Genomic DNA, 56743 nt, shown 5'->3' with positions numbered 1-56743 from the left:
TCTCCCGGAACTTCTCGCGTCCGCCACTCCGGTGGCCCTGCCGATGCGCGTCCGCTTCCGTGGGGTCGACGTCCGGGAGGCGGTGATCTTCCGCGGACCGCATGGGTGGGGCGAGTTCGGGCCCTTCCCGGAGTATGCCGACGCCGAGGCCTCCCGCTGGCTCGCCGCCGGTCTGGAGGCTGCCTGGGGGAGCTGGCCGAAGCCGGTGCGAGACGCCGTCGAGGTCAACGCGACCGTCCCTGCCGTGACACCCGGGGAGGTGCCCGGAGTCCTCGCCGGGTTCGACGGGTGCCGCACCGTCAAGGTCAAGGTCGCCGAGCGTGGGCAGACGGTGGACGACGATGTCGCCCGCGTCGCCGAGGTCCGGGCGCTGCTCGGCCCGCGGGTGCACCTGCGGGTGGATGCCAACGCCGCCTGGTCGGTCGAGCAGGCGAGGGAGGCGCTGACCCGGCTGTCGGCATACGACCTGCAGTATGCCGAGCAGCCCTGTGCCGAGGTCGCCGAGCTGGCCGAGCTGCGGCTGGTCCTGGCGCGCGACGGGGTGGACGTGCCGATCGCGGCGGATGAGTCCGTGCGCCGCGCCGAGGACCCTGTGCGGGTGGCGCGCGAGGGTGCCGCCGACCTGGTCGTGGTGAAGGTCGCCCCGCTCGGTGGGGTGGCGGCCGCGCTGGCGATCGTGGCCGAGTGCGGCCTGCCGGCCGTGGTCTCGAGCGCCCTCGACACCTCGGTCGGGATCGCCGCCGGTGTCGCACTGGCCGCGGCCCTCCCGCAGCTCGACCACGCGTGCGGCCTGGGCACCGTCGGGCTGCTGGCCGCCGACGTGGCGCAACGTCCTCTGGTGCCGGTCGGCGGGGAGATCTGGGTCGCCGACGCGCAGGCCGTGGTCGCCGCCGACGAGATGCCGGGGATGGCTGGCCACGAGCTGACCGGTGAGCGCCGCGACTGGTGGCTACGGCGCCTCGCCCGCTGTCACGCCCTGCTCTGACCCGTCGCCCCACCGGGCACGTGGGCTGGCGAGATCCGACCCACCCAGCGCGTGGCCTCGCGAGAATTCACGGGAACGTAACCCCCGTCATACGCCCGAAACATTGCTGCCGCGACCGCGAAACACCACCGGCGCAGACTCCCGGCATGACGCGGCTCCTGGCGCGTCCCGGCAGCTGGAGGCAGATGATGGAACTGACAGCGACAGACGTCTGGGTGATGGTGTCGGCGGCACTCGTGCTGCTGATGACGCCCGGGCTGGCGTTCTTCTATGGCGGCATGGCACGGGCCAAGGCCGCCCTCAACATGATGGTGATGAGCTTCGTTTCGATCGGGCTCGTCGGGGTGGTGTGGGTGCTGTGGGGTTATGGCATGACCTCGGCCCCGGGCATCCTCGGCGGACTGGTCGGTGACCCCACCGCCGACTTCGGGCTCTCCGAGCACGTCGGCACCGCTGACCTGATCGGCATCGGTTTCGGCGCAACCTTCGCGATCATCACGGTCGCCCTGATCTCCGGTGCGGTGGCCGACCGCACCCGGTTCAGCGCCTGGACCGTCTTCGTTCCCATCTGGGTGACGCTGGTCTACTGCCCGCTGGCCTACATGGTCTGGGGCGGGGGCCTGCTCTCCGCGGAGGGTGCGATCGGCCGCACGTTCGGCGAGGCGATCGACTTCGCCGGTGGCACCGTGGTCCACATCAACGCGGGCGTGGCCGCCCTCGTGCTCGTCTACGTGCTCGGGCGACGCACCGGCTGGGGTCGCGGCTTCCACCGCCCGCACAACGTCCCGCTGGTGATGATCGGCGCAGCGTTGCTGTGGTTCGGCTGGTTTGGCTTCAACGGTGGCGCCGCGGGCTCGGCCGAGGAGGCCGGCCTGATCTGGGTCAACACCCTGGCGGCCCCCGCGGCAGCGATGCTCGGCTGGATGCTCGTGGAGCGGATTCGGGACGGTCGCCCGACCTCGCTGGGCGCCGCGTCCGGTGTGGTCGCCGGACTGGTCGCGATCACCCCGGCCTGCGCCTCCGTCAGCCCCGTGGGCTCGCTCGCCCTCGGCCTGGTGGCCGGCTGCGGGGCAGCGCTCGCCATCGGACTGAAGTATCGCTTCGGCTATGACGACGCGCTCGACGTCGTCGGCGTGCACCTGGTTGCCGGCCTGATCGGCACCGTGGGCATCGGCTTCCTGGCGCTGCCCGTTGAGGGCGCCGGCGGTGGCCTCCTGTATGGCGGCGGGCTCGACCAGCTCGTGGCCCAGATCGTGGCCGCGGTCTTCACGGTGGCCTTCACGGCCGTCCTGACCTTCGTGATCGCCCTGGCGATCGCCAGGACGGTCGGCTTCCGGGTCTCGGCCGAGGACGAGGAGCGCGGGGTCGACCTGTCCGAGCACGCCGAGCTGGCCTATGAGTTCGGTCCGCTGGACGGCCTGACCGCCGACGGCGACCGCGGAGTGTCCGCGGACGAGGTCACCGGGGACGGCACGGCGCGGGAGGGCGCCGGCGTCTGACGCACCCAGAACGTGGCACCCGCACGGGTGGCCGATCCCAGGGTCTGGACAGTGACGGGTTGTCCGGGCAGGCCCACCACGGCAGCGAGCCCCCGCACAGTGATGTGCGGGGGCTCGCTGTGTCGATGGCGGATGGCTCACCGTGAGGTGGCGGCCTCCAACAGTGTCAGCAGTGAGGCGCGCAGCTGGGCGCGGTCCTCGGTGCTGAGCTCCTCGAGGAGTGTCTCGGTCTGGGCCTTGCGGGCGGCCCGGATCTCGGAGGCGACCTGCCGGCCCTGGTCGGTCAGCCCGACCAGGATGGCGCGGCGGTCCTCCGGGTCAGGGGTGCGGGCCACCAGGCCCAGCTCCTCCAACCCGTCGACGACCTCGGTCGCCGACCGCGGCGCGATCTGCAGCCACTCGGCAAGCGCCCCGAGGCGCAGGCCGGTGTAGACCGCGGGGAGGTCCCGAGTCGGCTCCGCAGTCTCGTTGGTCGCGGTCGGGCTGTCGGAGGTCTCACCCTGAGGGGACTCGCTGTTCGACCCACGGTGGTGCCGGCGTCCGGCGGCGCGGGAGATGACCGCCAGCGCACGAGCCTGGTGTGGTGACAGGCCCCAGGGGGCGGTCTCCACCGCGGAGCCGCGCCGCAGGTGGCGCGCCAGGTGCTGGATCAGCTCAAGCTCCGAGGCCTCGGGGTCGACCGGACGTGGGGCGGGGCGTCCGCCCCTGCGGCCATGGCCGCCCGGGCCGCGGTGACGACGGTGTCCGCGGCGCCCACGAGGGCCGTCGTGGAAGGGGTCGGTGGTGTTCGTGATGTCTGAGTGTGTGGGGCGATGCATCAGTGCATCCCTTCTGCGGGTCCGCGTCGAACGCTCTGTCTTGCTGCGTGGGGACCGTCGCAGGAGCAACCCTAACAGAGTTGTAAGGTAAGCACAAAATGTGGTAACCTCACTATCGACACAGACACCCGGCCGGCACCGATGATCGGCCACCACATGAAAGGAGGGGTGCTGCATGGATGCCACTCTTGACTCCGCACCCCGCGAAAACGGCCGCCGCCGTCACGGCCAACTCGACGGCGTACGCCGTGACCCCAAGGACAAGGCCCAGCTGGCCGCTCACCCGGTGAGTGCCGCGAGGGTCCTCGCACTCTTCCGCCCGCACCGGTTCACGCTGCTGACCGTGCTGGCGATGATCGTCACCAGCTCCACCCTCGGACTGGCCACCCCGTTCCTGGCCAAGGCCCTCGTGGACGACGCGATCCCGCACCAGGACGTGCGGCTCCTGCTGATCCTCGTGCTCGCCATGGTGGGCGTCGCCGCGGTCAACGCCGTGCTGGGTGTCGTGCAGACCTGGATGTCGACCACCGTCGGTCAGAAGATCATGCACAGCCTGCGCACCGACGTTTTCACCAACCTGCAGCGCCAGTCGCTGTCCTTCTTCACCCGCACCCGCGGGGGAGAGGTGCAGTCACGGCTGACCCACGACATCTCCGGACTGCAGGGCGTGGTCACCTCCACCGCCACCAGCCTGGCCGGCAACATTGCCACGGTCATCGGCACGCTGATCGCCATGGTCGCCCTCAGCTGGCAGCTCGCGCTGCTCTCCCTCATCGTGATCCCCCCGGCCGTCATCATCAGCCGCTCGGTCGCCCGACTCCGCCGCGAGGCCACAGACAAGCGCCAGAGGGCACTCGCCGGCCTGCACAGCCAGGTCGAGGAGTCCCTGTCGGTCAGTGGCGCCCGCCTGAGCAAGACGCTCGGTGCCGGCCCCGCGCTGGCACAGCGGTTCTTCGCCAGCTCGGACGACCTTCTCGAGCTGGAGGTCGCCGCCCAGATCGCCGGCCGGTGGCGCACCGCCACGATGGGCATCGTCTTTGCGATCATCCCCGCGCTCATCTATCTGATCGCCGGACTGCCGGTGACCTCCGAGGGCATCACGATCGGCACCCTGGTCGCCTTCATCGCGCTGCAGTCGGGCATCTTCCGCCCGGTCATGGGACTGCTGAGCATCGGTGTCCAGGTCACCGCCTCGATGGCCCTGTTCAGCCGCATCTTCGAATACCTCGACCTGACCGCCGAGGTCCCCGAGCCCGAGCAGCCGGCAGCCTTCAACCCGGCGTCTGCCGAGGGGCGAGTCTGCCTCGACAAGGTGACCTTCCGTCATACAGATGGAGACCGGGACGCCCTGCACGAGGTGGACCTGACCGTCCCCGCCGGGTCCCACGTGGCCATCGTCGGCCCCACCGGCTCGGGCAAGAGCACCCTCGCAGCGCTGGTCAGCCGCCTCTATGACCCCACCTTCGGGCGAGTCACCCTCGACGGGATCGACCTGCGCGACCTGACCTCCGAGCAGCGCGCCGCCGTGATCGGGGTGGTGTCGCAGGAGACCTACCTGCTGCACGACACGGTGCGGGAGAACCTGCGCTTCGCTCGCCCGGGGGCCACCGACGTGCAGATCGAGGACGCGGCCCGTGCGGCGCAGATCCACGACGTGATCGTTGGGCTGCCGCAGGGCTACGACACGATGGTCGGCGCTCGCGGACACCGGTTCTCCGGCGGCGAGCAGCAGCGCCTGGCCCTGGCCCGGACCCTGCTGCGCAACCCGCGCGTGCTCATCCTGGACGAGGCGACCAGCGCCCTCGACACCCGCACCGAACTCGCCGTGCAGCGAGCCCTCGACGAGTTGGGGGCCGGACGCACGGTCATCACGATCGCCCACCGCCTCTCCACGGTGCGTCACGCCGATCAGATCGTGGTCCTGGAGCGCGGCGAGATCCACGAGCGGGGATCCCACGACGAGCTCATGGCCGCCGGTGGTGCCTATGCCGCCCTGGTGCGGGCCAGCGAGCGGGCGGACGAGGAACTGCTTGAGGAGATGCTCGCCGCCTGATCGCCCCTGATCGGCGTCGCCCGACCTGATCGCCCTGGTCGGCCCCACCGACCTGATCGCCCCTGGTCGGCGCAGCCCGCCCCCGCAGCGAGAAGAACCCATGCAGTTGCACGGGTTCTTCTCGCTCTTGCGCGACAGATTGAGAATTTCCCGTGCACATGCTGCCCTTCTTCACCGATCAGAAATCGAGAAGCATCCCCTGAGCCGTGGCCCTAGCGTTGGTCGCACACCAACCAAGGAGGTCACCATGACCAAGACCGACGACAGCACCAAGCTGTCCGCCCAGGAGAAGGCTGCACTGCGAGAGCGCACGCGCGAGCTCAAGGCGGCCAAGAAGGGCCAAGAGGCTGAGCAGGCGGTGCTGGACGCGATCGCTGCCCTGTCCGACGCCGAGCGGCCGATGGCCGAGCGCGTGCACGCCCTGATCAAGGAGGCAGCGCCGGGGCTGGCGGCCAGGACCTGGTATGGCATGCCGGCCTACGCGAACGCCGAGGGGAAGGTCATCTGCTTCTTCAAGGCGGCCTCCAAATTTGACGTTCGGTATGCCGAGTTGGGGTTCAACGAGCCGGCCAACCTCGACGACGGCAACATGTGGCCAACCGCCTTCGCACTGACCAAGCTCACGACGGCCGAGGAGAAGCGGATCACCGCGTTGGTCAAACAGGCCGCGAGCTGACACAGCCGCCCGGTGCGCTCGGTCAGGGCGTGGAAGGGCAACGCCGTGCGCTCGGTGCCACGGGAAGGGCAACCAGGCGCGCTCGGTCAGGGTGGAAGGGCAATCCCGTGCGCTCGGTGGGGGAGAAGAGGCCAGGAGACGATAACCTGGGACCACGATCCCGCAGTTTTGATGAAGAGGTGCATGGTGCCCACGGGCAAGGTCAGGTTCTATGACGAGGAGAAGGGCTTCGGCTTCCTCTCCAGCGACGAGGGTGAGGACGTCTATGTCCATGCCAGCGTCCTCCCCTCCGGCGTCAAGTCACTCTCCCGGGGCGCCAGGGTCGAGTTTGACATCGCCCAGGGCCGGCGCGGCGACCAGGCGCTGCACGTCCGGCTCCTCGAGCCCGCGCCCTCGGTCAGCAAGTCCATGGCCATCCGTGACCGCAAGCCGGCCGAGGAGATGGCGGTGGTGATCGAGGACCTGATCAAGGTGCTCGACGACTCCTCCAACAGCCTGCGCCGAGGTCACTACCCCGACAAGCGGCTGTCCGGCGCGCTCGCCAAGAGCCTGCGCGCGGTCGCGGACCAGTTCGAAGCCGGGGTCTGAGCATGGCAGCCCCCAAGCGGGACGCGGTCCTGGCCGCGGCTGAGGACCTCGCGCGCGAGGCCGCCGTGGCCATCGCGGAGCCGGGCACGGTGGGTGAGCACGTCGGCTTCGTCATGGACGAGGACCGGGTGGGCACCCACTACTTCGACTGCACCGCCCTGGCTTATCCCGGCTGGCGGTGGGCGATCACCTTCACCAGGCCCCCACGCGGTCGCACCCCGCTGCTGAGCGAGACGCACCTGGTCGCGGGGGAGGAGGCACTGCTGTCCCCGCCCTGGGTGCCGTATGCCGAGCGCCTCGCCCCCGGCGATGTCGGCCCCGGCGACATCACCCCCAAGATCGACGAGGACCCCCTGCTCGTGGCAGGTTTCGAGGCCACGGGCGAGGAGGACGTCGACCAGGTCGGGTTCTTCGAGCTTGGCCTGGGACGTCCGCGTGTGCTGTCGGCCGAGGGGCGGGATGCCGCAGCCCAGCGCTGGTATGACGGCGAGCACGGACCCACCGCTCAGACGGCACGCAAGGCCCCCTCACCCTGCTCGACGTGCGGTTACTTCGTGCCGATGGCCGGAGCGCTGCGGTCGGTCTTCGGAGTGTGCGCCAACGAGTGGTCGCCGAGTGATGGCGGCGTCGTCAGCCTCGACCACGGCTGCGGCGCGCACAGCGAGGTCGACATCGAGCGGCCGGACCCGGAGGTCATCGAGCCGCCGGTGCTGGACGACAACGTCCTGGAGATCGTCGAGTCCTGACAGAACTGGTCCGATGCTGAGCGGGTCGACAGCGCCCCCGGCCGACACCCCTCAGGCGTCGGCGGCGTTGCCGCGGCCGCGGGCGAGATAGAAGTGTCCGATCGCGCCGAGCGCGATCCCGGCGACCGGAACCCAGAACCACCAGTCGCGTTCCCCCTCGCGCAGGGACGGCACGAACGCCAGGACCACCAGGGCGAGAGCCCACAGCGCGATGCCCCACCGCACCAGACGGATTGTGCGCAGCGTCACCACCGGTGGGTCGATCGGTGGTAGTGGACTCTGCTCCGACAGATGGGGTGGCAGATAGGGCTTTGCCGAGCCCGGAGTCTCCGCCTCGTGCGACATGAGCCTAATGTATGCGCCATGTCTGCCACCGCCGAACAGGCGTCCCGAGAGAACCCGCTGCACCGCTACTTCCAGCTCCAGGAGCGAGGATCCACTGTCGGCCGTGAGGTGCGTGGTGGGATCGCGACCTTCTTCACGATGGCCTACATCGTGGTGCTCAACCCGCTCATCCTGACCAGCGTTCCGGACAGCACCGGCAACTACCTGGCCGGCGGTGAGGTCGCCATGGTCGCTGCGGCCACAGCCCTGATCGCCGGGCTGATGACGATCCTGATGGGTGTCGTCGCCAACTATCCGTTGGGCCTGGCGGCCGGCCTGGGGCTCAACGCCATCGTGGCGTTCGGCGTCGCCACTCTCCCCGGAATGACCTGGGCGGACGCGATGGGACTGATCGTCCTGGAGGGCCTGGTCATCCTGATCCTGGTGCTCACCGGGTTCCGTGAGGCGGTCTTCTATGCCGTCCCCGCCCAGCTCAAGATCGCCATCAGTGTCGGCATCGGCCTGTTCATCACCATCATCGGACTCTTCGACGCCGGCATCGTGCGCAAGCCCGGCGGTCCCACGCCGGTCGAACTCGGGGTGGGCGGATACCTGGCCGGGTGGCCCACCCTGGTCTTCGTCCTCGGCCTCGTCACGATCGTCGTGCTCTATGCCAAGAAGATCCAGGGCGCCATCCTCTACGGCATCATCGGCGCCACCGTGCTGGCGGTGATCCTGGAGTCCGTGCTCGACATCGGCGGTCAGACCAACGCCGAGGGCGAGCTGGTGAACCCGACCGGGTGGGGCCTCAACGTGCCTGCGCTGCCCAGCGAGATCGTCAACGTCCCCGACTTCGGACTGCTGGGTCAGTTCAGCCTGCTGGGCTCGTTCGAGCGCATCGGCATCGTCACCGTGGTCCTGCTCGTCTTCAGCCTGATGCTGGCCGACTTCTTCGACACGATGGGCACAATGGTGGCGGTCGGCGCCGAGGGTGACCTGCTCGACGAGGACGGCAACCCGCCCAGCACCCGCCGGATCCTGGTCGTCGACTCCATTGCGGCCGCGGCAGGTGGTGCCGCGAGCGTCAGCAGCAACACGTCATACATCGAGTCGGCAGCCGGGGTGGGGGAGGGGGCCCGCACCGGCCTGGCGTCCGTTGTCACCGGGTTCATGTTCCTGCTCGCGACCTTCCTGACCCCGCTGGTCACCATCGTTCCCTATGAGGCGGCCACGCCGGCCCTGGTCGTGGTCGGCTTCCTGATGATGCAGCAGGTCGCCGGCATCGACTGGAAGGACATGGAGATTGCCTTCCCGGCCTTCCTGACCATCGTGCTGATGCCGTTCACCTACTCCATCACCGCCGGCATCGGCGCAGGATTCCTGGCCTTCGTCCTGCTGAAGGTCGTGCGCGGCAAGTCCTCCGCGGTGCACCCGCTGATGTGGATCATCGCGGGGATGTTCCTGATCTACTTCACCCTCGACCCGATCCGGGACCTGCTCGGCGTCTAAGGGCCGGCGGCCGGGCGCCCCCGACCGGGCGCCGGGCGTTCCGGGATGTGCCCAGGCCGGGCGCACAGTGCTCACCAGCAGGGCGGCTACCGGAAATAGTTAGCCAAAGTAATGAGTTAGGCTAAATGGTACTGCTACTGCGAATCTGAGGACCTCTGTGCCCGCCCAGCCTGCCCATCACTTGCCGGATGACATCGCCCGGCTCGCGCACGACCTGCGCATCGCGTGTATGCGCGTGTCGCGGCGTGTCCGCTTCGAGACCACCAGCACCATCGCGCCCCACCAGCTGAGCGTGATCGTGCGACTGGCCCAGTCGTCCTACACCTCTGGCGAGCTCGCCTCGATCGAGCGGGTGAGCGCCCCGAGCATGAGCCGCACCGTGAGCGCCCTCGTCGAGCTCGGGATGGTCGAGCGCGCCTCGGACAGTGACGACGGCAGGGTCGTCCGGCTGTCCCTGACCGACAAGGGCCGCGGTGAGTTGGATGCGCACCGGGCCCGCCGCGACGCCTGGATGACCCAGCGTCTGGACGGCCTCACCGACGAGGAGCGTGCACTGCTGGCCGGCGCCAGCGATCTGCTGAACCGGGTGTTCGACGAGTGAGCGCGATGTTCAGCTCGTTGTCGATCAAGAACTATCGGATCTATGCCACGGGCGGCATCGTCTCCAACACGGGCACCTGGATGGGCCGCGTCGCCCAGGACTGGCTCGTCCTCACCGAGCTGACCAACAACTCTGCCGAGGCCCTCGGCATCGTCACGGGCCTGCAGTTCTTGCCGATGCTCCTGCTCGCCCCGATCGCCGGTGCCGTCAGTGACCGCTTCCCCAAGCGCAAGACCATGATCATCACCCAGTCCCTCATGGCGCTCACCGCCGTGGCGATGGGACTGCTCGTCGTCACCGGCGTGGCCACCCTGTGGCACATCTATCTGCTGGCGTTCATCCAGGGCTGCGCCGCCGCCGTCGACGGCCCGGCGCGGCAGGCCTTCGTCTCCGAGATGGTGCCCCCGACTCAGATCAGCAATGCGGTGGGTCTGAACAGCGCGTCCTTCCACAGCGGCCGCCTGATGGGCCCGGCGCTGGCCGGGCTGCTCATCGCCTGGTTCGGCACCGGGCCGACCCTGCTGATCAACGCGGCCTCCTTCGTCGCGGTGATCGGCGCGCTGCTGCTGATGGACGTCGACACCCTCACCCCCGCACCGGTGGCCAGGGGCAAGGGTCGGATCCGTGAGGGCATCGCCTATGTGCGGCACCGGCCGGACATCATCCTGATCATGGCGCTGGTCTTCGTGCACGGCACCTTCGGCATGAACTTCCAGCTCACCAACGCGCTGATGTCCACCGAGGCCTTCGGCAAGGGCGTGGAGGAGTACGGCATCGTCGGCTCGGTCATGGCGATCGGCTCCCTCGGTGGCGCGCTGCTGGCGGCGCGTCGGGAGAAGCCGCGGCTGCGCTACCTGCTGATCGCCATGGGGTTGTTTGCCCTGTGCACGCTCTTTGTCGGGTTGGCCCCGAACTTCCTCTTCTACACCCTGATGCTCATCCCGACCGGGCTTGCCGCGTTGACCGTGATGGTCACCGCCAACTCGATGATCCAGCTCAGTGTGGCCCCGGAGGTGCGGGGCCGGGTGATGGCCCTCTACATGGCCGTCTTCATGGGCGGCACCCCTGTCGGATCGCCGGTCATCGGCTGGATCGGGGAGACCTTCGGGCCCCGGTGGACGGTGCTCATCGCCACCGTGACGTGCGGTCTGGCGGTGATCGTTGCGACCACCTATGTCATGCGCACCAAGGACATCCGGGTCCGGCTGCAGCGCGAGCGGGGCAACTGGCTCAGCGTGGAATATGGGCCGACGGAGCCCGTGCCTGAGAGGGTGTCCTGATGACCCCCCGCTCCCGCCGCGTCATCGTGCTGGTGGCCCTCGCGCTCTTCTTCGTGGTCGCCGGCGTGGCCGCCGTCGTCAGGTGAGCACGTTCTCGGCGGTTCTCGGGTGACTCCGGTGGGTGCCTTCACGACCCGGCCCACCCTGACGGGCACCTTCGGGATGGTCTCCAGCACGCACTGGATCGCCTCCCAGACCGCGATGGCGATGCTCGAGCAGGGTGGCAACGCCTTCGACGCCGCGGTCGCCGGGGGTTTCGTGCTGCACCTGGTCGAGCCCCACCTCAACGGCCCGGGCGGCGACCTGCCGGCGATCATCGCCACGGCCGCTGACCCCACGCCGCGGGTGCTGTGCGGACAGGGCGCGGCCCCGGCGGCTGCCACGGCGGAGCACTTCCGAGGGTTGGGGATGGACCGGGTGCCAGGGGCGGGTCCGCTGGCTGCCGCCGTCCCGGGAGCGGTCGACGCCTGGCTCCTCCTGCTGCGCGACCACGGGAGTATGTCGCCCGCCCAGGTCCTCGCTCCCGCCCAGCACTACGCGCGTCACGGCCACCCGCTGGTTGCCCGGGTGGGCACGACCGTGGCTGCGGTCCAGGAGATCTTCGAGAGTGACTGGACCACCTCGGCCGACGTCTGGCTGCCCGGCGGGCGGCCTCCGCGCGCGGGGGAGTTGTTCCGCAACCTCGCCTGGGCGGACACCCTGGACCGGCTCGTGGCTGCCGGAGAGGGCGCCGGCACGCGTGAGGCGCGGGTCGAGGCGGTGCGCACCGCCTGGTCCCAGGGTTTTGTCGCGGACGCGGTCGACCATTTCGCCCGGCGTGCGTTCCGCCACTCCGACGGCCGCGTCGCCCCAGGCGTCATCACCGGGCAGGACCTGGCCGCCTTCTCGGCCACCTGGGAGCCGGCCGTGGTGCGCGAGTGGCAGGGGCACTCGATCGCTAAGGCCGGGCCGTGGGGCCAGGGGCCTGCGCTCCTGCAGGTGCTCGGCATACTCGATGCCCTCGGAGACCCACCCGACCCAGACACGGCCGAGGGCGTGCACGCCCTCGCCGAGGCGTGGAAGCTCGCCATGGCCGACCGCGAGGCGTGGTTCGGGGACTCTGGCGACGAGCCGGTGCCCGTCGATGACCTGCTCGACCCTGCCTACCTGGGGGAGCGTGCAGCGCTCGTCGGGAGGGGTGCAGATCGCACGGTGCGACCCGGCTCACCGGGTGGCCGCGCTCCCCGGATGGCTGAGTTCGCGGGCCTGACCGAGGCGGTCGGGGTGGCTCCCGGCGTCGGGGAGCCGACGGTCACCCGCGAGCGGGAGCAGGCGCCACGTGAGGATCGGGGCGAACCCGACGTGGGCCCCGATGGGGTGACCCGCGGCGACACCTGCCACCTCGACGTCGTCGACCGCTGGGGCAATATCGTCTCGGCCACCCCGAGCGGTGGGTGGTTGCAGAGCTCGCCGGTCATCCCCGAGCTCGGCTTTCCGCTCGGCAGCCGCCTGCAGATGATGTGGCTGGAGCAGGGTCTGCCCTCCTCGCTGCGACCGGGCAGGCGTCCGCGCACCACCCTGACGCCGACCCTCGTTCTGTGCGACGGGCAGCCGGTGCTCGCCTGCGGCTCGCCCGGCGGCGACCAGCAGGACCAGTGGCAGTCGCTCTTCCTGCTGCGCCACCTGGCCCATGGGGCGAGCCTGCAGGAAGCGATTGACGCGCCCGCCTTCCACACCACGAGTTTCCCGGGGTCGTTCGAGCCCAGAATCACCGAGCCCGGCGTGCTCGTCATCGAGGACCGCTATCCGGAGACCGTGCGCTCGGCGCTCGCCGACTGGGGCCACGAGGTCCTGGAGCAGGGTCCGTGGACGCTCGGCCGGATGTGCGCCGTGGCCCGGGACCCCGAGAGTGGTCTGCTCAGCGCGGGTGCGAACCCGCGCGGCATGCAGGGCTACGCCGTCGGTCGCTGACCGACGGACACCTCGGCGCGCGCCCGGTGACCGTCTGGGGCGCCACGCCGTGCACGCGGTCGTCAGAAGATCGACCACGCCGTGCGCTCGATCGATCTGGCAGGCTGACCCCCGTGACCGGACCGGAGCTCTCCAGCAGCGGCCCGTCCTCGACCCGCCCGGCGCGCTATGCCGTGGGCATGTTCGGGACCTCGATCCCGATCACCATGATCAAGGGATCGCTGATCCTCTTCTATGTCGATCTGCTCGGGATGGACGTGCGGGTCTACGGGGTCGTCATGATCGCCTACGCCATCATCGATGCCCTCGACAACCCGGTGCTCGGTTTCCTCAGTGACCGCACCCGCACCCGGTGGGGCCGTCGCCGCCCGTGGCTGCTTGTCGGCGCACCGGTGCTGGCGGTCGGCATGATCGCCCTGTTCACCGTGCCCGAGTCCCTGGACGGCACGGGGTTGGTGGTGTGGTTCGCGACGTTCGCGATCCTGTGCGAGGCCGCTGACTCGATGATCAACGCTAACTACGGTGCCCTGCTGCCCGAACTGTTCCCGCGGGAGCGGCAGCGGGCCGTCGCCAACGCGCTGCGCCAGGGATTCCAGCTGCTCGCGCTGGTCGTGTCGCTCGCCCTGACCCCCTGGCTGACGACCTCGGTCTTCGGCACCGAGCACAGCACGGAGGGCTTCACGATCACCGCGATCCTCTATGGGGTGCTGGCCTGTGCCGTGATCCTTTATATGGCCCTCGGGATCCGGGAGGACCCCCGCGCCGCGCAGGCCTCCCGGTCCCCGTTCCTGGCGACGGTCAGGGCGATCCTGAGCAATCCGCGCTTCTGGCAGATCGGCGTGGTCAGCGCGTGCTACCTCAGCGCCATGGGACTCGTGCTCACGGGGGTGCAGCTCTATGTGCGCTACTCCCTGGGGCTCCCGGTGGCCTACGCCCTCTATCTGCAGGGTGTCGTCATCCTCGCCACCGTCGGCTTCCTGGCGGTCTGGGCGCGGGTCGTGCGCCGCAGAGGCGCGCCCTTCACGTGGCGGCTGGCCCTCGCGCTCCTGGCGCTGGGTTTCGTCCCGCTCTACTTCGCGCACAACCTGCTGACCGCGATCCTCGCCGGTCTCTGCGTCGGGGTTGGCTATGGCGGGATGCTGGCCAGCAACGACCTGATCATCGCGCGGGTGCTGGACGAGGACACGGCCGTGCACGGCGCTCACCGAGAGGGCATGTTCCTGGCGGCCTTCGGCTTCTTCGGCCGCCTGGCAGGAGTCATCTCCGGGGTGGCGCTGGCATCACTGGGTTACCTCTTTGGCTATTACTCCGGCGACGATCCCGGCGCTCAGGCCGGGGCCGCCTGGCGGGCCTACGTCTGCCTCTATCCGATGGCGCTCGCCGCGCTCGGGGCGGGCCTGAGCATGTTCATCACGGTGCCCGCCAACCGCCGAGATCTCAGTCCGGAGGCCGTTGCGCCGAGCTCCTGACCTCGCCACGAACGACCGGTCCTGGAGCGACCGGTCCGGGAGCGACAGGCGAGTTGACCGTGTGCGGTCCCGGCGCCGGCTCCTGACGTGACGGCGACCCCGTGCCGCCCGTCGTCGAGGCCGTGGTGCCGGTAGCGCCGGGCGGCTTGCTCTTCGACCCAGGCTTCTTGGGCCGGGGGACCTTGATCGTCACGGAGCCGTCCTGCGGACGCACGCGCTTGTCGAGGTCGGCGCGGTCCAGGAGTTCCTCGAACGGTGCTGGCGTCGGGGGGTGGACCGCGATCGGGTCGTCCCCGGAGAAGACCACCCAGTGGGCCGTGTTGCGGTGAAAGACCTGCAGCACGGAGCCGTCGATGACCGTGGCCGCGTGGGCCATCGCCTTTTTGCGCTGGTTGCCCTTGGCGACCTTGTCCTGCACGAACTTCTCCGCCGGCTCCCGCTGGTTCTTCAGCTGCTCCCAGACCACCGGCCCCCACCGCTGAGCGGCGGCGGCGGCGATCGGCCCGTACTTGATCAGACGGGTCGCGGCCTTGCCCTTTCCTGCCATCGTGCACCTCCGTGGAACTGGTCCTTGCTCACCCACCCTAAGCGCGCGGCATACTCAGATCGTGATGACAGGTGACCAGGGATGGCGCAGACGGGTGGAGTATGCCGGGGCGGGCCTGGGGGAGGAACAGCTCGCGGCGACGCCATTCCAACAGATCAGCAGGTGGGTGCAGGAGGCGCGGGCCCGGCAGCAGGAGCACGGTGACGTTCCGGAGCCGGATGCGCTGTCGGTGGCCACCGTCGACGAGACCGGACCGGATGTGCGGACTGTGCTGATGCGCTTCCTGGACCCGCGCGGCCCCGGGTTCGTGACGAACCTGACCTCGACGAAGGGGCGGCAGCTCGCGGCTCGCCCGCAGCTCGCGGCGAGCCTGACCTGGCCCAGCATGTTCCGCGCGATCCGGTTCCGCGGCGTGGCTGAGATCGTGGACCGGGGCGAGGTCGAGGACTACTTCCGGCAGCGGCCGTGGGGGGCGCGGATCAGTGCCTGGGCATCGCACCAGTCAGCGCCGGCCACCGGCAGGGCGGCGCTGGAGCAGGCCTATCAGGAGTATGCCGAGCGGTTCCCGGACCACGGGCATCCAGTGGACGTGCCGGTGCCGGAACACTGGGGCGGGGTGCGCCTGCGGCCCGACCGGGTGGAGTTCTGGGCCGGACGGGTCAACCGGCTGCACGACCGCCTGGTGCTCACCCGCGTGGGGGAGGGAAACCTGGACGATGCCGCGTCCTGGTCCCTGACCCGGTTGCAGCCCTAGCAGCCAGCGGACCCGAAATAGGGGGTGCGTCCGGTCAGCCGTCGTGGCCGGTGTCGTCCGCGTGATCTGCGGGGTCGTCCTCGCCGTGACCCATGTCCTCGTGGTCCATCGGCTCACCCTGCTCGGCGACACCGACCGTGAGGCCGGACTGCTCCTGTGACTGCTCCCCGCGGACCTCGAGCATGCCGAGCATCAGCTCGATCTCCGACTCCTGACCGTTGACCATTGCCGCGGCCAGGCGCCTGACCTCACCGTCGACACCGCCATCGAGAGCGGCCTCAGCCATCTCGACGCCCGCGATGTGGTGGGTGGTCATCAGCTGCAGATAGAGCACGTCGGCGGCCTCGCCCTCGGCAGTGCGCAGCGACTCCATCTGCTCCGGGTTGGCCATGCCGGCCATCGGGGCGCCCTCGACCAGGTGCATGGCGTGCTCCATCTCACCCATCCAGTCCATCCGGTCACCCGGGCGGGCCATCGGCAGACCCCACTGTCGGATCCAGCCCTCCATCTGACCCAGCTGGTTGCCCTGCGTCGAGGCGATGTCCGTGGCCAGTGCCCGCAGGCCCTCGTCCTCGGTGGTCTGCAGCACCTCCAGCGACATCTCGACGGCCTGGGCGTGGTGCTCGGTCATGTCCCGTGCGAAGCCCGCTTCGACACTGTCGTCGGCAGGGCTGGACTGTCCGAAGACCAGCCAGCCGAGCAGGGCGCCCAGGATCAGACCCACGATCGCGGTGCCAGCGACCAGCCCGATCCCGAGCCGGCCGGTCTCCGGCTGCGGGGGGCCCGGAGTCTGTGGGGTGTCCTCGTCAGCGACGAGTGTCATGCTCAGCCGCCGACCAGGTCGACGGAGGTGCCGCCGGTGCAGGCCGCGCCGGGCTCCGGCGTCTGCGGGCCCTGGCGCCAGTCGCGGATGAACTGCTGCAGACGCGTGTCGGTGCCGCTGTCGACGCCGAGCTGACGGCCCCATGCGGTCGCCATGATCGGGTGCTCCTGGTCTTCGTTCGGTGACAGGAGCATGAACTCCTGGGAGGCCAGGTCGCGCAGAGCGTCCAGATCGCCCGCGGAGACGCCGGACTGATAGGTCAGCCAGATGGTGCCGTGCTCGAGGGAGTGGACGGCGTGGTGGTTGGGGACGGGCTCTTCGTAGATCCCGCAGTTCAGCCACGTCGGGTGATGGTCACCACCGACGGGAGGGTTCTGCTTGTACTCCACCCTCGTCTCCACGTGGTTGCGGCCCAGGTCGTCACTGGGGTCGTCCAGCTCGTCATAGGTCACGACGGCGCCCATGCCGGGACGGTTGGTGGCCTGGTCGTAGGCCGCCCACCCCACCAGACCGAAGATCAGGACGAGCACGACGCCCAGCCCGACCCAGATTGCCGAGGTGCCCTTGCGCTCTGAGGCCTTGGCCTTCTTCTGGATGGCGGCCACCCGAGCCTGCCGCTCGGAGGCAGCTCCCTGCGGAGCCTTGCCGCCCTTCTTGGTCTCGCCCTTGGGGATCTTTTTGGTCGAACGGTCCGGCCTGGGCATGCTTCTCCTGAGATCGTGGGATTCGCCGCCCATGGTAACGGGGCCGCCGGCAAGGAATGGTCTCCACCGATCGCGGCGTTGGACCGGCTGCCGGCTCAGTAGGATCACGGCAGACCTGAGTTGCGACGGAGGCCACGGAATGACTGACCTGATCGACACCACCGAGATGTATCTGAAGTCCATCCTCGAGCTGGAGGAGGACGGCGTGGTGCCGCTGCGGGCGCGGATTGCCGAGCGGCTGGGTCACTCCGGCCCCACCGTCTCGCAGACGGTGGCGCGCATGGAGCGCGACGGATTGGTCGAGCTGCAGGACGACCGCCAGCTGGAGTTCACCGAGCACGGCCGCCGGACGGCAGTCCGGGTGATGCGCAAGCACCGCCTCGCAGAGCGCCTGCTCGTTGACGTGATCGGACTGGATCTGCCCCACGTGCACGAGGAGGCCTGCCGCTGGGAGCACGTCATGAGCGACCAGGTCGAGGAGCGCATCCTGGCGATCATCAAGGATCCCCTCGTGTCGCCCTACGGCAACCCCATCCCAGGGTTGGCCGAGCTCGACGACTCCTTCGGTCACACCGCCCCGGCCGGCGGCAGCCATTTGATTGACGTGCTGAGAGGAGCGGCGCAGCAGGACGTCATCGTGGTGCGCATCGGCGAGCCGGCGCAGGTCGAGCCGGACGTGCTCGCCCTGCTCGGAGAGGCAGGCGTGGCCCCGGGACGCACCGTCACGGCGCGCACCGAGGGTGACCGGGTCGTCGTGACGGGCAGCCAGCAGGGGGACACCGCCGTGTCGCTGCCCCAGGACATCGCCGCCCACATCTTCGTGCGCACCGCCGACTGACTGCTGCGGACCTGCGGCTGACTGCTGCGAAACCACCCGTCGACGCCACGCGCGGCCGGGGAAGGCTGCGCGTCCGTGCTGTGAAGTCACTCACAGGAAGCCTGAGAGTTCGGTCAAGCCCTTCGGCGTCGGTGCAGGTGGCGACGTCGAGGGGGACTCTGCGGGTGGACGGTTATCCACAGGGAGTTTACCGAAACGTGACATTCGGCGGATCGGTTGTGTAATCTCGAACCCGCGCCTTTCCCCGAGGGCGTTCCACCCGCAGACGCTGAGTCCTGTCACTGCGGCTGGATCTCTTGAACACCGCTGGCAGGAGCGGGGGACCCAACCAATGGGGCTTCGGCCCCTGGGGCTAAGGGGCCGGCGATGCCGGCCCCCGGGCACACTCCAGCCCGAGTCCGACAGCTCACCCCGCAAGCGCATGGAGAGGCTCCATCGTGACCAACCGCACCATCGGTCGCCACCGCGCGCCCAGTCGGCTGACCGACGCCGGCACCACCATCACCCGTTCCGCCAAGACGACGGCCGTCGTTGCGACCTCCGGAGGCCTGCTGGCCACGGCGATCGGCCCGGCCAGCGCCAGTCCCCAGGGCGTTGTCGACGAGGTTGCCTCAGTCGTCAGCCAGGCTTCGGTGCAGGGCTCCGCCCCCGTCACCGCCATGGACCTGCTCACCCTGTCCATGCCCGTCATGGCTGAGCCCACTGACCTTCCCGCCGTGGCTGTGGCCGCGCCCCAGGACGTCGACATCGAGTTCGGCTCCCTGGGCTTCACCGGTGTGACTCCCGTCGTCGAGGAGCCCGAGCCCGTCGTCGAGGAGGCCCAGTCCACCGTCCAGGAGCCCGCCGCGCAGGAGAGCGCTGCCGAGTCGGCTCCGACGACCACCTCCACCACCGAGGAGCGCACCGAGTCCTCCTCCAGCCGCTCCAACGAGCGTGAGGCGGCCCCGGCCCCCGCACCGGAGCCCAAGCCCGAGCCGGCACCCGCCCCGGCACCGCCCTCCAACGGCGGCGGAGTCCTCGGCGTCGCCGCGGCCTACACCGGCATCCCCTACGTCTACGGCGGCAGCACCCCGTCCGGGTTCGACTGCTCCGGCTACACGTCCTTCGTGTTCCGCCAGGCCGTCGGGATCGAGCTGCCCCGCAGCGCGGCCGGCCAGCAGTCCTACGCCACCCCGGTCAGCAACCCACAGCCCGGAGACCTGGTGTTCTTCGGTTACCCGGCCTACCACGTGGGCATCTACGCCGGGAACGGCATGATGTATGACTCGGGCCGCCCGGGCATCCCGACCCAGCTGCGCGCCGTGTTCAGCGGCGTCAGCGGCTACGGCCGCGTTCTCTGACGCACCCTGCACCACACCAGGAAGGGCCCCGCCACATCGGCGGGGCCCTTCCGTCGTGACGGCCCGATAGCATCCTGGGGACCCCTGCTGGGTGTCGTCACCTGTGTGAGGCCGATCCGTGAACGTCCGGAACTACCGGCTCGCCGCCGACGGGGCCGGGACCGGCGCGGGGCTGGGATCCGGGTCATCCGTCTCGTCGTCGAACTCGCCCAGGATCTGCTCGAGCAGGTCCTCCAACGAGATGAGTCCGACCACCGTGCCGACCCGGTCGGCCACCAGCGCGAGCTGGGCACGCTCCGCACGCATCCGGTGCACCCCATCGATCAGGGGCAGTGACGCAGGGAGAGTGATCGCCTCCTGCACGAGGGAGGTGACGGCATACCCCGTCGCTCCGGTGGCGGTGGCGCGGACCGCGTCGCGGACGTGAACCAATCCGACGATCCGCTCTCCGCGCGTCACGAAGACCCGGGAGCGGCCGGTCTCGCGGCACATCGTCTCGACATCGGTCGCGGTGCCGGTCTCCGGCACGCAGATGGCGTGGGCCACCGGAAACATCACGTCGGCGATTGTCTCCTGCTCAAGGCGCAGAGCACCGGTGAGCATGGCGTGCTCCTCATCGGGCAGGACACCGTGCTGGTGGGACTGGGCGAGCAGCATCTGCAACTCAGCTGGTCCGTGGGTGGCGCTGACGGTGTCCAGCGGTTGCACGCCGAAGACCCGCAGGATCAGGTTGGCCAGCGTGTTCAGCGTCCAGATCAGCGGACGGCTCACCCAGGTGAAGGCGCGGAAGGGCAGGGCCAGCAGGATCGCCGAGGATTCGGGATGGGAGATCGCCCAGGACTTGGGGGCCATCTCGCCGACCACCATGTGCAGAAAGACGACCAGTGCCACCGCGATGATCACCGCGACCACGTGTGTGAGGGCACCCGGCAGACCGGCCCACTGCAGGAGGGGCTCCAGCAGGGTGGCGACGGCGGGCTCGGCGAGGGCGCCGAGTCCTAGGGTGCACAGCGTGATGCCGAGCTGGGCGCCAGCCAGCATGAGGGACAGTTCCCGGCTGGCGGCGACCGCGGACTTGGCGGCACGACTGCCCTGGGCGGCTCGTTCCTCCAACCGGTGACGCTTGGCGGCGACCACGGCGAACTCGGCGCCGACGAAGAAGGCGTTGAGGATCAGCAGGATCACACTGACCCACAGCGCGGTGCCGGTGCTCATCGCGTCTCCTGGGTTGCCGTGGCCAGGTCGTCCTCGAGCCACCCGGGCTGGGCGACCGGCGCGTGCAGCAGGACCGTCTCGGGCACGAAACGCTCGACCGACAGAACATCGAGCCGCACCCGGTTCACCTGGGGTGCGCCGAACTCGTCGCGGTCCTGCCAGGCGACCTCGAGAGTGTCGCCCTCCTGAGCCATCCGCTCCAGCTGCTCCATGATCAGCCCGGAAACCGTGTCGTAGTCCCCGTGCTCCGGGAGCATGACCCCCGTGGTGGAGAAGACCTCGTCCAGCCGGAGGCGTGCCGGGATCTCCCAGGTGCCGTCAGGGCGCTCGGCGGCCGTCTCCTCCTGGTCGTCGCCCTCGTCCCAGATCTCACCGACGACCTCTTCCGCGACGTCCTCGAAGGTGATGACTCCGGCAAAGCCGCCATACTCGTCCACGACCACGGCGATCTGTCGGTGGGCCTGCCGCATCTGCTCCAGCACACGCGGCAGGGGCAGGCTGCCCGGCAGGATCAGCGCCTCGCTGGCCAGGTCACGCACGGTGGCGGACGGGCGTTGGGCGGCGGGCACCTCGAGGAGCTCGTGCAGCCCGATGACCCCGATGATGTCGTCGATGTCCCGACCGATGACCGGGAAGCGGGAGTGCCCGGTCTCGAGCAGTTCCAGCACCCGCGCGGCGGGCTCATCGGCCTGGACGGTCTCCACGTTGATCCGGGGGGTCATGACCTCCTCGGCGACGTGGGCGCGAAAGGCCAGGCCGCGACCCAGGAGCCGGGACAGGTCCTCATCCAGCAGTCCACCGGTGTGTGACTCGTCGATGATGCGGTGCAGTTCCTCCGGCGTCGCACCCTGGGGCAGTTCCTCCAGGGGCTCGATGCCGACGGCGCGCAGCAGCGCGTTGGAGGCGCGGTCGAAGAAGTTGATGATCGGGCCCGCGATGCTCAGATAGAGCAGCGTCGAGCGCGACAGGGCCCTGGCCAGAGGCACGGGTCGGGCGATGGCCAGGTTCTTGGGCCCCAGCTCGCCGAGCACCATCTGGACACCGGTGGCAATGATGAGAGTGATGGCCACCGACAGCGACGTGGTGGCTGCAGCGGACAGGCCGGTGAAGCCCGCGAGCTCGGCAAGCCCGCGGCCCAGGAGCGGCTCCCCGGCGAATCCCACGAGGAGAGCGGTCAGGGTGATGCCGAACTGGGCGCCGGAGAGCGTGAAGGACAGTCGTGAGGTGACCCGCAACGCGCGCTCGGCGGCATGGTCCCCCTCGTCGGCGAGCCGCTGGAGCTGTCCGCGGTCGACCGTGACGTAGGCGAATTCCTGCGCGACGAAGTATCCGGTCAGCGCGGTCAGGAAAAAGATGACGAGCAGGCCGCTGGCAATCAGCACAGTGCGGTCTCCTGCTGGGCAGTGAGGGTGGAGCGCCGGGCCTGGCCCGGCCCGGTACTACTGGGCTCCGCTGGTTCGTCCGCCGTGTCAGCCTGGTGATGCATCCCACCAGAGTAGTGGACCAAGGCCCCCCAGCAGGAATTATCCACCGTCGCCTCGCACCCTCACCCGACGGATCCGGGCACGGACGGTGCGCCAGCTCCGGACTGTCGGTGGTCTCTCCTACGGTGGGGTCATGATCGAGGGAGGAGGACGGGTTGAGGTTCCTGCACACGGCTGACTGGCAGATCGGCATGACGCGTCACTACCTGCGCGGCGAGGCCCAGGCCCGGTTCACGGCCGCCCGGATCGACGCCATTCGCAGCATCGGCGATCTCGCGCAGCAGCAGGGCTGCGAGTTCATCGTCGTGTGCGGTGACGTCTTCGAGACCAACCAGCTCTCCCGACAGACGATCGGGCGTGCCCTGGAGGCGCTGGCCGCCGTTCCCGTCCCGGTCTATCTGCTCCCTGGCAATCACGACCCCCTCGAGCCGGTCACCATCTATCGCAGCCCCCAGTTCGTGCGTGACTGCCCGCCCCACGTGCACGTGCTGACCAGTTCCGACCCGGTCACCGTGCGCGAGGGCGTCGAGCTGATTTCCGCGCCCTGGTCCGGCAAGCACCCGGACACGGACCTGGTCGGGGCAGCGGTCTCGAGTGCGCTGGCTGGACCGCGCATGCCCTCGCTCGGCCAACCCGTCCCGGACGTCTGCGCGCAGGGTCCCGGCAGTGACCTCGTGCGCATCGTCGTGGGGCACGGAGCCGTTGACGTGCTCGACCCCGACCGCGCCAACCCGGCGTCGATCGCGCTTGCGCCACTCGAGCGTGCGCTGGCTGACGGGCACATCCACTACGTCGCCCTCGGCGACCGGCACTCGCGCACCAGCGTGGGGGACAGCGGCGCCGTGTGGTATTCCGGGGCTCCTGAGGTCACAGACTTCCGGGAGCACTTCCCCGGTGACGTCCTCGTGGTCGACCTTGGGCCCGGCGCCGCCCCGGTCGTCACCCCCCACCACGTCGGACGGTGGGTCTATCGGACGATGCACCGCGAGATCAACAACGCGACCGACGTCGCCGCCCTGGCTCGCGACCTCGCGGGGCAGCCTGACAAGGACCGCACCGTGTTGCGGTTGGCCCTGCGAGGAGCGCTCGGGGTGGCGGACCGGGCAGCCCTCGCTGAGCTCCTGGAGGAGCAGGGAGACGTCTTCGCCTGCCTGTCCCTGTGGGAGCGGCACACCAGTCTGCGGACCCACGCCGACGGCAGCGAGCTCGCGGAGCTGGGCCTGGGGGGCTTCCTCGGTGCGGCTGCCGAGGAGATGCACCAGCAGGCACAGGGCGAGCCGGTCCCCGCGGGTGACCACGCACTGGACCTGGCGGAGCTGACCGAGGACGACGATCCACTGGCCTGGGAGTTCAGTGCTGAGGCGCCACCAGATGCGCAGAGCGCTACCGACGCCCTCGCCCTCCTCTACCGGTTCTCCCAGGAGGTGACGCGGTGAGGCTGCACAGTCTGCATCTGCGTGACGTCAAGGGCGTCCAGGAGCGCACGGTTGACTTCCCCGACTCTGGGGTGGTGGTGATCGAGGGTCCTAACGAGATCGGCAAGACGACCCTGCTGGAGGCCTTCGATCTCCTGCTGGACAGCCGGGCCAAGGCCTCCTCCCGCTCCAGGGCCGTCAAGGCGCTCCAGCCCGTCGGCCGCGACGTCGGTCCACGCGTGGAGGCCGAGTTCACGGTCGGAAACCACCGGCTGCGCTTCGCGAAGCAATGGTTGCGCGGGGTCGCGACCGAACTCGACATCATCTCCCCGGTGCGTGAGCACGTCAGCGGCGAGGCAGCCCAACAGCGGTTGGACGGGATCCTGGCCGAATCCCTCGACCGCCCCCTCTGGGATGCGCTGCGCTTCACGCAGGCCGGGGAGCTGGGGCAGATGTCCCTGACCGACAGCGCGGTGCTGACCCGGGCCCTGGACGGGGCCAGCGGGGTTGACCTCCACACGGCCGACGGAGCGCCGCTGCTCGAGCGCGTCGAGGCCGAGTTCCTGCGCTACTTCACCCCGACAGGGCGCGTCGGTGGCGAGCTGAAGGCGGCCCTGGCCGCTGCCTCGGCCGCGCGAGACGATGCGGTGCTGGCGCACGGCGCCGTCAGCGAGACCCAGGAGCTGGTCGAACGGCACGCACGACTGCGGGCCCGGGCCGCTGAGTTGTCGGCACGCGAGGCTGCCCTGGAGGATCGCCTCGAGCGTGCCCGGAGCCAGGACGCAGAGGTGTCCCGGGTCGTCAGTGCGCACGAGGAGTCGACTGCTGCCCTGGCTCAGGCCCGGCAGGACTCGGTGCGCGCGCGGGAGGATCTGTCCCGTCGCGAGCGCGCGGTGGCCGACCTCGCTGCCGTCGAGAGCCGACTCCTTGCGGCACGCGAGAGCGTGGCGCAGCAGCGCCGGGAGCTCGACGACGCCCTGGAGGCAGGGGAGAGCCTGATCCAGGAGCGGGACGCGGCTCGTGAGGCCAGGGAGCGAGCCCGTGCAGTGGCCGAGGTGGCGGCTGCGGACGCCGAGCAGGCCGATGCCCTGGACCGCCTCGCTCGGCTGGATGCTGAGCTCGAGCGGCTGGCAGACCTGCGTCAGCAGGAGCTGCGGCTGCGCGAGGAGCTGCAGACGATCCCGGCGATCGACGCTGCAGTGTTGCGGAAGCTGGAGGCTGCCGAGGGCCAGGTCGTCCGGCTGCGCGCCCGGCAGGAGGCCAGCAGTGCGCGCGTCACGCTTGAGGCCCTGGGCGCGGTGCGCGCCGTGCTGGTCAACGGGGAGGCCATCGACGTCGACACCACCCCGGGGAGCGAGAGCGGACAGGTCGTGGCGGTGCGCGGCGGGCTGTCCATCGAGCTGCCCGACCAGTTGCGGGTCACGGTGACGCCCGAGGCGGGAGGGGCGCAACTGGCCGCAGAACTGCAGGAGGCGGAGGCGTCCTGGGGGCGCCTGCTGGAGCAGGCAGGGGTGGAGGACATCGCTGCAGCCCGGGACGCCACAGCGCGGCGGTCGGCAGCTCGCGCGAGGGTGCAGGCCGTCGGGGAGCGGCGCTCAGATCTGCTCGGAGGCCGGGAGGAGGGGGCGCTCCTGGAGGAGGTGGCTCAGCTCCGTGAGACGCTCGAGAGCCCGGTGAGGACTCGGCCCGACGACTATCCCGTGCCCGAGGACATCACCACGGCACGTGCTGTCTCCAGGGCCGCGGCGCGGGCTCGGACAGAGGCCGAAGCAGCTCTGGAGGAGGCCGTCACCAGGCTGCGTCAGCATGAGCAGCAGGGCGAGCGCCGAGCGCTCGCTGTCGAGCGCAGCCAAACCGTCATCGAGACGCTCAATGAGCGCCTGACCGCTGACCGCGCCCGACTCATCGAGAGCCAGCAGGCCACCCCTGACGACATGCTCCGGGAGCGGATGGCCGCTGCCGAGGCGCGGCACGCCCAGGTCGAGGCACGAGCTGCCGTCACTGGTCGCGAGCTTGACGAGACAGACGTCGCAGGAGTGCGGGCCCGGGTCGGCGAGGCGGAGCAGGGTCAGGCGGAGCACGCCGAGCAGGTCCGCAGCGTTCGGCACGAACAGGCGCAGGTGCACGGCCAGGTCGAGCTTGTGAGCGGCGAGGGACGCCAGGAGACCTATGACCTGGCCCTCGGAGAGTTCCTCCGGCTCCGGCAGGAGCTCGAGGTGGTCCACCGTCGGGCCCGGGCAGCCCGCCAGCTGCGGGAGACGCTCGGCAGGCATCGTGAGACGGCTCACCGTGCCTACGTGCGGCCCTACCGGGAGGAGATCTGCCGACTCGGACGGCTCGTCTACGACGACGGCTTCGACGTGGACATCGACGATGACCTCACCATTCGCAGCCGGACCCTGGCGGGCACCACGGTGGCTTTCGAGCAGCTCTCCGGCGGGGCCAAGGAGCAGCTCGGCATCCTGGCTCGGCTAGCGGTCGCCTCGCTCGTCGACCGTGCCGCGGGAGTGCCGGTTATCATCGACGACGCCCTGGGCTACACCGATCCCGATCGCCTGGACCGCGTCAGTGCGGTCTTCACCGGGCCGGGGCAGGACACACAGGTCGTGCTGCTCACCTGCACGCCGGAGCGTTACCAGGGGATCCTCGGCGCTACCACCATCCGCCTCACTGCCTGAGTCCGGTGGCGTGTCCGTCGGGTGCCGGCGGTGTCCTTGCTGAGCGCGCTCGCACGTCAACCAGCGTGAGCAAACCAGTCGAGCGCGAGATCAGCGACCGCGTTGGGGGCGTCGTCAGTGACGAAGTGGGCTGCCTCGTCCACGTAGGCGAACTCAGCGCGCTCGGCATACCGTTGCGGGTGCCGGCAGACGAGCGCCATGATCTGCTCGTTCCAATACCGGTCCTGGCGACCGAACACGAACCGGGTCGGGACCAAGAGCCGCTGGCGGCGGTAGGTGCCCCGGGCCATCCTGAGGCCCTCGGGCAGGATCATGCCGCGGGTCAGGGAGCGTACGGCGCCGTCAATCTCAGGTCGGCGCAGTGGTGCCAGGTGGACGTCGACGCTCTCGTGAGGGAGGGGACGAGCCAGGTACTCGTCGGTGAAGATGCCGCTCAACGACGCTCCTGGGTGATGCCAGATAAATGGTGGGAGGTGCTTGAAGCCTGGGAGGACCTTGGGGTGGAAGGTCTGCGATTGTCTGCCCAACTCAGCGTGCCCGGCGCGCGACAGCGCTCAACTGGGTCTCGCAGAGCTCGGTAGTCGCCCCACCACACCGGTGGGGCGTCCGCGTCAGTCCGCCCACTATGGGCTACCGAGCTCGGGGATCTCGATCACCTGCCGAGGTTCCGGATGCTGGGATCGACGTGGCAGGCCGAGTCGAGCCTGACGTGGCGCAGGCACTAGTATTCAACTATGACGCGAGGAGACATTATCTTGGACGTCCTTGTTGTCGACGACGATTTTATGGTCGCCAAGATCCATGCAGAGTATGTGCGTTCACTTCCTGGCTTTCGCGTTGTTGGCGCCGCGAACACTGGCGCGGAAGCACTCGAAGAAGTCGCTCGCCTCCACCCGAATGTCATTCTCCTTGACGTGCACCTGCCAGACATGAGCGGACTGGACGTCCTGAGCCAACTACGCAGGGATGCCATGGCAGTCGACGCCATCATTGTCACGGCAGAACGTGGCGCCGAGTACGTCCGGGCGGCACTACGAGGCGGCGCGACTCAATATCTTGTCAAGCCCTTTGATCTCGACGAACTGAAGGAGCGACTGGAGCACTACCGCCACACGGTGAGTAAGCTTCCAGAAGGCAGAATCGACCAGCGTTCCATTGATGCTGTCTTCCCCGCACCGGTCAGCCCCACTTCCACAACTCCGGCACCCAAAGGTCTGAGCGCTGAGAGCGTCAACCTGGTCCGCAATGCCCTGCGGGATCAGGGCGAGATGTCTGCCTCGGATGCTGCTCAGGAAACAGGAATGGCAAGGGTGAGCGCCAGGCGCTATCTCGAGCATCTCGTCAGCCGTGGCGAGGCTTCGGTGCGCTTGCAGTACGGCGCTGGCCGCCCTACCCGCCTGTACAAACTACGCAACGCGTCCACTTAGCCCAAGGGCTGCCGCTCTTGCGCCGCCGGTGAAGCACGGCACTCATCGTGCGTGACGGTAGCGACGGTGGCGCTCCTTGAGCCGTACGTCCGTGGGCGTCGTGAGCAACTCCCGAACGTGTGCCCCACAAACCGCCGCGATGCGCAGGCAGAATGCCTCAGGTTCGTCTGCAGCGTCGGGGTACTCAGGGACGATCTCGTCAACGACGCCTGTGGAACGCAGGTCGATCGCGCGTATGCGGTGGAGCTCGGCCATCTGAGGCGCCTGCTCACCGGTGCGATGCACGATAGCGCTGGCGCCTTCTGGTGGTAATGGCGCTATCCATCCGTGCTCGGCGCACACGGTCCGATCAGCGGGCATCAGCGCTAGTGCGCCGCCGCCGCTCCCCTCACCCAAGATGACTGAGACCACCGGCACCTCGACCGTCGCCAGGGCGGCCAGACAACGAGCGATCTCACCCGCCATCCCGCCATGTTCAGCTTCTGCGGAGAGCTCGGCGCCGGGCGTGTCGACAACTGTCATCAGCGGCAGCCCAAGTTCCTCTGCCAGGGCGATTCCGCGCTGGGCAACTCTCAACCCAGCTGGACCGAGGTAGGAATTCTGCTGAGCCTGCCGGTCCTGACCCACGAGGACGCACGAGAAGCCCTGAAATCGCGCCAAGCCCATGATGACAGTCAGATCCGACTCGCCCGAGCTGGTGCCGCGCAGCGGGATGAAAGCCTCAGCAGCGTGCCGCAGCAGCTCGCGAAGGCCCGGGCGGTGCGCTCTTCGCGTGGCCTGTACTGACCCCCAGGCGTCACGGGAGGCAAGCACGTCCGCGTCTGGCTCGTTGTGGTGCTCACCGATGGGTTGTTGCGGTGACTGCAGGACATCCAGGGCGTCGATCGCGGCGGCCCGCACCTGGTCAACCGGGAGCACCCCATCGATGACTCCCCGCGTGGCCAGGTTCTCAGCAACCTGAACCCCATCCGGGAAGGGCGCGCCGACTAGGACCTCGCGCACGCGGGGTCCCAGGAACCCAATGAGCGCCCCTGGCTCCGCGATGGAGAGGTGCCCTAGAGACCCCCACGAAGCAAGGACGCCGCCCGTCGTGGGGTCGCGCAAGTAGACCAGGTAGGGAAGACCAGCCGCCTTGTGAGCAGCCACGGCCTGCCCGATCTTGACCATCTGCAGAAACGCGGGCGTCCCTTCCTGCATCCGAGTTCCGCCCGACGAGGGCGAGGCCAACATGGCAAGCCCCTCTGCCGTCGCTCGCTCGAACGCAGCCGTGATCCGCTCGCTCGCCGCCGCGCCGACGGAACCCGCCAGGAAGGCGAAGTCGCTGACCACGACAGCCACACGGCGCCCAGCGAGTTGACCCTCGCCGGTCATGACCGCCTCATCCACCCCTGCGCGCACGGCGGCGCGTGCCAGCAGTTGCGAGTACTCCTCCCCCAGGTCCGGTTGCTGGGGCTCGCTGTCCCACGAGATGAAGGTGCCCTCGTCCAGCACAGTCGCCAGGACTTCACGCGCGGCGAGCCGGGGCATCTCAGGCCTCCCGCAGCCAAGCACGAACGGCGGGACCGTGCTCGTCGAGTCGCGGTGGACTGGTGTGCATGTGCGGCGTCAGTTCCGCGCCGCTGGCGTCGAAGAACCGCAAGGGCGGACCCGGCAGGCGCACCGACCCCAACGTCGGATGCTCAACCTCGACAACTAACCCCTGTGAGCGTGTTTGGTCCCACTCGTAGACCTCGTCCAGCGTCCGGACCCGACCTGCTGGCACGCCCGCTGTGGCTAGCCTCTTCAGGGCGTCGTCAACCGTTAGACCGGCGAACGCGTCCTCGAGCGTCTTGATCACCAGTTCTCTGTTCGTGACCCTCTGTGCGTTGGATGCCATGCCAGCCGCTTGCGCGTCCAGGGCGAACTCGGTACACAGCCGCTGCCACAGGCCTTCGTTCCCGCACGCAACCTGGAGCGCGCCACCTCTGCACCGGAACAGCCCGTAGGGGGCGATGGACGGGTGGTGGTTGCCCTGAGCCGTGGGCACCTCCCCTGCCACTGTCCACCGGGTTCCCTGAAACGCATGGACGCCGACGATCGATGCCAGCAACGAAGTGCGTACCACCTGTCCGCGTCCGGTTCGTTGACGCTCCAACAGCGCTGCCACGACGCCGTACGCGCCGTACATCCCGGCGAGCAGGTCTCCGATTGGGACCCCCACGCGTTGGAGGTCGTGGGGACCTGAGCCCGTCACGGACATCAACCCGGCCTCGCCCTGTGCGATCTGGTCGTAGCCCGCGCGACCGCCCTCTGGGCCGTCGTGACCGAACCCTGAGATCGACAGGAGCACCAGGCCGGGGTTGATCTTCGCGAGCACTTCGGGAGGGAACCCCAGCCGATCCAGCGTCCCGGGCCGGAAGTTCTCCATGAGCACGTCCGCCCGGGAGAGCAGCTCGGTCAGCATCGCCTGTCCCTCCGACGACTTCAGGTCGAGGGCCACCGACTCCTTGTTGCGGTTGCACGACAGGAAGTAGGTCGCGACACCGATCCCGTCCGATCCATCAACGAAGGGAGGGCCCCAGGCGCGCGTCTCGTCTCCGCCGTCTGGTACCTCAACCTTGATGACGCGGGCGCCAAGGTCAGCCATCATCATCGCAGCGTGCGGCCCAGCCAGTGCGCGTGTCAGGTCAACCACCGTCACGCCCTGGAGCGGGCCTTGTCGTTCCACCATGTCGCTTCAGCGTCCTCGGCTCAGCCTTCTGGGGTCTCCGCCAATCCGTTCCCGCGGACGAAGCGATCCTCGATCTCGAAGTAGCTGTCCAACCCCATCAGCGCGTTCCACTCAGCAGGCGTGGCCATGAGATGGCGCACGCTCGTGCTCTGTCCTTCGTCCCGCAGGGTTGCCAGCGCCCGCCTGGCGGCACCCACCATTGAGTACCTGACGACTCCCGGGTACAGGGCGAGGGAGAAGCCCAGCTCACCGATCTCAGCGACGCCCATGGTCGCCATGGGTCCCTTTTCCTCGACAAGGGTGAGCAGAGGGGCGTCGATCGTGTCCATGAGGATCTTGACGTCCTCAGGGTCGCGGACTCCAACCACGAGAGCGGAGTCCGCGCCCAACTCGATTGCTGCCTGGGCACGACGAGCAGCAGCCTTGACCCCCAAGGTGTTGGTTGCGTCAGTGCGCGCGATGATCACAAAGTCGTCATCCTCGCGAGCCCACAGCGCAGCTTCGATCTTTCCGAGATACTCACGCTCACTCACGACTGGAATGGGCACGTCGAGCACACCGCAGCGCTTCGGCGTGACCTGATCTTCCAGCTTGATGCCGGCGACGCCCGCACCCTCCAGCTCCACGACAGTGCGAGTCACGTTGACTGCCGTTCCATAGCCAGTGTCGGCGTCGAAGATGACGGGGATGTCGACGGCTGTCGCGATGTTGTGAGCGACCTGGGCGCTCTCCGTGAGCGTCACGAGGCCGATGTCCGGCTTTCCCAAGAGGCTTGCGGCCACCCCGTTGCCCGTGACGCTCACCGCTTGAAAACCTGCGTCCTGAGCAAGCCTTGCAGACAGGCCATCAAAGATGGATGGCACCTGTGTCACGGTGCCGTCGTGGAGCAGTTCCTTCAGTCTCTTGCGGGCGTTCACGAGTCTCCTTCAGGTCGATGCGAGGGTTCTCCTCACCCTGCCCGACCATGGACTCTTGAAGCGACCTTGAGGTGGCAACTATCGTTGTGGTCGTTGTGGCCACGGGAGACGTGCAGTGAAGACCGCGCCCGGGTCATTGCAGGCGTCGATCTCACCACCCCGTTTGAGGCAGACGTGTCGGGCGAGTGCGAGGCCGATCCCGCGAGATTGGTCCTGAGCCTTCGTGCTGACACCAGCTTGAAAAAGCGAGTCAAGCACCTCGTCAGCGATACCAGGACCCGAGTCGCGCACCTCGATGATGATGAACCCTCCTTCCTCATGCAAGGCCATCTCAATCCAGGGACCAGTCCTACCTGCCACGGCATCCAGCGCATTTTCGACGAAGTTGCCCAGGATAGTTTCCAGATCTGCGGCGACATCCAAGGGAACCACGCCAAGTCGGGTTCTCGAAGCAATTCGAAAGGAGACACCGCGCTCGGAGGCAACGCTGCTCTTGGCGACAATCAACGCCGCGACCGTGGGATCTGCAATCCTTGACGTCACGTCGTGAAGCAACTGGTTGTGGGCAGCGCGCAGATCGTTAACGTATTGCTGAGCACGTTCTGGTCGCCCTATTTTGAGTAGCCCAGAGATCGTGTGCAGCCTGTTACTGAACTCGTGAGTCTGGGCACGAAGGGCGTCTGAGGTGTGACGTGTCACGTCTAACTCGTGCCGCAGGTTCACGATCTCCGTCCGATCTCGCAGGGTTGTCACTGAACCGATGAGTTCACCTCGTGAGTGGACAGGCATGCGGCTCGTCACGACGACTCGTGGGCCGGCATTGAGGACCTGTTCCCCTGAGCCACGGTCCTTCATGAAGGCAGAGGACACTTGCTCAGGCAGACCTAGATGGTCCATCCGGCGGCCGATGACGTCTCCGTCCAGCCCGAGCAACTCCAGTGCCTTGTCGTTGGCGAGGGTGACGCTGTCGTTCAGGTCGAGGCCGACGACTCCCTCGCGGATTCCGTAGAGGAAGGCCTCTCTGTTCTCCACGAGGCCCACGATTTCTCGCGGCTCCAGGCCAAGCGTTTGTCGCTTGATCCTGTTCGCAAGCAACGTCGAGCCAGCCACGCCGAGGACGATGGCAACTGCGAGATACGCGAGGAGATCGGGCGCATTGGCGTTGAGTTGCGAGGTGAAGCTTGGGTAGTAGCGACCAACCACGACGTAGCCGAGTCGTCGACCACTGTCTGCGTCGAGAACAGGAACGTGGGCCTGGACCGTCGAGCGCCCGTCCAGGTCCTGGACACCGACCCACGCTCTGCCCTCCACCACGGCGCTGTCCTCGAAATCCCACCCCTCGTCGAGGTGTTCTGGCACCTGACTGGCTGTCACGATGCCGTCCGAGGTGAGGACGACCACGAAGTCGGCGCCTGATACCGACTGCACGCGGGTGGCCGCGGGGGCGATGGTCCCCGAGGGGAACATACCTCGCAGACCGCCACGGACGATGGAGTCGGTGGCGAAGGTTTCGGCGAGAGCGAGGACGCGGTTCCCGGCGCTCCTGCGGAAGTCGTGAGTCGACTGCGCATAGACGACCGGCACCACGGCGCCCAGCGCGATGACGATGATCACGACCTGGAGGACCAGCAACTGCTTGGTCAGGGACAACCGGTTGAGCCACATCTTGGGGACCCTAGTGGCAGTCTGCTGTCGCGCGGGAGCCGTCGGTCGCACCCACTAGCGTGGCCACAAGGAACACAACGATCATTGGAAGCGCAAGGGTGACACCCTCCACCTTGCGGAAGAGGATCCCTCAAGCAGTCCCACTCACCTGGAGGATCCAATGAAGAATCTTTCCCGCGCACGCATGTTGACGATGCTGCTCGCCGTCACCCTAGCCAGCACCGCCTGCTCTGGCGGAGCTTCCGAGGACGGTGAGCTGACCGAGCTCCGCTATATGGTCCCCAACGCGGCAGGAAGCGGGTGGGACATGACCGCCCGCACGGCTGCCGCGGCCATGGAAGGCGAAGGGAGCCTGAATCGTGTCGACGTTTTCAACGTGGACGGCGCGAACGGGACGGTCGGCTTGGCGCGCCTCGTCGACGACGACGGCAACGGCGAGCTCGTCATGCAGATGGGGTTCGGGCTGGTCGCGGCAACAGTGTCGCAGGAGTCGGCGATCACCTTCTCAGATACGACTCCCGTTGCGAAGCTGATCGATGACTACCTCGCGGTCACCGTGCCCGCCGACTCGGAGTTCGAGGACCTGGAGAGCCTCATCGCCGCCTGGCAGGCAGAGCCGAACCTGAAGATTGGAGGCGGCTCAGCAATCGGCGGTGCCGATCACCTTGCGCCCCTCCTCATAGCCGAGGCGAACGGCATCTCTCGAACCGACGTCAACTACGTCACGTTCGGGGGCAGCGGGGTACTACCGGCAGTGCTCGGTGGCCAGGTTGACTTTGCCTTCACCAGCGCGGCGGACGTCGGTGAACTCGTTGAGGCCGGCGAACTGCGCGTGCTCGCAACAACGGGCCCGACGCGGTACGAAGGCCTGCCCGACGTGCCGACGCTGTCCGAGGCGGGGACCGAGGTCGAGGTTGCCAACTGGAGGGGTGTTGTGGCACCTCCCGACCTGGAGGACGCGGAGATTGAGGCACTGATCGCCGCCTTCGACGAGGTCCATGCCTCCGATCACTGGCAGACGGCGATGGAGCGAAACGGCTGGATCGACGCCTACATGACAGGCGACGAGTTCAGCGCCTACCTTGAGGACCAGCAGGCTCAGATCAGCGTGGCCCTTGAGGGCCTCGACTCGTGAGCCAGGTGCCGAACGCTGCGGCCGATCGGTGGAAAGGAGCATCAGAACTCGGAGTTGCCGCACTCCTGCTCGCGTGTGGAGTGGTCGCGCTCGTTGACGCCTCGACCCTCAGCGACAATGCGGCCAGCAGGGGGCCACTGGGTTCGGCAGTCATGCCGACCGCGGTTGGGATTCTGCTGGTCGGTTGTGCCCTGGCCCTCACGATTGATGTGTTCCGGGGTGGACGCGGCGAGATGGACGGTGGTGAAGACATTGATCTGGACTCACCACCCGCGTGGCCTGCCTTCACCGCAGTTGCCGGTGTCTTCCTGGCCAACGCCGTCTTGATCGAGACCCTCGGGTGGCCCATATCGGGAGCACTCCTGTTCTGGGGATCTGCTGTGGCACTGGGTAGTCGCAGGTTCCTAAGGGACATCGCGATCGCGCTCCTCATGTCCTTCGGAAGTTACTTCCTCTTCGTCGAGGTCATGAGAATTCACCTGCCGGCCGGAATCCTGTCTGGAGTGCTGTGATGGATACCCTGAACGCACTGCTTGACGGCTTTCAGGCAGCCTTCACTCCGACCTATCTCCTGTTTGCCCTCCTGGGCGTGGTCATGGGAACCGCGGTTGGGGTGCTTCCGGGGATCGGCCCCGCCATGACGGTCGCGCTGTTGCTGCCGGTCACCTTCGCGCTCGACCCCACCGGATCCATCATCATGTTCGCCGGCATTTACTACGGCGCGATGTACGGCGGATCGACGACGTCGATTCTCTTGAAGACTCCGGGCGAGGCCTCAGCGGTGATGACCGCGATCGAAGGCAACAAGATGGCGCGGGCGGGAAGGGCTCCACAGGCCCTCGCAACCGCAGCCATCGGATCCTTCGTGGCGGGCACCATCGCAACGGCCGCCCTTGTCCTGGTGGCACCAATCGTTGTGGGTTTCGCTATCTCGATCACACCAGCGGACTACTTCGCCCTGATGTTGGTTGCCTTCGCCGCTGTCACGATGGTGCTGGGCGCCTCCAGGATCCGTGGGCTCGCGTCCCTGGGCCTCGGGCTCCTCATCGGCCTGATCGGCATTGACATCACTACGGGGCAGGACAGACTGACCTTCGGGGTGCCCGGACTACTAGACGGCGTTGATGTCGTCATCGTCGCCGTCGGCATCTTCGCGGTGGGTGAAGCCCTCTGGATCGCCTTGCACTTGCGCAGGAAGCCCGTCGACCTCATCGAGGTTGGACGCCCCTGGATGAGCAAGGAGGACTGGCAGCGTTCCTGGAAGCCCTGGCTTCGTGGTGCTGCCATAGGCTTCCCATTTGGGGCCATGCCAGCCGGTGGTGCTGAGATCCCGACGTACCTGTCGTTCGTCACCGAGAAGAGATTGTCCAAGAAGCCGGAGGAGTTCGGCCATGGGGCCATCGAGGGAGTAGCTGGCCCTGAAGCAGCCAACAACGCCTCCGCTGCTGGAGTCCTCGTCCCGCTGCTGACGCTTGGTCTGCCGACGTCAGCAACAGCAGCAGTTCTCCTCGCGGCCTTCCAGCAGTTCGGAATTCAGCCAGGACCGCTGCTGCTCGAGAGCCAGCCCGCCCTCGTCTGGACGCTGATTGCCAGCCTCTTCATCGGCAACACCCTGCTTCTGGTGCTGAACCTGCCGTTGGCGCCCGTGTGGGCCAAGCTGTTGAAGATCCCCAGGCCCTACCTCTACGCAGGCATCCTGTTCTTTGCGGCGATCGGCTCCTACGCGGCGGATGGAACGCCAATCGGCCTCTACACCCTCTTCGTGATGGGCCTGCTCGGCGTGGTGATGCGGCGATACGGCCTGTCCGTCGTGCCCCTGATCATCGGGGTGATCCTCGGACCTCGTGCCGAGCTCCAGCTACGGCGCGCCCTTCAGCTCAGCGACGGCGACGTCTCTGCGCTGGTGGCGTCACCGCTATCGATCATTCTGTACAGCGTGCTGGTGCTCGCCGTGGTGGCGCCTCTGATCTGGCGTTGGTGGTCCCGCAGCAGGCAGAGCCAGGACCGGGAGTTGGTGGACACCCATGCACCGTGAGTCCCAGCCCTCTGACCGCGCTCTACGAGAGACCGTGAGCGACGCCTGCGCGGACACTCAACGGTGAGATCCAGGCCTCGCCCTCGACGATGGCAAGGGTGGGCGCCGCTTCTGCTGCACGCGCTGTTGATTCAGACCGTCAGCTTCTCCATTCGACCCGCTGCCACCTACGAGGGCCTTGAGCTAGGAATACCGCCAGCGCTGCTGGGAAGCCTCTCCGCCGCCTATGCTGTTGCACCCTTGCTCTTGGCCCTCTCGGTGGGGCGGGCAGTGGATCGTCTTGGCGAACGTATCGTCCTGACATGCGGGGGTGCACTGCTCCTGCTGACGTGTCTTGTCATGCTGCTCGGACCGTCTGGGTTCGGATGGCTTGTCGCTTCTCTGGCGCTCCTGGGCGTTGCCCATCTCATGTCAGTCGTCGGGGAGCAGACAGCCGTTGCCCACCTTGGCGAAGGACGAACGGACGCGGCCTTTGGTCGTTACACCTTCGCCAGCTCGGCGGGGCAGATGTTGGGGCCGCTCGCCATCTCCATCGCCGGCGGATCTCAGAGCCGCCCTGACATCGGGCCGGTCCTGATCCTGGGAACCGTGTTGGCCGCGGCTGCCACCGTCCTGTCGCTGTTCATCAAGGGCGGGCCACGTCTTCCAGAGGTGAACCGGTCCCGAGGGACGGGCTTCGGGCTCTTGCGAGACGCGAGGCTGCGTGGCGCTGTCATCACCAGTGGCGTCGTCATGGCCTCCGTCGACATCACCCTCGTCTTCCTTCCGGCGCTGGGGGATGAACGCAATCTGCCAGCCGCGTTGGTGGGGACAGCACTTGCCGTCCGGGCAGCCGCCTCGATGACGGTCCGTCTCACAGTATGGCGGCTCGTCGCATGGCTCGGGCGCGGCGTCACCATTGCCGCTGGAATGACACTCGCCGCGGCAGGCCTCGTCGCCATCGCCGCGATCGACTCGCCCACGGCTCTGATGCTCGGCGCCGGTGCAGTGGGTGCAGGCCTGGGGGTCTGCCAACCACTGACCATGTCACTCGTGGCCGATCTTGCGCCGCCGGGGCGCCGGGGCGTGGCCATGACATTACGAATCTTTGGCAACAGGCTCGGGCTCGTCATCATCCCGAGCGCCGTGGGCGTGGCCGCTACCGGAGCCGGCGCCCCGGCCGTCCTGGTGTCAACTGGTCTCCTGCTCGGGGTCGCGACCCTGCTCGCCAGACGCAGCACCTAGGTCCGTCGCCTTATCCCACCGCTGCGCCAGGAGCAGGAAGCTCACCAGCCAGTGGGTCGCCATGAAGTCCCCGCCACCTGGGGCAGCACGGCCGCCACCTGGGCGTCAGCAGACCGGTGCAGTATGTCGGCGCGCCGGCCCCCCCCCCCCCCCCCCCCAGCGACCTCGCCAGAGTGCGGAGCTGCCAGGCGCGGGAGAGGGACAGGCCAAGCAGGTGGGCGCCCTGACCGTCGGTCGTGTCCAGGACCGAGGGCGGCTCGAGCAGGTGGGCGTGGGCGCCCTCGCCGAGGCCGGGCAGGAAGCGGTCGAGCCAGGGCCTGAACTCCTCCTCCAGCACCGTCTGCATGAGCGCCGCCTCGGACCGCACGAGAAGGAACACGCCCGCAACCACCTGGCACGTCACGTCCAAGCGGGACGCCTCGCGCCGGAGCAGGCGGCCTCCTACGTCATGGCCAAGGGAGTCTCCGACCGAGGCGGCAAGCGCCTGCGTCTGCTCCTCGAGAAGGCCGGGTGACCAGGTGACGTTCACAGCACTCCACCGTTACCTCGGCGATCGACCCGGCCCGCTCACCGACGACATGATCGAGCGTGCCATCTCACAGGGGCTCCGCGAGACAGATGACCTGGACTGGAAGTCCGAGCTGCCACCACTCGGGACAATCCCGAACTCGGACTTTCCCAAGGACATTGCCGCCATGGCCAACAGCGGTGGCGGCACCCTGGTCTTCGGCGTCACCGAGCATCAGAAGGCAGCCGTCGGGCGCAAGGACACCAGGGAGCTGAGCGAGAACTACGAGCGGGGTCTGCGCAGTGCGGTCGTGACAGCGATCAGCCCGCCGATCTTCGGGCTCGACGTCGTCCAGCTCGGAGAGCCCGGCAACCAGTGCGTGGTCGTCGGATCCCGCCGAGCGTCGACGGCCCGCACTTGATCTACAAGAAGGAGTACTTCGCCGCTCCGATCCGCAACGACGCCGACACCGTCTGGATGAAGGAACGCCAGATCGAAGCGATGTACCGAGCACGATTCGATGAGCGCCGGCGATCCGCCGAGGTACTCGACAAGCTGTACTACGAGTGGGCCGCGATCCGCGCACCCGAAAGCCCTGCCTGGATCGTCGCGGTCGCGCATCCACGGCTGCCCTCGACGGTCACTAACCGTCCGGACCACGCGACCGCCAGAATGGCCTTTGAGAAGGCGAGCAAGGACTCTCTCGTCTACGTCGGACGGGGCAGCCGTGATCCGCTTGAAAACGTCGACCGGAACACCCCTCGCTCTGGCCTGCGCCGCTGGACTGCTCGCCCGGGATCGACGGCGACAGCCAGCGCTGGAAGGAAGCCCGGATCAGCATCCACGACGACAGCTCCGTCAGCCTCGCCGCGACGGTCGGCGGCCACCCCCGTTCGAGCACCGAGTACAACGACCGCCACGTCGTGGCGTCGCGAGACGTCGAGGTGGCGATCGCTGACTTCATGGGCCTGATCCGAGAAGTCAGCAACCGGCTGGGACTGGGTGAGTATGAGGTCAAGGTCGGCTTCGAGTGGGACAAGATCGACCGGCTCCAGATCTGGACCACCGACGAGATGAACTACGCCTACTCCGGCAGCACGATCCCGCTTGCGCAATACACCCCGATCGAGGTCACGGTGCGAGCGAACGCGGATGGTCATGACTTCCACCAGCAGGTGCACGACGTCGCACTCGACTGCGTGAACCAGGGCGGTATCGCCCACGTCCAGACCATCTCGCCGGCGAGGGCCTGACATGCAGCGGCTCTACGACGCTGCGTTCGCCAGACACGATCGTGCCAAGGCGAAGCGGCGCGAGTTCGGTGAGTGCTGGGCAAGGTACATCACGGGGCACCCCTGGGACATCGACGTGCGGAACGTTGACCCGAGCACACTGGAGATCCTCGCCATCATGCGAGAGCCGGCGCCGGTCGAACTGGCCTGATCTTCTCAGAGTGGCTAGCTGCGCTTAGAGCTGCGCTGGACAACGCTTTGTACGCCCTAGCGGTAGCGACATCAGGGCAGAACCCGCCGCCACAAGCCGAGCGGATCCAATACTCGATCTGCTCGACACCCGAGGATTTCAAGAGGCAAACCAAGCGCCTCACGATGCTGCAGGAGCACGTCGTCGAGGCGCTTGAGAAGTCACAGCCATACCAGTCGCCATACGGACCAGAGAGCAACCTGACCTACGGGATCCACGAACTGGCCCGCAAGGATCGCCATCGGTCGCTACACGTCGGGCTCGGCCGGATCGATGAGCACCGGATCCGTGTCGCTCCTCCGCCGGGCGTGACGATCGAGTTCGACCAGACCGTCAAGCCCTACAGCCACATCGAGGGCGAACTGGTCGTCGGAAGGTTCACCGCCAGCCGCACGATTCGCCCGAGAGAGATCAAGGCCGATCTGCGAGGAGTGGCCATCGCACAAGAGATCCAGGCCTGGGCCGAGTTCAAGCTCGACGGCAAAAGCCAATCCCTGCAGGACCGGATGATCTACACCGAGATCTTCACCCGGAACCACCTGGAGAACATAGCCCTGATGGGTGGTGCAGTGCCGCCAGACGGCTACAGGACCTTCGAGCCGGGCACCCAAGCCGAAGAACACACTTGACTGCGCTCATGTGGCCCTCCTCAGCGTGGACACCGCCCTTGCTGCCGCGCGTCGGGCGCCTCGACGCGGGTCATAACGCCGCGTAGGACCCACTCATCCGCGGTGCGGCGATCGCGATCGTGACTCCATCGTGCGTGGCATGGCTGACTGGGCCGTCAAGCACGCACCACTCACGGACCAGAGCAGCTCCAAGAATCACGCCTGCGCGGTCGCTGAGAAGGTCGTACCTGCTGTGACCTGCCCGTATGGAACCTGGTGCCCCCGGTGCCCCGGCCCTTGACACCCGTTCCTAGGCGCGTCTGAAAAGCGGTGCTCTGCACCAGCAGTGGCAGTCCGCTGACCCTGCGCAAACGTTGTCCGAGCCCCACGGGGGCGAGTCGATACCAACCGCGAAAGCGGTGCTCATCCACCCGGAGAGCCAAGCCCGATAAGCTGCTGACCTGCGGAAACAGGAAGTGCCCCCGGCAGGATTCGAACCTGCGACACCCGCTTTAGGAGAGCGGTGCTCTATCCCCTGAGCTACGAGGGCGGGGATGGCGGACCAGGCGAACAGGTCCAGGCAGACGCCACTGGCGGGCCACTGGGAGAGAGTACCGGACCGGCCGCGACCTCTAGATTCCTGCCCAGGGCTCGCGCCTTGTCGGTTCGTCCAGATCGCCTAGGTAGCCTGACTCGTGTGAGTCACGACGCCGACGCCCCAGCCAACCGCGTCGACGCCGCATCTCTGGACGTGGTCACCCCCGCAGTCGACCGATGGCGCGCAGAGCTGTCCGAGGTGGGCGGGCGCAACACCTTGATGTGGCACCGCGACCTGCCCACCGGCACCATCGACCTGACAGTGGCCCATCCTGGTGGTGTCGCCAAGCTCCTCGCCGGCCACAACACGCTGCTCTCGGAACTGGTCCGCGAGTCCGTGGCTCTGGCGGAGGCGCGGCGCAGGGTGACGGCAATTCGGGCCAAGTCCCTTGAGCTACAGCGTGAATACGGGATGAGCACGCTGTTCCTGGGGGTGGGCATGGCCTCCTGGCGCCTCCCGCGGGCACCGATCCCTCCCCGTGCGCCAGTCCTGCTGCGTGGTGCACGGATTCGGCCGACGGACGCCTCCCGGCGGGACTACGTCCTCCGCCTCGACTCCGACGTCCTGTTCAATCCTGCCCTCGAGCACTATCTGCGCGGTGAGGTCGGCATCGAGCTCGACGGGCACGACCTTGCCCGGACCAGCGTTGGCCGACAGGGGTTTGACCCGCGACCCACCTATGACCGGCTCGAAGACCTGTGCTCACATATCGAAGGCTTTGGGATCGGCCCGCAGTTGGTGCTCAGCACCTACCCGCTGGCCAAGCTGCCGCTGGTGGCAGAGCTGGCGGGGCCGGTCGAGCATCTGGTCGATCGACCGCTCGTGGTGTCCCTGGCCACGGGGGTGCAGGACGTTGAGAGTGCTCAGGCTGCCGATGAGGCGGTGCCCGGCGACCGCTCCGTGACGGTGCTGGAGGCGGACGCCAGCCAGCGCCAGGTGCTGCGGCTGCTCGACCGCGGCAGGTCGTTGGTGCTCGACGCCGCACCGGGCACCGGTCGCACCCAGACGATCGTCAACGCGGTGGCGCAAGCGGCAGGCGAGGGTCGGTCCTCCCTGGTCGTGGCCGAACGTCGCAGGGCACTGGACGAGGTGCAGGAGCGGCTGCGTGACATCGGACTCGGTGATCTCCTCCTGGACGTGCGAGAGACTCCGGCGGCTGCCCGACGGGTCGCCGCTGAACTGATCGAGGCGCTTGACCGTCACCAGGGCAGCGCAACCGCCGAGGCCGACCAGGGCCTCCCTGTGGCGGCTCCCGAGCCTGCCGAGGGGGCCACCGATCCTCTCGCTGTCCTGCGCGCTCACGAGAAGCACCTGCACGGTCCGCACGAGCCCTGGGAAGTCACCCTCGCGCAGACCCAGGACGTGCTGACCCGGCTCGCGGGGTTGTCCCACCCGCCGACCTCGCACGTGCGGCTGGAGCCGGAGGTGCTCGCCACCCTGACGCCCGAGACGATGGGACAGGTCCGCGACGCCTTGGTCCGTGCGGTGGCAGCCGGTGCCTGGAAGGGGCGTGCGGAGGACCCATGGTTCGGCTCACAGATCACGACCGCGCAGGATGCTGAGCGAGCAGCCGAGGTCGTGGCGGACCTGGTCAGCGGCACGTTGACGCAGGCCCGCGAGCGGGTCGTGGCACTGGCCACCTCGGTCGGGCTGCCTGCCCCGCTCAACGTGCAGCAGTGGTCGCGCACCTTTGACCTGCTACGGCGGGTCCGGGACACCCTTGACGTGTTCACCGCGGAGGTCTACGAAGCACCACTGGGGGAGTTGGTCCAGGCGACCACCAAGCACCCCAAGGGCAGCCCGGACAAACTCTCGGCGATGACTCGCAGCCGGCTCCGGCGCCAGGCACGCAGCCTGCTCCGGCCCGGTGCGCCACCCCCCGACCTCGGAGACCGACTCACGCACGCCCGGGACGAACGCTCGGAGTGGGAGAGTCTCGCCGGGCGTGCGGCCCGACCCGCGGCCCCGCGAGGATGGGAGGACGCCGCCGAGGAGTATGCCGGCATCCACCGCGATCTGACGTGGCTGGGTGAGGTGCTGCGCACGACTCCTCAGGGCCAGGACCTGGAGACCACCCACCTGGACCTGCTGCTGGAGCGGCTGATCCGGCTCGATGCCCAGTCCGACCGGCTCCCGGTGGTCGCCGAGGTCCATGGGGACCTCCAGCCTCTGCGTGATCGTGGACTCGGCCGCCTCGTCGACGACCTGGCGCACCGCCGAGTCGCCGAGCAGCACGTGGAGGCGGAGGCCGATCTCGTCTTCTGGGCCTCCGTGCACGATCAGATTGCCACCCGAGAGGGCATGGCCACCAGCGCCGACCTGCGTGCGGCACTGGCTGAGCTGGACTCGCAGGAACAGGCCCGGACCCGGAGTGCCCGAGACACCGTCCTGACCGTGACTCGTCAGCGACTGGACGCCGCGCTGGCAGCCCACCCCGCGCAGGAGCAGGCGCTGCGCGACCTGGTCGACGCCGGACCACCGCTGCGGATGATTGACCTGCTCGCCGCGGCACCGGATCTCGTGCGGTCGCTGCGACCATGCTGGGTGGCGAGCCCGCTGACCGTCCCGGCGACGATCCCCGTCGACATCGTGTTCGACCTCCTGGTCATCGACGAGGCCCAGCGGATCCCGGTCGCTCATGCCGTGCCGTCCCTCGCGCGGGCTGACGTGGTGCTCCTGGTGGGAGACTCCGACGGGCTGACCGGCCTGCCGTTCGTGGGTGTGGTCGACGAGCATGCCGCGCCAGTCGGAGCTGTGAGCGAGAGCGTGTTCGCCGCGTCGTCGAAGGTCCTGCCGGTGCGTCACCTGGACAACCACTACCGGTCCATGGACCAGCGGATGCTGCCGCGGCGCACGGTGCACACCCCACACGGTTTTCCGGGGGTGCTGCTCTCCTCCGGCATCAGTGTTGTCGAGGCTCCGGGGACCGAGGCACGGGTGGCTGCCGTCGTCGACCTGATCGTGGATCATGCACGCCGCGGCCCGAGCCTCTCGCTCGGTGTCGTGGTGGCTGACGACGACATGGTGATCGAGGTGGAGCAGGTGCTGCGGGCCCGGATCGCCGAGGAGTCGGACCTGATCGGCTCCTTTCGCGAGGATGTCGCCGAGCCATTCCTGCTCAGCACCCCGCACCGCGCTGCCGGGGATGTGCGGGATCGGATGATCCTGGTGCTGGGGGGCGAGGACGATCTGAGTGACGCTGCGGCCATCGCTGTCCTGAGCTCGGCACGCCGCTCAGTCGTCATCGTGCAGGGTGATCCGCCTGCTGGGTCGCAGGACGCTGGCGTGCTGCAGGAGGCGGTCCTTGCTGCGGCTGCGCCCCCGGATCAGGCGACGGAGGGAACGGGAGAGTCAGCGCTGCTGACGGACCTGGCCACCCGGCTGGCCGCAGAGGACCTGACCGTGCGGATCGGCTACGGCAGTGGGCCGCACCGCATCGAGCTCGTGGTCGACGATCCCGACATGCCTGGGCGACCGCTGCTGGCCGTGGACACCGATGCGCGTCCAGACCCGCACGGCCCCGACGCAGATCGGATCCGCACCCGCTCCGTGCACCTGAGGGCGCTGGGCTGGACGCCGGTGCGAGTGTGGACGACGGATGTCTTCCGCGACCCGGCGCAGGAGGTCGCGCGGATCGTCGCCGCAGCCCGCAAGGCCTCGGCGGAACGACACCGATGACCCAGGATGACGACACCGCAGCGGTGCCCTTGGACCAACCTCGACGGCCCCGTCGACACCGCCGCGTCGTGGCGGCAGCGACGAATGCCTCGCCGGGCGAGACTCCGGACTTCAGTGAACCTCATGTCGAGCTGGACGAGACCGAGTCGGCCGGGCCCGGGCCGGACATCGGGTCCGACGACTGGTGGCGCGCGCAGCGCCCTCCCCACTGGGGCTAGGCCGACACGACAGCGCCCGGCCCTCGAGGGGCCCGGAGCTGTGCCGGAGAACGGCAGAGCCCGGCCCACGAGGGAGCCGGGCTCTGATGGTCCGGGACGTCATAGCCTCCTGGACGGGTGGTGCGCTGGTGCGTGTGCCTGGAGGTCAGCGGTTGCCGCGGGCCAGCAGGTCGCGGATCTCGGTGAGCAGAGCAACGTCCTCGGCCGGAGCCTCGTCCTCCTCCTTGCCGAAGCCCATGCGCGTGTTGACCTTGTTCATCGGCACAACGATCACGAAGTAGACCACCAGGGCGGTCAGCAGGAAGACGATCAGGGCGTTGATGATCGCCGCGAAGTCCATGTAGGTGCTGGGGTTGCCCGAGATGACCTCGAAGCCCAGGCCCTTGGCCTCGGCCCCGCCCATGGCGTTCAGCAGCGGCGTGATGAGGCTGCCGACGACGGTCTCCACGACCGCGGCGAACGCAGTGCCGATGACCACGGCCACGGCGAGGTCGACAATGTTGCCCCGCATGATGAAGTCTTTAAATCCCTGAATCATGTTTCCTCCGATGTGCGCCGTGGATCGGCGCGGGTTTGTGACGTCATTCCTGACACCGCCATTGGCGCAGGGCGACGCGTACCTTAACGCACCGAGGCGGCCGGGGTGCAAATTCTGGGGGCGTTCTATCCGCGGATGACCACGGTCAGGCCATGGCCAGGCAGGCCCGCACCGGTGGCTGCAGCCAGGCGACTGGCCTGCTCCGGGGTCACCGCGACCAGGAAGCTCGGTGCGTCCGCACCGGCGGTCTGGTCCAGCACCCCGTGCCCCTCCTGACCACTCACCCGTTGCGCCAGGAGGACGTCCTTGGCCAGGACGGAGCCGTCGACGGTCCCCAGCACGTCGACGCGAACGCCAGGGTGCAGAGAACCTGCGAGTGCGACGTCGGCCAGCGGCAGGTGTGCCAGCACCAGACCCGGGTCGAGCCCCTGCAGCACCGCATCGGGAGAGACGCGCAGGTCGGTGAGAATCTCGCCGGCTCGCACCGGAGCGGTGGTGATGCGGTCGCGCACCACGGCCCGGTCGGTCAGGGCGCCTTGAGGGACCAGTTCCGCTGGCACATGAACGGCGCGTGTCGACCCGTCTGTGAGCTCAGCACCCACGGGAAGGTCGGCTCCCGCGACAAGTACCACGGGCCCGGGGTCTGGGGGCGCGGGAGCGACGACGGCCGTGCCGGCATACACCGCAGCGGCGGCCAGCGCGGCGGCGAGTGCTCTGCGCAGCGTCCCCCGACGCCAGGTTGCGCGCCGATCACCGGCGCGGCGCAGTGCTCGACTCTCGGGACCTCGCCCGGCGCGGACAGGGCCGAGGCGCCCACGGTTGCCCCGTGCCTGCGGGCCGGGCGCTTTGCGTGGCCGTGCGGCGTTGGGTGAGGTGCCCCGTGTGGACCTGATCACACGGGAAGGTTAGGTGCCGGTCAGGCGCTCGCGGCGGCCTTCGACGAACCTGTGGACGCAGAGGACGCGGCGGACCCCGTTGTGGATGAGCCGGACGAGTCGGACGCACTCTTCGACGCCGAGCTAGACCCCGCCGAGCTGCTTGAGGAGGAGTCGGCCGAGCCGCCACCGGAGGTGCTGGCCGCAGCAGGCACCGAGGCCGAGCTGTCAGAGCCCTTGCGGGAGTCGGTGCGATAGAAGCCGGACCCCTTGAAGACCACGCCGACCGAGCCGTAGCGCTTGCGCAGGGTGCCGCCACACGTGGGGCACACCGTGAGGGCGTCGTCGCTGAACGCCTGCTGGATGTCGAAAGCGTTGTCGCAGTCCTTGCAGGCATAGGAGTAGGTCGGCACGATGCACGATTGTACGCCGGATGCGGCCCAGCACCGATTCGGTGGCATACGCTCAGTCCGTGCCCCGAAGTGTCCTGCGTCGCGTCGTCGTTCCCGTCATCGCAGCGCTGATCCTCGTGCTGGTCGCCGCTGCGGTGCTGGGCGTGGGGCTGACCCGCCGCTCCTTTCCGCAGGTCGATGGCGAGCTGACGCTCGCCGGCCTGAGCGGTGAGGTGGAGGTGCTGCGGGACGCGCAGGGCGTGACCCACATCTATGCGGACACCTCCGAGGACCTGTTTATGGCCCAGGGCTTCACCGCCGCCCAGGACCGGTTCTTCCAGATGGATCTGCGTCGGCACGTCACGGCCGGGCGTCTCGCCGAGCTGGTGGGGGAGCCGGGCGTGGAGACCGACACGGTGATCCGCACGATGGGATGGCGCCGGGTGGCCGAGCAGGAGCTCACCATGCTTGACCCGCAGACCCGACGCTATCTGGCGGCCTACACCGCAGGCGTCAACGGCTATCTGGAGCAGAACGCCTCGCCCTCGCAGGTCTCGCTGGAGTATGTCGTGCTCGGCCAGTCCGTGCCGGACTACCGCATCGAGCCGTGGACCGACGTGGACTCGCTGGCCTGGCTGAAGGCGATGGCGTGGGATCTGCGTGGCAACTACGCGGACGAGCTGGCCCGGGCGCGCCTGGTCGGTGAGGTCTCGCGCGCGCAGCTCGGCGCGCTCTATCCCGACTACCCCTACGACGAGCACGCGCCGATCCTGTCTGAGGACGAGTGGAAGCCTGCTGCACCACAGACTGGTGGGGACGAGGGCGACTCGGGGGATGACCGCGGCGGGGCGGCGCCCCCTCGAGGGAGCCAGTACTCCGGCAGCGCCGAGGTTGCTGGTTCAGGCGTCTACACCGACACCCTGGCGGCGCTCGACGCGGTGCCCAACCTGCTGGGCGAGGGAGCGGGCATCGGCTCCAACTCCTGGGTCGTGTCAGGGGAGCACACCGAGTCGGGCCTGCCGCTGCTGGCCAACGACCCCCACCTGGGCATCGCCCAGCCCGGCGTCTGGATGCAGATCGGGCTGCACTGCCGAGAGGTCTCCGAGGCGTGTCCCTTCGACGTCACCGGCTTCTCCTTCGCGGGTTTCCCCGGCATCATCATCGGCCACAACACCGACATCGCGTGGGGCTTGACCAACCTGGACCCGGACGTGACTGACTTCTATCTGGAGGAGGTCAACGACCAGGGGCAGGTCCGTCGTGGCAACGCCTGGGAGCCGGTGCAGCAGCGGATCGAGACCATCAAGGTCGCTGGCGGGCAGGACGTGTCGATCACCGTCCGCGAGACCCGCCACGGGCCGATCCTCTCCGACGTCCTGGACCCGGTCCGCAAGGCCGGTCAGACCGCGCCGATCAACGGGGTCGAGACGCTGAGCACCTATGACGTCTCGATGGCCTGGACGGGGTTGCAGCGCACCCGCACGGCCGACGCGGTTTTCCTGCTCAACTCTGCCCATGACTGGGACTCCTTCCGCGACGCGGCCCGACAGTTCGCGGTGCCCAGCCAGAACCTGATCTATGCCGACACCCAGGGCAATATCGGCTATCAGGCCCCCGGCCTGGTCCCGATCCGTGAGTCCAGCACCAATGGGCAGCCTCCAGGATTCTTCCCGGCCCAGGGGTGGCTGCCGGCCTATGACTGGAAGGGCTGGGTGCCGTTCAGCCAGATGCCCTCGACCTTCAACCCCGCTGACGGGGTGATCGTGACCGCCAATCAGGCGGTGACGGAGAGCAACACCCCCTTCCTGACCAGCGAGTCCGACCGGGGATTCAGGTCCCAGCGGATCGCTGACCTGATCGCGCAGAAGTCCGCGGAGGGGCCCCTGACGACCGCGGACATGCACGAGATCCAGGGCGACACCCACAACGCCTTCGCTGACGTGCTCATCGAGGCGCTGCTGGAGATCGACGTGCCCAGCTCGGACTTCTATCGGCAGCCCCAGCAGATGCTGGCCGACTGGGACCGCACTGCCCCCGCAGACGGGGAGCAGTCCGCCGCGGCCATGTACTACTACGCGGTGTGGGCCAACATCCTCGACCTGACCTTCGAGGACGAGCTGCCCGCAGATCTGGCAGCCGACGGCAACTCGCGGTGGATGCTCGTGGTCGAAGACCTGCTGGACAGTCCCGAGGACGTCTGGTGGGACGACCGGCGCACCGCGGGCGTCGTGGAGACCCGGGACGAGATCCTGCGACAGGCCATGATCAACGCCCGGCTCGACCTGACGCAGCGGATCGCCAAGGACCCCACGGAGTGGCAGTGGGGCTCGCTGCACAACATGCCGCTGCGGCACGAGGTGCTGGGCGGGGACTCCGTGCCGGACGCGCTGCGCTGGGCGTTCAACGACGGGCCCTACCCCGCTCCCGGAGGCTCCTCCCTGGTCAACGCCTTCAACTGGGAGGCGGGCAGCGGCAGCTACCGCGTCACCTCCGGGCCCTCGATGCGCATGGTGGTGGACCTGGCGGACCTGGACGCCTCGACTTGGGTCAACCAGTCGGGCAACTCCGGGCACGCCTTCCACCCCAACTACAACGACCAGACCCAGGCGTGGCTGGCCAACGAGTCCTACCCCTGGTCGTTCAGCCGCGAGGCGGTCGTGGAGTCGGCCGAGCACACCCTCACGCTGACCCCCTAACCACTCGGTCCGTGGCGCAGCAGCCGCACCCCGGCGGTGGTCAGCACCCCGTCGACGCGTATGTCGTGCGCCTCGCTCGGGATGAGCGCCCCGCCTGCTGAGGTGGGCGCCTCGTGGTCGTGCAGGGCTACGATCACCGGCACCCCGGGACGGACCAGGGGAAGAGCCCGGTCGTAGTAGCCCCCTCCCTGCCCCAGGCGGTGACCGGCGCGGTCCACAGCCAGGCCGGGGATCAGCGCGATGTCGACGTTGCGCAGCGCCTCCGGGCCCAGCTCGGCCCCGGTCGGTGTCACGCCACCCATCACGTCGGCAGCGACCCCGTCGCCGGTGCTCTCGGTCGCCAGGACCCAGTCCAGGTTGGGACGCCCGCGGACGGTCAGCGGCAGCAGCACCCGCATCCCCGCGGCCAGCGCCGACCGCACCAGCACCCCCACCGGGGGCTCCGTGGGCAGCGGACGGAAGGCGGTGACCGTCAGGCCGGAGAGATCCCGGCGTCCGTGCCCCACGGCATACTCGCGGACCCAGGTGAGGAAGGCGGTGGCGAGGTCCTGTGCCTGCTCGGCCCGCCCGCTGGGGCCCTGCCCGGCGACGATCTCCGCGCGCCTGGCCCGCACCTGCGTGCGGGATTGCGCCTTCGCCGTCCGGACCGCGTCCATGGCCGCATTGTGCCCGACTGATGAGCCGGGCCGCCCATGACTAGTCTTGGGCAGCATGAGCGAGCCCATGATGCGCCCACGCAAGGCAGTGATCCCGGTGGCTGGTCTCGGCACCAGATTCCTGCCGGCGACCAAGGCCGTGCCCAAGGAACTGCTGCCAGTCGTGGACCGACCTGCGATCGAGTACATCGTCGAAGAGGCGGTGCGCGCCGGCCTGGCCGACGTGCTCATGGTCACCGGACGCGGCAAGGGGGCGATCGAAGACCACTTCGACGGCCATCCCGAGATCGAGCGCGCGCTGGACGCCAAGGGGGACCAGCAGCGGCGCGCGCGAGTGGATGCCAGCACCAGCACCGAGGTGCACTTCGTGCGCCAGGGAGTGCCCAAGGGGCTCGGTCACGCGGTCCTGTGCGGCCGCTCGCACGTGGGTGACGAGCCGTTCGCCGTCCTCCTCGGGGACGACATGATCGACGCTCGCGACCACCTGCTCGAGCAGATGATCGAGGTGCAGGCGCAGCGTGGTGGATCGGTGGTGGCGCTGATGGAGGTGCCCCGTGACCAGGTGAGCCTGTATGGCTGCGCGGCGATCGACCCGGCGGACGAGGGGCAGGACGTGGTGCGCGTCACCGGGCTCGTGGAGAAGCCTGCTGTGGAGGAGGCGCCCTCCAACCTGGCGGTCATCGGCCGCTATGTGCTGCACCCACGGGTCTTTGAGGTGCTGGAGCACACCAAGCCCGGACGCGGCGGGGAGATCCAGCTCACCGACGCCCTCCTCGAGCTCGCCGGGGCCGAGGGTGAGGGAGCCGGGATGACCGGGGTCGTCTTCCGGGGGCGTCGTTACGACACCGGTGACCGGCTCGACTACCTCAAGGCGGTCGTCCGCCTCGGTCGGGAGCACCCTGAGCTCGGGGCGGACTTCTCCGCCTGGCTGGACGACTACGTCAGGACGGCGCGATGACCACGGTCACCGAGCACCTGGAGGCGCTGCTCGAGCGGATCGTGCCGGTCGACACGGTCACCGTGCCGCTGTCCGAGGCGCACGGACTGGTCCTGACCCAGGACGTGACCAGTCCCGTCGACCTGCCGCGCTTCGCCAACTCGGCGATGGACGGCTATGCGGTGCTCTCCTCCGAGATCGCCGAGGCCAGCCCCGAGAGCCCTCAGCTGGTGCCGGTGCGCGGCGACATCGCCGCCGGCGATGGTCAGCCCCACACGCACCGTCCTGGCACCTGCTGGCGGATCCTGACCGGCGCTCCGGTCCCGGAGGGGTGTGACGCAGTCGTCCGGGTCGAGGACACCGACGGCAACCCCCACGAGGTGCTGATCAAGGCGGCGGTTGAGGCCGGGGCCAACGTGCGACCGGCCGGTGAGGACGTGCGCGCCGGGGCTGTGATCCTGCGGGCCGGGACCCGCATCGGCCCCACCCAGCTGGCCGTGCTCGCCGCTGCCGGCGTGGCGCAGGTGAGCGTCACCGGACCGGTGCGGGTGGCGGTGCTCTCCAGCGGTGATGAGCTGGTGCCGGTCGGGGAGCCCGTGGGCCCCGGGCAGATCCACGACTCCAACGGTCCGATGCTGGCCGCGCTGGTCCGCGCGGCCGGGCACTTTGCGGTCCATGCCGGTCACCTGCCCGACGACGCCAAGGCGGTCAGCAAGGAGATCGAGCACCACCAGGACTACGCCGACCTGGTGATCACCACCGGGGGAGTCAGCAAGGGCGGCTCCTATGACGCGGTCAAGGCCGCGCTCACCGGCGCCGGGTCGATGGAGTTCACCGAGGTGAGCATGCAGCCGGGCAAGCCGCAGGGTTTTGGTCTGCTCGGCAAGCGCGAGGTCCCGGTGTTCACCCTGCCCGGCAACCCGGTCAGTGTCCTGGTCAGCTTCGAGGTCTTCGTCCGTCCGGCACTCGCCGCCCGGGCTGGCATGCGGTACTCACCGGTCACCATGCCGGCGGTCGTGGCCCAGGGGTGGTCGTCACCAGAGGGTCGCCAGCAATACCACCGGGTGCGGCTCTCGCGTGATGTCAGCGGGTCGTATGCCGCAGAGCCGGTCAGCGGGCCCGGGTCCCACCTGGTGGGTGGGCTGGCGCAGGCCGACGGGCTGGCGGTCATCCCCGCCGAGGTCACCGAGGTGGCGACCGGGTCGCAGGTGCTGGTCCTGCCGTTGCGGCCGGTGGCCGAGATCGAGGCCGACCTGCAGGCTGCCCGCCAGGACGGCGACGGCGACGCTGCTGACGGCGCCGGGCGCGGCCAGGGCGCTCGGTGAGCGAGCCACTGCGCCACCTGCGCGCCGACGGGACAGCGCACATGGTCGACATCAGCAGCAAGGAGGTCACCGCACGGGAGGCCACCGCCACGGGACGCGTGCTGCTGTCCGCCGCGGCGGTCCGTGCGCTCCGGGAGGGGACCGCCCCCAAGGGTGACGCTCTGGGGGTCGCCCGGCTGGCCGGGATACAGGCGGCCAAGAAGACGCCGGACCTGGTGCCACTGGCCCATCCGGTGGCCGTGCACGCGGTCGAGGTCGACCTCACGGTCACCGACGACGGGGTCGAGATCCGGGCGAGCGTCCGCACCGCGGACCGGACCGGGATCGAGATGGAGGCCCTGACCTGCGTCAGTGTCGCGGCGCTGGCGATGGTCGACATGATCAAGGCGGTCGACAAGCTGGCCGTGATCACCGACGTGATGGTGGTGGCCAAGTCCGGTGGGCGCTCCGGCGACTGGACCCGCGACCCGTGATCACCTGGCCCGTGCGGCTGGAGGAGGTCCGAGCGGACGGCGTCGGCATCGTGCTGCGGGCACTGACCCGGCACGACCGCGCCCGGTGGCTGGAGATGCGCGAAGACAACCGTGACTGGCTGCGGCCCTGGGAGGCCACCGTGCCCACCGGCCCGGAGGAGGCGATCGGATTCACCCGGCTCCGGCGAGTCCTGGACCGGGCGGCTCGGGAGGGGCGGGTGCTGCCGTTCGTGATCGAGGCCGACGGCGTGCTGGTGGGGCAGATGCAGCTCTTCGACATTGTGTGGGGGTCACGCTGGACAGCCTCGGCCGGCTACTGGCTCGACCAGCAGGCCACCGGCCGCGGACTGGCCGCCTGGTCACTGGCGATGCTGATCGACCACGCCCTGCACGATGTCGGGCTGCATCGGGTCGAGGTCGCGATCCGGCCGGAAAACACCGCGAGCCTGGCCGTCGCGCGGGCGCTCGCACTGCCGGACGAGGGCTTTCGGGCCGGCCTCGTGCACGTTGACGGCGCCTGGCGTGACCACGTGGAGTTCGCGATCACGGCCGAGCAGCTGGGAGGCGAACGGCTGGTCTCTCGCCTGCGGGCGAGGGAATCCACCTGAGTCACACCAGTCACTTCCGCGACACGCACCAGAACTGCGGGGTAACCACCCGACACCTCCCTAGGGTTTGGGTGTGCCCAACAGTCTGATCTTCGCGGTCATCCTCGCGGTGTGGGCTGCCTACCTCATCCAGCACTGGATCCGTCGTCGGGACCACGTCGCGACGGCCCGATCCGTCGACCGGTTCTCCGAGGCGATGCGCGTCCTGGAGCGTCGGCAGAGCCTGCCGCGCGCCGACGTGACCCCTCCGGCTCCGCGGTCCTACTCGCTGTCCCTGACCCGCCCCGCACACCCCGACGTCGTCGTGAAGCGGGCGGGTCCCGGTGTCGTGGCGACGGCCCCGCGGCGCAGCACCCCCCGGCTGCGCAAGCCACCGGCTGCGGTGGTGCGCGCCACTCTCCTCCTGCTGGGCATCGTGTCGTTGATCGCCGGGGTCACTCCGTGGCTCACCGGCCAGGCGCCCTGGTGGTCGGCCGCGGCCGGAGCTGGCGGGCTGCTGCTGGCCCTGACCCTGGTGCGCGTCTCCGTGGGACGTGCGCAGCGGCGAGCCACCTCACCCGTCCGCGCCCGGGCGACCAACGCCCGCGCCGCCCGTCCGCGCCGGGCCCACCAGCCGTCCGTCGCCCCTCCGCGCCGGGCCCACGAGCCGTCCGTCGCGCGTCGGCGCGGTGCCGCCGAGCGCACCCGTGCCCTGCCGGCAAGGACCGAGCACACCGCGTCGAGCACTGAGCTGGTTGCCGACTCGGCCGAGCTGTTCGAGCAGCCGGTCCACGTCCCCGCCGAGGTCGAGCTGTATGTCGTGGCCGTCCACGAGGCTGGCCCGGACACCCAGCAGAGTGTGGGCCTGCCCGTCGTCGGCCAGGCCGAGACGGCCCCGGCGCGTGAGGACCAGGCCCGTGAGGACCAGGTCCAGGAGCTGGAAGGCACCTGGGCCCCGGTCGCGGTGCCACCGCCGACCTACACCCTCAAGGCCAAGGCGTCGCGTCGTCCGGCCAGTCCGCAGCCTGCCGCACCTGAGGAGACGGGTCCGGTCCTCAGCGGCACGGTCGAGGTCGACGGCCTGCCCTTCGACGGCAACGCGATGGCTTTTGACGAGGAGTTTGAGGACCTGCCTCCCGTGCACTCGGTCGGCTGAGCGAGCGCCCGTCACGGGCGCCGCGCTCCCCCCGGACTGCGGTCGGACGTCCCGCCCTCAGGGACGGATATAGATCCGTCTGCGGTGCAGCAGGGCCGCGACGCCCCACCAGAGCGTCAGGCTGATCAGGGCAAACGCGACCTGGTCGCCACCGCCCCACGACATGGCGCCGCCGATGCGTTCGGCCACGGAGGGATCGCCATACCTCAGCAGCAGTGCCGAGGACAGGTGCGAGCCGAAGTAGACCAGCAGTGAGTTGCGCCCCAGCGCCACCAGGGGCCAGCCGATCCGGTCCTGGGCCTCGCGGCCCCGGGTGCGCTGGAGATAGACGTCGAAGATCGCGTAGGCGACCAGGAAGATGGCGAGCCCGAGCGCGCCGGCCAGCAGGGCGAAACTCGGTGTCCACAGCCGCTTGAACGGCTCGATGACCTGCGCCAGGACGGCTCCGAGGGCCGCGCAGGCGATCGTCCAGGCCGCGATGCGCACCAGTCCCATGCGGCGGGCCCCCTCCCGAGCATCCAGGGCGAGGTGGCCGGCCGTGGTCCCCGCGGCAGCGGTCAGGAACGCACCACAGATCGCTACCAGACCCTCGGGGTCGTGGCCGCGCGCCCCCTCGGCATACATGTGCCCGCCGAACAGGCGGGTGTCCATGACCGCGGACGGGTTGCAGGTGGGGGTCAGGACATCACCGACGCAGCGTGACTGGAACCAGACGAAGGCTGCGGTGCCGATCAGCGCGGTCAGCCCCGTGATGATCGCCCAGCCCCGCGCCGAGCGCGTGATCGTGTGCAGCACGGCGGACAGGAGCACCAGCACGGCATACAGCTGGAGCACCCCGGTGATGCGCAGCGTGGCCAGCTCGTAGTGGTCGCCGTAGACCGCGGTGTAGAGCACCCCGACCACCAGGAGCACCACGACCCGGCGAATGGTGGCCGGCCAGTCGCTGCCGCGGCGGTAGGCGAACGCCAGACCGACCCCGGAAAGGGTGACGAACAACGGGAAGATGAGGTCGTAGAAGTTCACGCCGAACCACGAGGGGTGCTGGAGCCAGCCGGGGACCGGTGGGATGACCGAGGCGCTGAGGACCGAGACGATCAGGAACAGCCCCCGTGCCGTGTCGAGGGAGGTGATGCGACGGGAGCGGCCGATCACGGCGTGACCACCTCGTAGGACTGGACCCGTGGGAAGAGGACCTGCTCGGCCTGCAGCGGCAACTCCCCGGTGCGCCACACGTCCGGGAACGCGAGCCAGCCATAGAACCGCTGGTGGCTCCCGAGTCGCTGGGCCGTGCGGGGGTCGCCGCTGCCCAGCCCCATGAACTGGTCGTAGATCTCCTCGGGCAGCGCCAGGTGCCGGTTGGCCGCCGGATCATAGGAGTGGGTCACCAGCCAGCTGCCCTCCTCGGTCAGCGGCGCCAGGGTCCGCGCCACCTCCCTCACTGCCAGGTGGTCCGGCCGGTCATAGACATAGGGCGTCTCACCGGGCGGACACAGCGCGAGACTGTCGCAGGCGGTGGGCTCCTGCTCGGTGGCGTAGTAGGCGGAGGAGGTGATGCGGACCAGGGGCAGGTCGGGCAACCCGAGGGCGAAGGGCCGGCTCAGCACGCCCCGCACCGCGGTCTCCACGGTGTCGGTGGTGAGCGCGTCGTCGCCGAGGTCGAGGGCGATGAGCGTCGCGGACTCCCCGGTCACCAGGAGTGCCTCGAGACCGTCGATGTCGACGGGGCGTGCCGCCGACCAGTCCAGCCGCACCGACGGGGTGTGCCCCGCAGCCTCGGTCATCGCCGCGCGGAAGGAGCCCAGCCGGGCCTCGCGGCAGGCGAGGGAGCCGCCGCCCCCGACCGTGGGGTCGGGCTCCGGCGGGACCTCCCCGAGGTCGGTCTGCAGGCGCCGGTCCATGACGTCGGCGGCGCAGTGCTGGGTGGCCTCTCCCTGGGTGAGCAACACCACGACGGGCCTCAGGTCGTCTGCCTCCAGCAACGAGGTCCACGCCGAGAGCTCGTCGTCCGGGTGCGGGACGAGAACCAGGTGCAGTCCGCGAGGGTCGCTTGCTGGGGGAGCGGGGGAGACCGTGGGCACGTCCCGTGCCAGCGCGAAGGCCTGGGGGCTGACCGCGGGCCGCATCAGGAAGGCCGTCGATGTCACGACGGTCGCCAGGGTCACGAGCAGGGTCAGCAGGACGACCGATACCGGGGGACGCGAACGCGGCGTGCGAGGGTGCCCTGACATGCGCTAGAGGGTATGTGACGCAGCTGCTGGGCGGCGGACACGTCCGGGCCGCGTCGCACGACGAACGTGCCTGACAGAGGCGGTACGGTCCTGCCCATGGACGATCACGGCGGGAGACAGGCGCGGGTCGGAGGGGCGAGGGCCGGACCCTTCACGGCGCAGTCGCTGCGCGCCGTCAACGAGCCGGCGATCTACGGTGTGGTCCTCGTCGCGGGCCTGGTGGTGATCGTCAGCGACTCCGCGGCCGCCTCCTGGGCCGTGCTGGCCAAGGTCCTGGCCACGCTGGTCGTCTTCTGGCTCGCCCATGTCTACGCTGGTGTCGTCGCCCACCTCGGGGACCGGCAGGACCACGGCGTGCCGGTCCGGACCCGGCTGGCGG

At 68.9% G+C, this 56743-nt stretch carries 54 protein-coding genes, 1 tRNA gene, 1 pseudogene and 1 riboswitch (1 of these 57 cut by a window edge); of the genes and pseudogenes, 36 read left to right on the top strand and 20 right to left on the bottom strand.

Annotated elements, in window-relative coordinates; genetic code table 11:
• Nucleotides 1-43: 43 nt before the first annotated feature.
• Together FNH13_RS17160 and FNH13_RS17155 are read left to right on the top strand one after the other, a co-directional pair.
• A complete protein-coding gene (locus FNH13_RS17160) occupies nt 44-985 on the top strand; it encodes an o-succinylbenzoate synthase (RefSeq protein ID WP_229576635.1) in 942 nt (313 codons plus the stop codon).
• A gap of 188 nt (nt 986-1173) precedes the next feature.
• A complete protein-coding gene (locus FNH13_RS17155; protein WP_143785208.1) occupies nt 1174-2484 on the top strand; it encodes an ammonium transporter in 1311 nt (436 codons plus the stop codon).
• 137 nt (nt 2485-2621) lie between these two features.
• Here the strand turns inward: FNH13_RS17155 and FNH13_RS17150 are convergent, their stop codons facing one another.
• On the bottom strand, nt 2622-3302 hold the full coding sequence (locus tag FNH13_RS17150; protein WP_143784563.1) for a MarR family winged helix-turn-helix transcriptional regulator: 681 nt from the start codon (nt 3300-3302) through the stop codon (nt 2622-2624).
• 175 nt (nt 3303-3477) lie between these two features.
• Between FNH13_RS17150 and FNH13_RS17145 the strand changes: the two genes are divergently transcribed.
• From FNH13_RS17145 to FNH13_RS17130, 4 genes are all read left to right on the top strand, one after another.
• Nucleotides 3478-5355 carry an ABC transporter ATP-binding protein gene (locus FNH13_RS17145; RefSeq protein WP_143784562.1) on the top strand — a complete coding sequence of 626 codons (1878 nt, stop codon included), beginning with the start codon at nt 3478-3480 and terminating at the stop codon, nt 5353-5355.
• A 247-nt stretch (nt 5356-5602) separates the two neighbouring features.
• On the top strand, nt 5603-6031 hold the full coding sequence (locus tag FNH13_RS17140) for an iron chaperone (RefSeq protein ID WP_143784561.1): 429 nt from the start codon (nt 5603-5605) through the stop codon (nt 6029-6031).
• Nucleotides 6032-6214: 183 nt separating this feature from the next.
• Complete coding sequence (locus FNH13_RS17135; RefSeq protein ID WP_407669913.1) at nt 6215-6619, top strand: cold-shock protein; 405 nt, start codon at nt 6215-6217, stop codon at nt 6617-6619.
• A gap of 2 nt (nt 6620-6621) precedes the next feature.
• The gene (locus FNH13_RS17130; RefSeq protein WP_143784560.1) at nt 6622-7365 is read left to right on the top strand and encodes a DUF3027 domain-containing protein; all 744 of its coding nucleotides are present in this window, start codon (nt 6622-6624) and stop codon (nt 7363-7365) included.
• Between the two features lie 51 nt (nt 7366-7416).
• Here the strand turns inward: FNH13_RS17130 and FNH13_RS17125 are convergent, their stop codons facing one another.
• A complete protein-coding gene (locus tag FNH13_RS17125; RefSeq protein ID WP_228266466.1) occupies nt 7417-7710 on the bottom strand; it encodes a DUF2530 domain-containing protein in 294 nt (97 codons plus the stop codon).
• 18 nt (nt 7711-7728) lie between these two features.
• On the opposite strand from FNH13_RS17125, the gene FNH13_RS17120 reads away from it, so the two are divergent.
• The 5 genes from FNH13_RS17120 to FNH13_RS17100 all read left to right on the top strand — a co-directional run bounded on the left by FNH13_RS17120 (nt 7729) and on the right by FNH13_RS17100 (nt 14498).
• Nucleotides 7729-9198 (top strand): NCS2 family permease, encoded by a 1470-nt coding sequence (locus FNH13_RS17120; RefSeq protein ID WP_143784559.1) that lies wholly within the window; start codon nt 7729-7731, stop codon nt 9196-9198.
• Between the two features lie 181 nt (nt 9199-9379).
• A complete protein-coding gene (locus tag FNH13_RS17115; protein ID WP_228266465.1) occupies nt 9380-9799 on the top strand; it encodes a MarR family winged helix-turn-helix transcriptional regulator in 420 nt (139 codons plus the stop codon).
• 5 nt (nt 9800-9804) lie between these two features.
• The gene (locus FNH13_RS17110) at nt 9805-11079 is read left to right on the top strand and encodes an MFS transporter (RefSeq protein WP_228266737.1); all 1275 of its coding nucleotides are present in this window, start codon (nt 9805-9807) and stop codon (nt 11077-11079) included.
• Between the two features lie 162 nt (nt 11080-11241).
• Nucleotides 11242-13029: a gamma-glutamyltransferase family protein gene (locus tag FNH13_RS17105; protein ID WP_143785204.1), complete on the top strand. Its 1788-nt coding sequence runs from the start codon at nt 11242-11244 to the stop codon at nt 13027-13029.
• A 113-nt stretch (nt 13030-13142) separates the two neighbouring features.
• Nucleotides 13143-14498: an MFS transporter gene (locus FNH13_RS17100; protein WP_228266464.1), complete on the top strand. Its 1356-nt coding sequence runs from the start codon at nt 13143-13145 to the stop codon at nt 14496-14498.
• Here FNH13_RS17100 and FNH13_RS17095 read toward each other — a convergent pair.
• On the bottom strand, nt 14467-15045 hold the full coding sequence (locus FNH13_RS17095) for a hypothetical protein (protein WP_143784557.1): 579 nt from the start codon (nt 15043-15045) through the stop codon (nt 14467-14469). The two genes, FNH13_RS17100 and FNH13_RS17095, sit on opposite strands and share 32 nt — an antisense overlap.
• A gap of 64 nt (nt 15046-15109) precedes the next feature.
• Here FNH13_RS17095 and pdxH point away from each other — a divergent pair, with 64 nt between their 5' ends.
• Nucleotides 15110-15799: a pyridoxamine 5'-phosphate oxidase gene (gene pdxH / locus FNH13_RS17090; protein ID WP_143785202.1), complete on the top strand. Its 690-nt coding sequence runs from the start codon at nt 15110-15112 to the stop codon at nt 15797-15799.
• 34 nt (nt 15800-15833) lie between these two features.
• Here pdxH and FNH13_RS17085 read toward each other — a convergent pair whose 3' ends face one another.
• Both FNH13_RS17085 and FNH13_RS17080 read right to left on the bottom strand, forming a co-directional pair.
• The gene (locus FNH13_RS17085) at nt 15834-16622 is read right to left on the bottom strand and encodes a DUF305 domain-containing protein (protein WP_165700162.1); all 789 of its coding nucleotides are present in this window, start codon (nt 16620-16622) and stop codon (nt 15834-15836) included.
• A gap of 2 nt (nt 16623-16624) precedes the next feature.
• Nucleotides 16625-17326 (bottom strand): DUF3105 domain-containing protein, encoded by a 702-nt coding sequence (locus FNH13_RS17080; protein WP_165700161.1) that lies wholly within the window; start codon nt 17324-17326, stop codon nt 16625-16627.
• Between the two features lie 139 nt (nt 17327-17465).
• Between FNH13_RS17080 and FNH13_RS17075 the strand changes: the two genes are divergently transcribed.
• Together FNH13_RS17075 and FNH13_RS19865 are read left to right on the top strand one after the other, a co-directional pair.
• The gene (locus FNH13_RS17075; protein ID WP_143784554.1) at nt 17466-18164 is read left to right on the top strand and encodes a metal-dependent transcriptional regulator; all 699 of its coding nucleotides are present in this window, start codon (nt 17466-17468) and stop codon (nt 18162-18164) included.
• A gap of 275 nt (nt 18165-18439) precedes the next feature.
• A riboswitch (cyclic di-AMP (ydaO/yuaA leader) is annotated at nt 18440-18598 on the top strand.
• Between the two features lie 3 nt (nt 18599-18601).
• Complete coding sequence (locus tag FNH13_RS19865; RefSeq protein ID WP_143784553.1) at nt 18602-19504, top strand: C40 family peptidase; 903 nt, start codon at nt 18602-18604, stop codon at nt 19502-19504.
• A gap of 132 nt (nt 19505-19636) precedes the next feature.
• Here FNH13_RS19865 and FNH13_RS17065 read toward each other — a convergent pair whose 3' ends face one another.
• Nucleotides 19637-20719, bottom strand: coding sequence for a hemolysin family protein (locus tag FNH13_RS17065; protein ID WP_143784552.1), 1083 nt, complete (start codon nt 20717-20719; stop codon nt 19637-19639).
• Complete coding sequence (locus FNH13_RS17060) at nt 20716-22101, bottom strand: hemolysin family protein (RefSeq protein ID WP_143784551.1); 1386 nt, start codon at nt 22099-22101, stop codon at nt 20716-20718. The genes FNH13_RS17065 and FNH13_RS17060 overlap by 4 nt, the downstream gene beginning before the upstream one ends.
• Nucleotides 22102-22358: 257 nt before the next feature.
• Here FNH13_RS17060 and FNH13_RS17055 point away from each other — a divergent pair, with 257 nt between their 5' ends.
• Nucleotides 22359-23639 carry a metallophosphoesterase family protein gene (locus FNH13_RS17055; RefSeq protein WP_228266463.1) on the top strand — a complete coding sequence of 427 codons (1281 nt, stop codon included), beginning with the start codon at nt 22359-22361 and terminating at the stop codon, nt 23637-23639.
• A complete protein-coding gene (locus FNH13_RS17050; RefSeq protein WP_143784550.1) occupies nt 23636-26296 on the top strand; it encodes an AAA family ATPase in 2661 nt (886 codons plus the stop codon). Before FNH13_RS17055 ends, FNH13_RS17050 begins: the two co-directional genes overlap by 4 nt.
• 56 nt (nt 26297-26352) lie before the next feature.
• On the opposite strand, the gene FNH13_RS17045 is transcribed toward FNH13_RS17050, so the two are convergent.
• Nucleotides 26353-26733, bottom strand: coding sequence for an alpha/beta fold hydrolase (locus FNH13_RS17045; protein WP_143784549.1), 381 nt, complete (start codon nt 26731-26733; stop codon nt 26353-26355).
• A 297-nt stretch (nt 26734-27030) separates the two neighbouring features.
• Here FNH13_RS17045 and FNH13_RS17040 point away from each other — a divergent pair, with 297 nt between their 5' ends.
• Nucleotides 27031-27723 (top strand): response regulator, encoded by a 693-nt coding sequence (locus FNH13_RS17040; protein ID WP_228266462.1) that lies wholly within the window; start codon nt 27031-27033, stop codon nt 27721-27723.
• 42 nt (nt 27724-27765) lie between these two features.
• On the opposite strand, the gene FNH13_RS17035 is transcribed toward FNH13_RS17040, so the two are convergent.
• From FNH13_RS17035 to FNH13_RS17020, 4 genes are all read right to left on the bottom strand, one after another.
• Entirely contained in the window at nt 27766-29250 is a 1485-nt protein-coding gene (locus FNH13_RS17035; protein WP_143784548.1) for a carboxyl transferase domain-containing protein, read from the bottom strand.
• A 1-nt stretch (nt 29251) separates the two neighbouring features.
• The gene (locus FNH13_RS17030) at nt 29252-30433 is read right to left on the bottom strand and encodes a CaiB/BaiF CoA transferase family protein (protein ID WP_143784547.1); all 1182 of its coding nucleotides are present in this window, start codon (nt 30431-30433) and stop codon (nt 29252-29254) included.
• Nucleotides 30434-30453: 20 nt separating this feature from the next.
• On the bottom strand, nt 30454-31350 hold the full coding sequence (locus FNH13_RS17025; RefSeq protein ID WP_143784546.1) for an isocitrate lyase/PEP mutase family protein: 897 nt from the start codon (nt 31348-31350) through the stop codon (nt 30454-30456).
• A 78-nt stretch (nt 31351-31428) separates the two neighbouring features.
• Nucleotides 31429-33015 carry a sensor histidine kinase gene (locus tag FNH13_RS17020; protein WP_143784545.1) on the bottom strand — a complete coding sequence of 529 codons (1587 nt, stop codon included), beginning with the start codon at nt 33013-33015 and terminating at the stop codon, nt 31429-31431.
• A gap of 160 nt (nt 33016-33175) precedes the next feature.
• Here FNH13_RS17020 and FNH13_RS17015 point away from each other — a divergent pair, with 160 nt between their 5' ends.
• From FNH13_RS17015 to FNH13_RS17000, 4 genes are all read left to right on the top strand, one after another.
• Nucleotides 33176-34150: a Bug family tripartite tricarboxylate transporter substrate binding protein gene (locus FNH13_RS17015; protein ID WP_143784544.1), complete on the top strand. Its 975-nt coding sequence runs from the start codon at nt 33176-33178 to the stop codon at nt 34148-34150.
• Nucleotides 34147-34662 (top strand): tripartite tricarboxylate transporter TctB family protein, encoded by a 516-nt coding sequence (locus tag FNH13_RS17010; protein ID WP_228266461.1) that lies wholly within the window; start codon nt 34147-34149, stop codon nt 34660-34662. The genes FNH13_RS17015 and FNH13_RS17010 overlap by 4 nt, the downstream gene beginning before the upstream one ends.
• A complete protein-coding gene (locus FNH13_RS17005; RefSeq protein ID WP_143784543.1) occupies nt 34662-36185 on the top strand; it encodes a tripartite tricarboxylate transporter permease in 1524 nt (507 codons plus the stop codon). Before FNH13_RS17010 ends, FNH13_RS17005 begins: the two co-directional genes overlap by 1 nt.
• A 126-nt stretch (nt 36186-36311) precedes the next feature.
• Nucleotides 36312-37409: an MFS transporter gene (locus FNH13_RS17000; RefSeq protein WP_143784542.1), complete on the top strand. Its 1098-nt coding sequence runs from the start codon at nt 36312-36314 to the stop codon at nt 37407-37409.
• Nucleotides 37410-37419: 10 nt separating this feature from the next.
• On the opposite strand, the gene FNH13_RS20010 is transcribed toward FNH13_RS17000, so the two are convergent.
• Complete coding sequence (locus FNH13_RS20010; protein ID WP_407669984.1) at nt 37420-37707, bottom strand: DUF2891 family protein; 288 nt, start codon at nt 37705-37707, stop codon at nt 37420-37422.
• Here FNH13_RS20010 and FNH13_RS19640 point away from each other — a divergent pair.
• The 5 genes from FNH13_RS19640 to FNH13_RS16975 all read left to right on the top strand — a co-directional run bounded on the left by FNH13_RS19640 (nt 37624) and on the right by FNH13_RS16975 (nt 40028).
• Complete coding sequence (locus FNH13_RS19640) at nt 37624-37923, top strand: hypothetical protein (protein WP_228266459.1); 300 nt, start codon at nt 37624-37626, stop codon at nt 37921-37923. The two genes, FNH13_RS20010 and FNH13_RS19640, sit on opposite strands and share 84 nt — an antisense overlap.
• A 4-nt stretch (nt 37924-37927) precedes the next feature.
• Nucleotides 37928-38338: an AlbA family DNA-binding domain-containing protein gene (locus FNH13_RS19365; RefSeq protein WP_202878816.1), complete on the top strand. Its 411-nt coding sequence runs from the start codon at nt 37928-37930 to the stop codon at nt 38336-38338.
• A 502-nt stretch (nt 38339-38840) separates the two neighbouring features.
• On the top strand, nt 38841-39170 hold the full coding sequence (locus FNH13_RS19360) for a hypothetical protein (protein WP_202878815.1): 330 nt from the start codon (nt 38841-38843) through the stop codon (nt 39168-39170).
• A 1-nt stretch (nt 39171) separates the two neighbouring features.
• Entirely contained in the window at nt 39172-39360 is a 189-nt protein-coding gene (locus FNH13_RS16980) for a hypothetical protein (RefSeq protein WP_143784540.1), read from the top strand.
• 164 nt (nt 39361-39524) lie between these two features.
• Nucleotides 39525-40028 (top strand): hypothetical protein, encoded by a 504-nt coding sequence (locus FNH13_RS16975; protein WP_143784539.1) that lies wholly within the window; start codon nt 39525-39527, stop codon nt 40026-40028.
• A 456-nt stretch (nt 40029-40484) separates the two neighbouring features.
• Here FNH13_RS16975 and FNH13_RS16970 read toward each other — a convergent pair.
• A tRNA-Arg gene (locus FNH13_RS16970) sits at nt 40485-40557 on the bottom strand.
• A 147-nt stretch (nt 40558-40704) separates the two neighbouring features.
• Between FNH13_RS16970 and FNH13_RS16965 the strand changes: the two genes are divergently transcribed.
• Together FNH13_RS16965 and FNH13_RS16960 are read left to right on the top strand one after the other, a co-directional pair.
• On the top strand, nt 40705-44283 hold the full coding sequence (locus FNH13_RS16965) for a DUF4011 domain-containing protein (protein WP_143784538.1): 3579 nt from the start codon (nt 40705-40707) through the stop codon (nt 44281-44283).
• Complete coding sequence (locus tag FNH13_RS16960) at nt 44280-44501, top strand: hypothetical protein (protein WP_143784537.1); 222 nt, start codon at nt 44280-44282, stop codon at nt 44499-44501. Before FNH13_RS16965 ends, FNH13_RS16960 begins: the two co-directional genes overlap by 4 nt.
• Before the next feature lie 145 nt (nt 44502-44646).
• Here the strand turns inward: FNH13_RS16960 and mscL are convergent, their stop codons facing one another.
• Nucleotides 44647-45039, bottom strand: a complete 393-nt coding sequence (mscL, locus tag FNH13_RS16955; protein ID WP_143784536.1) for a large conductance mechanosensitive channel protein MscL — start codon at nt 45037-45039, stop codon at nt 44647-44649.
• A 125-nt stretch (nt 45040-45164) separates the two neighbouring features.
• On the bottom strand, nt 45165-45935 hold the full coding sequence (locus tag FNH13_RS16950; protein ID WP_143784535.1) for an SAF domain-containing protein: 771 nt from the start codon (nt 45933-45935) through the stop codon (nt 45165-45167).
• A gap of 81 nt (nt 45936-46016) precedes the next feature.
• Between FNH13_RS16950 and FNH13_RS19860 the strand changes: the two genes are divergently transcribed.
• A complete protein-coding gene (locus FNH13_RS19860; protein WP_321169242.1) occupies nt 46017-46172 on the top strand; it encodes a hypothetical protein in 156 nt (51 codons plus the stop codon).
• 14 nt (nt 46173-46186) lie between these two features.
• Here FNH13_RS19860 and FNH13_RS19855 read toward each other — a convergent pair.
• Nucleotides 46187-46375, bottom strand: a pseudogene (locus tag FNH13_RS19855) (FmdB family zinc ribbon protein); the annotation flags it as partial.
• Nucleotides 46376-46386: 11 nt separating this feature from the next.
• Here FNH13_RS19855 and FNH13_RS16940 point away from each other — a divergent pair.
• Entirely contained in the window at nt 46387-49002 is a 2616-nt protein-coding gene (locus tag FNH13_RS16940) for a penicillin acylase family protein (protein WP_143784533.1), read from the top strand.
• On the opposite strand, the gene FNH13_RS16935 is transcribed toward FNH13_RS16940, so the two are convergent.
• On the bottom strand, nt 48999-49658 hold the full coding sequence (locus FNH13_RS16935) for a 5-formyltetrahydrofolate cyclo-ligase (protein WP_165700159.1): 660 nt from the start codon (nt 49656-49658) through the stop codon (nt 48999-49001). The two genes, FNH13_RS16940 and FNH13_RS16935, sit on opposite strands and share 4 nt — an antisense overlap.
• Before the next feature lie 55 nt (nt 49659-49713).
• Between FNH13_RS16935 and FNH13_RS16930 the strand changes: the two genes are divergently transcribed.
• From FNH13_RS16930 to FNH13_RS16910, 5 genes are all read left to right on the top strand, one after another.
• A complete protein-coding gene (locus tag FNH13_RS16930; protein WP_228266458.1) occupies nt 49714-50616 on the top strand; it encodes a UTP--glucose-1-phosphate uridylyltransferase in 903 nt (300 codons plus the stop codon).
• The gene (locus FNH13_RS16925) at nt 50613-51920 is read left to right on the top strand and encodes a molybdopterin molybdotransferase MoeA (RefSeq protein ID WP_143784531.1); all 1308 of its coding nucleotides are present in this window, start codon (nt 50613-50615) and stop codon (nt 51918-51920) included. Before FNH13_RS16930 ends, FNH13_RS16925 begins: the two co-directional genes overlap by 4 nt.
• Nucleotides 51917-52393, top strand: a complete 477-nt coding sequence (gene moaC / locus FNH13_RS16920) for a cyclic pyranopterin monophosphate synthase MoaC (protein WP_143784530.1) — start codon at nt 51917-51919, stop codon at nt 52391-52393. The genes FNH13_RS16925 and moaC overlap by 4 nt, the downstream gene beginning before the upstream one ends.
• Nucleotides 52390-53001, top strand: a complete 612-nt coding sequence (locus tag FNH13_RS16915) for a GNAT family N-acetyltransferase (protein WP_143784529.1) — start codon at nt 52390-52392, stop codon at nt 52999-53001. Before moaC ends, FNH13_RS16915 begins: the two co-directional genes overlap by 4 nt.
• A gap of 73 nt (nt 53002-53074) precedes the next feature.
• Entirely contained in the window at nt 53075-54136 is a 1062-nt protein-coding gene (locus FNH13_RS16910; protein ID WP_143784528.1) for a hypothetical protein, read from the top strand.
• A gap of 57 nt (nt 54137-54193) precedes the next feature.
• Here the strand turns inward: FNH13_RS16910 and FNH13_RS16905 are convergent, their stop codons facing one another.
• Together FNH13_RS16905 and FNH13_RS16900 are read right to left on the bottom strand one after the other, a co-directional pair.
• Entirely contained in the window at nt 54194-55288 is a 1095-nt protein-coding gene (locus tag FNH13_RS16905; RefSeq protein WP_165700158.1) for a heparan-alpha-glucosaminide N-acetyltransferase domain-containing protein, read from the bottom strand.
• Entirely contained in the window at nt 55285-56364 is a 1080-nt protein-coding gene (locus FNH13_RS16900) for a hypothetical protein (RefSeq protein ID WP_143784526.1), read from the bottom strand. Before FNH13_RS16900 ends, FNH13_RS16905 begins: the two co-directional genes overlap by 4 nt.
• Before the next feature lie 96 nt (nt 56365-56460).
• Here FNH13_RS16900 and FNH13_RS16895 point away from each other — a divergent pair, with 96 nt between their 5' ends.
• Nucleotides 56461-56743, top strand: partial view of a hypothetical protein gene (locus FNH13_RS16895; RefSeq protein WP_143784525.1) — the 5' portion only. It continues 269 nt past the right edge of the window; the window shows 283 of its 552 coding nt (coding positions 1-283); the start codon lies at nt 56461-56463; its stop codon lies off the right edge, out of view.

The organism is Ornithinimicrobium ciconiae (genome assembly GCF_007197575.1).
Lineage (GTDB): Bacteria > Actinomycetota > Actinomycetes > Actinomycetales > Dermatophilaceae > Ornithinicoccus > Ornithinicoccus ciconiae.
Note: the sequence above shows the minus strand (reverse complement) of the source record. Positions and strands in the feature narration are given on the sequence as shown.

Bases quoted from the DNA above. Each gene is read 5' to 3' on its own strand.
- FNH13_RS17040 (WP_228266462.1), top strand. From the start codon at position 27,031: ATGACGCGAGGAGACATTATCTTGGACGTCCTTGTTGTCGACGACGAT.
- FNH13_RS17150 (WP_143784563.1), bottom strand. From the start codon at position 3,302: ATGCATCGCCCCACACACTCAGACATCACGAACACCACCGACCCCTTC.
- FNH13_RS16900 (WP_143784526.1), bottom strand. From the start codon at position 56,364: ATGTCAGGGCACCCTCGCACGCCGCGTTCGCGTCCCCCGGTATCGGTC.
- FNH13_RS16960 (WP_143784537.1), top strand. From the start codon at position 44,280: ATGACCCAGGATGACGACACCGCAGCGGTGCCCTTGGACCAACCTCGA.
- FNH13_RS17035 (WP_143784548.1), bottom strand. From the start codon at position 29,250: ATGCCCCGGCTCGCCGCGCGTGAAGTCCTGGCGACTGTGCTGGACGAG.
- FNH13_RS17005 (WP_143784543.1), top strand. From the start codon at position 34,662: ATGGATACCCTGAACGCACTGCTTGACGGCTTTCAGGCAGCCTTCACT.
- pdxH (WP_143785202.1), top strand. From the start codon at position 15,110: ATGACAGGTGACCAGGGATGGCGCAGACGGGTGGAGTATGCCGGGGCG.
- FNH13_RS16925 (WP_143784531.1), top strand. From the start codon at position 50,613: ATGACCACGGTCACCGAGCACCTGGAGGCGCTGCTCGAGCGGATCGTG.
- FNH13_RS17160 (WP_229576635.1), top strand. From the start codon at position 44: ATGCGCGTCCGCTTCCGTGGGGTCGACGTCCGGGAGGCGGTGATCTTC.
- FNH13_RS17135 (WP_407669913.1), top strand. From the start codon at position 6,215: ATGGTGCCCACGGGCAAGGTCAGGTTCTATGACGAGGAGAAGGGCTTC.
- FNH13_RS17065 (WP_143784552.1), bottom strand. From the start codon at position 20,719: ATGAGCACCGGCACCGCGCTGTGGGTCAGTGTGATCCTGCTGATCCTC.
- FNH13_RS17020 (WP_143784545.1), bottom strand. From the start codon at position 33,015: ATGTGGCTCAACCGGTTGTCCCTGACCAAGCAGTTGCTGGTCCTCCAG.
- FNH13_RS17080 (WP_165700161.1), bottom strand. From the start codon at position 17,326: ATGCCCAGGCCGGACCGTTCGACCAAAAAGATCCCCAAGGGCGAGACC.
- FNH13_RS16980 (WP_143784540.1), top strand. From the start codon at position 39,172: ATGCAGCGGCTCTACGACGCTGCGTTCGCCAGACACGATCGTGCCAAG.
- FNH13_RS17120 (WP_143784559.1), top strand. From the start codon at position 7,729: ATGTCTGCCACCGCCGAACAGGCGTCCCGAGAGAACCCGCTGCACCGC.
- FNH13_RS17095 (WP_143784557.1), bottom strand. From the start codon at position 15,045: ATGGCAGGAAAGGGCAAGGCCGCGACCCGTCTGATCAAGTACGGGCCG.
- FNH13_RS17155 (WP_143785208.1), top strand. From the start codon at position 1,174: ATGGAACTGACAGCGACAGACGTCTGGGTGATGGTGTCGGCGGCACTC.
- FNH13_RS16975 (WP_143784539.1), top strand. From the start codon at position 39,525: ATGCTGCAGGAGCACGTCGTCGAGGCGCTTGAGAAGTCACAGCCATAC.
- FNH13_RS17140 (WP_143784561.1), top strand. From the start codon at position 5,603: ATGACCAAGACCGACGACAGCACCAAGCTGTCCGCCCAGGAGAAGGCT.
- FNH13_RS17030 (WP_143784547.1), bottom strand. From the start codon at position 30,433: ATGGTGGAACGACAAGGCCCGCTCCAGGGCGTGACGGTGGTTGACCTG.
- mscL (WP_143784536.1), bottom strand. From the start codon at position 45,039: ATGATTCAGGGATTTAAAGACTTCATCATGCGGGGCAACATTGTCGAC.
- FNH13_RS16930 (WP_228266458.1), top strand. From the start codon at position 49,714: ATGAGCGAGCCCATGATGCGCCCACGCAAGGCAGTGATCCCGGTGGCT.
- FNH13_RS17130 (WP_143784560.1), top strand. From the start codon at position 6,622: ATGGCAGCCCCCAAGCGGGACGCGGTCCTGGCCGCGGCTGAGGACCTC.
- FNH13_RS17105 (WP_143785204.1), top strand. From the start codon at position 11,242: ATGGTCTCCAGCACGCACTGGATCGCCTCCCAGACCGCGATGGCGATG.
- FNH13_RS17145 (WP_143784562.1), top strand. From the start codon at position 3,478: ATGGATGCCACTCTTGACTCCGCACCCCGCGAAAACGGCCGCCGCCGT.
- FNH13_RS17125 (WP_228266466.1), bottom strand. From the start codon at position 7,710: ATGTCGCACGAGGCGGAGACTCCGGGCTCGGCAAAGCCCTATCTGCCA.
- FNH13_RS17015 (WP_143784544.1), top strand. From the start codon at position 33,176: ATGAAGAATCTTTCCCGCGCACGCATGTTGACGATGCTGCTCGCCGTC.
- FNH13_RS17110 (WP_228266737.1), top strand. From the start codon at position 9,805: ATGTTCAGCTCGTTGTCGATCAAGAACTATCGGATCTATGCCACGGGC.
- FNH13_RS17075 (WP_143784554.1), top strand. From the start codon at position 17,466: ATGACTGACCTGATCGACACCACCGAGATGTATCTGAAGTCCATCCTC.
- FNH13_RS17085 (WP_165700162.1), bottom strand. From the start codon at position 16,622: ATGACACTCGTCGCTGACGAGGACACCCCACAGACTCCGGGCCCCCCG.
- FNH13_RS16935 (WP_165700159.1), bottom strand. From the start codon at position 49,658: ATGGACGCGGTCCGGACGGCGAAGGCGCAATCCCGCACGCAGGTGCGG.